Source organism: Pseudomonas sp. 9_2_1, from assembly GCF_059295275.1.
Genome location: NZ_CM181239.1, coordinates 736,216 through 791,176, shown reverse-complemented (window position 1 = coordinate 791,176; position 54,961 = coordinate 736,216). Strand labels below are relative to the sequence as shown.

Genomic DNA, 54,961 nt, shown 5'->3' with positions numbered 1-54,961 from the left:
GCTCATGCCAACGCTGGCACTGTCGTGGATCACCTGGCGTTGCAGGTTGGTCAGGTCGACCGTGTCAAAGTCGGCAAGGTGCAGCTCGCCTACCCCGGCAGCAGCCAGGTACAAGGCTACCGGTGAACCCAGCCCGCCCAGCCCGACGATCAGCGCCTTGCTCTGCTTGAGGCGCAACTGGCCGTCGATGTCGATCTGGGCCAGCAGTACCTGCCGGCTGTAACGCAGCAGCTCTTCATCACTCAGCATGGCAGGCGCCCCAGTGTAATGCGTTCATGGCCGCCCAGGTCGGTGCGGCTGGCCACCTCGATAAAGCCTTGTTCAACCAGCAAGGCGCGTACCGCCGCTGCCTGATCGTAGCCATGTTCCAGCAGCAACCAGCCCCCCGGCAACAGGTGCCCGGGGGCCTGCGCAGCAATCACGCGCAGGTCGTCAAGGCCATCGGCGCCGGCCACCAGCGCGCTGCTGGGCTCGAAGCGCACATCGCCCGCCACCAGGTGCGGGTCTGCAGTGGCGATGTAGGGCGGGTTGCTGACAATCAGGTCGAAACGCTCAGCGGCCAGGCTGTCGAACCAGTGGCTCACCCGCACCTCGGCATTCGCCAGGCCAAGGCGTTTGCGGTTGCGCTCGGCCAGGGTAGCAGCCTCCTCTACCCGGTCAACTGCAGTCACCTGCCAGGCCGGGCGCTCACTGGCCAGGGCCAGGGCGATGGCACCGGTGCCGGTGCCCAGGTCGAGGACCTTGGCTGGCAAGGCAGGTTGCAGCTCAAGGGCCGTCTCGACCAACAGCTCGGTATCCGGCCGCGGGATCAGGGTATGCGGCGCCACTTCGAGGTCGATCTTCCAGAAGCCCTGCTGGCCAAGGATATAGGCCACCGGCTCGCCGCCACGGCGACGCTGCAGATAGCCGGCATAGGTCTGGGCGTCCTCGCTGCTGACGATGCGTTCGGGCCAGGTGTGCAGGTAGCTGCGCGACTTGCCGATGGCCGCAGCCAGCAGCAGTTCGGCATCCAGGCGCTCGGTAGGCGATTCGGGCAACTGCGCGTTGCGCAGCAGGCTGGCGATGATGGTCATCAGTCCCCCAGGGCGGCCAGTTGATCCGCCTGGTATTCGGCCAGCAGCGGTTCGATCACGGCATCCACGCCACCGGCGAGGATGTCGTCCAGCGAGTACAGGGTCAGGTTGATACGGTGATCGGTCACCCGGCCCTGTGGATAATTGTACGTACGGATACGTTCGGAACGGTCACCCGAGCCCACCAGCAGCTTGCGCTCGCTGGCGATGGCATTCTGCGCGGCGCTGGTCTGCATGTCGTTGAGCTTGGCCGACAGCCAGGACATGGCGCGGGCACGGTTCTTGTGCTGCGAACGCTCTTCCTGGCACTCCACCACGATGCCTGTGGGCAAGTGGGTGATACGGATTGCCGAGTCGGTCTTGTTGACGTGCTGGCCGCCGGCGCCGGAAGAGCGGTAGGTGTCTACGCGCAGGTCGGCCGGGTTGATTTCGATCGCCGCCTGTTCGTCGGGCTCGGGCAGTACCGCCACGGTGCACGCTGAGGTGTGGATACGGCCCTGGGATTCAGTTTCCGGCACGCGTTGCACACGGTGTGCACCGGACTCGAATTTGAGCTTGCCGTACACGCTGTCACCCTCGACGCGGGCGATGATTTCCTTGTAGCCGCCGTGCTCGCCCTCGTTTTCCGAGAGGATTTCCAGGCGCCAGCCGCGTTTTTCGGCGTAGCGCGAATACATGCGGAACAAGTCGCCAGAGAAGATCGCCGCCTCGTCGCCACCGGTGCCGGCGCGGATCTCGAGAAACACGTTGCGGCCGTCGTTGGGGTCTTTGGGCAGCAGCATGCGTTGCAGGTGCGCCTCCAGCGTCAGCAGTTGCTCCTTGGCGTCACGCACCTCTTCCACGGCCATTTCGCGCAGGTCCGGGTCACTGTCCTTGAGCAGCGCCTGCGCGCCTTCGAGGTCGTCCTGGACTTTGCGCCACTCTTTATAAGCAGAGTAGACCGGCTCGACCTCGGCATATTCGCGGGAATAGGCGCGAAAGCGCGTCTGGTCGGAAATGACCTCGGCGTCACCAAGCAGGGCGGTGAGTTCTTCGAAGCGGTCCTGGAGGATTTCCAGTTTGTTCAGCAGCGACGCTTTCATTGCGGAGTCTTGTCCGTGGAGCCCTCGTTGAGGGCAAAGAGTTCCTGGGCCATGGCCAGCGCATCGACGCGGCCCTCGGCCGAGAGCTTTTTCAACTGCACGCTGGGCGCATGCAGGAGTTTGTTGGTCAGGCCCCGGGCCAGTTGGGCCAACACGTCCTCGGGGTTGCCGCCGTTGGCCAGCAGGCGCTGGGCCTTTTGCAGTTCTTCATCGCGCAGGCGCTCGCTTTGCTGGCGGTAGGCCTTGAGCACATCCACTGCGGCCAGCTCGCGCAGGCGCACCATGAAGTCTTCGGCGCCCACCGAGACCAGTTCTTCGGCAGCCTGCGCCGCGCCCTGGCGGCTCTTGAGGTTTTCCGCCACCACATCATGCAGGTCGTCGACGGTATACAGGTACACGTCGTCCAGCTCGCCGACTTCTGATTCGATATCGCGTGGCACGGCGATGTCGACCATGAAGATCGGCTTGTGCCGGCGCTGCTTCAGCGCGCTCTCGACCGCGCCCTTGCCCAGAATCGGCAGCTGGCTGGCGGTGGAGCTGATGACGATGTCGCTGTTGGCCAGTTCCTGGGGGATGTCGGCCAGCAACACGGCGTGAGCGCCGAACTGTTCGGCCAGGATACTGGCCCGCTCCAGGGTGCGGTTAGCCACGACGATGCGGCGCACGCCCTGCTCGTGCAGATGACGAGCGACCAGGGTAATGGTTTCGCCGGCGCCGATCAGCAGCGCCTGGCTGCGACCGAGGTCGCTGAAGATCTGCTTGGCCAGGCTGACCGCGGCAAACGCCACCGACACCGGGTTTTCGCCGATCGCGGTGTCGGTGCGCACCTGCTTGGCAGCGCTGAAGGTGGCCTGGAACAGGCGCCCGAGCAAAGGGCCGACAGTGCCGGCCTCGCGCGCAACGGCGTAGGCGGACTTCATCTGGCCAAGGATCTGCGGCTCGCCGAGTACCAGCGAGTCCAGGCCCGAGGCCACCCGCATCATGTGCCGGACGGCATCGTGCTCCTCGTGGACGTAGGCGCTGGCGCGCAGCTCGTCCAGGCTGAGCCGATGATAGTCGGCCAGCCATTGCAGCACGGCGTCGGCGGACAGGTGGTCCTGCTCTATATAGAGCTCGCTGCGGTTGCAGGTCGACAGGATCGCCGCTTCGCGGCTGGATGTCAGTCGGCAGAGCTGCTGCAGGGCGTCTACCAGCTGCTCTGGGGTAAACGCCACGCGCTCGCGTACGTCTACCGAGGCAGTCTTATGGTTGATACCAAGTGCAAGAAAGGCCATGCAAGGTCGCTGGTTGTGACGGGAAGCCGATAATTGTCCTCTTTCGCAGGTTTTAGAACAACCACCGTTCGCTATTGCGCTGATAGTCAGGTGGTGCCTCTCAAGGTGTTCGTCCTGGGACCTCTTCGCCGGTGAGAACGAGCGCCGCCCGCGCGGCGCTCGATTTCACCGGCGACAAAGCTGTTGTGGCGGACACCCGGCACAGCCGCCCCGTTACGGAACCCTTCCCCCCCTCAAAGGTCGCAATTAACCAGCCACAGCACAGGTGGGTTTGCCCCCGCGCTTGTGTCATCATGCCCCCACCGCCGGTGAGTCCTCCTATAAGCCTTTCTATGAACAGACCATACGCACTGCTGCTTGCCTTCGCCCTGCTCCAGGGCTGCCAGAGCCTGGCCCCGCAAACGGCCGAGCCTCCCGTTGCCGAAGCCGGCAAGAGCGAGGCGGAAAAGCCCGTGGTGTATGGCTCGTTCAAGCCCGATACATTCTATAGCCTGCTGGTGGCGGAGCTGGCCGGCCAGCGCAACCGCTTCGACATCGCCCTGGCCAACTACACCGACCAAGCGGCAAAAACCCAGGACCCCGGTGTTTCCGAACGTGCCTACCGTATCGCCGAATACCTCGGCGCCGACGAGCCGGCGCTGGACAACGCACTGGTCTGGGCCCGCAACGACCCGCAGAACCTGGACGCCCAGCGCGCCGCCGCCATCCAGCTGGCCCGTGCTGGCCGCTATGACGACTCCATGGCCTACATGGAAAAGGTGCTGCAAGGCCAGGGCGACACCCATTTCGACTTCCTCGCCCTCTCCGCCGCCGAAACCGACCAGAGCACCCGCGACGGCCTGCTGCAAAGCTTCGAGCGGCTGCTGGTGAAGTACCCGGACAACAGCCAGCTGGTATTCGGCAAGGCTCTGCTGCTGAACCAGGACGGCAAGGCCGAACAGGCCCTGGAACTGCTGGAATCGCACCCGCCGCAAAACGGCGAGATCGCCCCGATCCTGCTGCGTGCGCGCCTGCTGCAGACCCTTGACCGCGGCCCGGAGGCCCTGCCATTGCTGCGCGGGGCCATTCGCGACAACCCGGACGACAAGCGTCTGCGCCTGACCTACGCGCGCACCCTGGTCGAACAGGACCGCATCGCCGACGCCAAGGGCGAGTTCCTCAGCCTGGTCCAGCAATACCCCGATGATGACGAGCTGCGCTACTCCCTGGCACTGGTATGCCTGGAGAACAAGGACTGGGACGAAGCCGAAGGCTATCTGCAGGAACTGATCGAACGCGACAGCAACGTCGATGCCGCGCACCTGAACCTGGGCCGCATCCACGAAGAGCGTCACGACCCTGCTGGCGCCCTGCGTGAATACGCCCTGGTCGGCCCAGGCCCCGACTACCTGCCAGCCCAGCTGCGCCAGGCCGACATCCTGATTGCCAACGGCCGCGGCAGCGAAGCCTCGCGGCTGCTCGCCGAGGCCCGCGAAGCCCAGCCGGACTACGCTATCCAGCTGTTCCTGATCGAATCGGAAAGCTACAGCAACAACAACAAGGACGCCCAGGCCAACCAGGTGCTGCAGCAAGCCATCCAGCGCTACCCGGACGACCTCAACCTGCTGTACACCCGCGCCATGCTGGCCGAAAAGCGCGATGACCTGGCGCAGATGGAAAAAGACCTGCGCGCCATCATCACCCGCGAGCCGGAAAATGCCATGGCCCTGAACGCCCTGGGCTACACCCTGGCCGACCGCACCACCCGCTATGCCGAAGCCAAGGCGCTGATCGACAAGGCCCACCAGTTGACCCCGGACGACCCGGCGGTACTCGACAGCCTGGGCTGGGTCAACTACCGCCAAGGCAACCTCGACGCGGCTGAAAGCTACCTGCGCCAGGCCTTTGCCAGCTTCCCCGACCACGAGGTGGCCGCCCACCTGGGGGAAGTGCTATGGGCCAACGGCAAGCGCCGCGAAGCCCGCCAGGTCTGGGCCAAGGGCTTCGACGCCCAGGCCGACAGCCCCATCCTGCGCAAGACCATCCTGCGCCTGACCGGATCCGAGACCCTTTAACGCCATGTTCCTGCGCCATTGCATTACCTTCACCCTGATCGCCCTGCTGGCCGGCTGCGCCGGCTTCGGTAGCCGCGAGGCCCTGCAGGGCCACGGCGACCCGCAACAGTGGCGCGCCCATAAAGAACAACTGAGCAGCCTGGACGGCTGGCAGATCAACGGCAAGGTCGGCATCCGCGCCCCGCGCGACTCCGGCAGCGGCACGCTGTTCTGGCTGCAACGCCAGGACTACTACGACATTCGCCTGGCCGGCCCGCTGGGCCGTGGTGCTGCACGCCTGACTGGTCGCCCCGGCGGCGTGGTGCTGGAAGTGGCCAACCAGGGCCGCTACGAGGCCACCAGCCCGGAAGCCCTGCTGGAAGAGCAGTTGGGCTGGAACCTGCCGGTCTCGCACCTGGTCTGGTGGGTGCGCGGCCTGCCCGCCCCTGACAGCAAGAGCAAGCTGACCCTGGACGGCGACAGCCGCCTGGCCAGCCTGGACCAGGATGGCTGGCAGGTGCAGTACCTGAGCTATACCGAGCAGAACGGTTACTGGCTGCCGGAACGCCTGAAGCTGCACGGCAAGGACCTGGACGTGACCCTGGTAGTGAAAGACTGGCAGCCGCGCCAGCTGGGGCACTGATTGCATGCACACACTTACCCTGCCCGCCCCGGCCAAGCTCAACCTGTGGCTGCACATCATTGGCCGCCGCCCAGACGGCTACCACGAGCTGGAAACTGTGTTCCAGTTTCTCGATCACGGCGACGAACTGAGCTTCGCCTTGCGTGACGACGGCGTCATTCGCCTGCACACCGAGATCGACACGGTTCCCCACGACAGCAACCTGATCGTGCGCGCAGCGCGCCAGCTGCAGGCGCAATCGGGCACCACGCTGGGCGCCGACATCTGGCTGAGCAAGGTATTGCCAATGGGCGGCGGTATCGGCGGCGGCAGCTCGGATGCCGCCACCACCCTGCTGGGCCTTGCCCATCTGTGGCAGCTGGACTGGGACGAAGACCGCCTGGCCGCGCTGGGCCTGGGCCTTGGCGCCGATGTGCCGGTTTTCGTGCGCGGCCATGCGGCGTTCGCCCAGGGTGTGGGCGAGCAACTGACCCCGGTCGATCCCGCAGAGCCCTGGTATGTCGTGCTGGTGCCGCAAGTGTCTGTCAGCACAGTAGAAATTTTTTCACATCCACAGTTGACACGTGATTCGCTCCCCCTTAAGATGCGCCCCGTTCCCGAGGGAAACAGTCGAAATGACTGCCAACCGGTGGTAGAGCAGAATTACCCAGAAGTTCGCAATGCGTTGAATTCACTGGGAAAATTCACTGAAGCTCGGCTAACCGGCACTGGAAGTTGTGTGTTTGGGGCCTTCCCAAGCAAAGCCGAAGCTGATAAAGTTCTGGCCCTTCTTTCAGCGACCCAAACAGGGTTTGTGGCGAAAGGAAGCAATATTTCGATGTTGCATCGCAAGCTGCAAAGTCTGGTCAAGAAGTCGAGCGCATAAGCGTTCGCAGCAACAGATACAGGGGCGTCGCCAAGCGGTAAGGCAGCAGGTTTTGATCCTGCCATGCGTTGGTTCGAATCCAGCCGCCCCTGCCATTTTCCTTATACTCATCCAGGTATACCCTCAGCCTTCAGGTACTGCGCGTGTCCAAGATGATGGTCTTTACGGGGAACGCTAACCCCGATCTGGCTCGGCGTGTCGTACGTCAGCTGCATATCCCTCTCGGTGACGTCTCTGTCGGTAAATTCTCCGACGGCGAGATCAGCACTGAGATCAATGAAAATGTCCGCGGTAAAGACGTCTTCATTATTCAGCCGACTTGTGCCCCGACCAACGATAACCTGATGGAACTGGTAGTGATGGCCGACGCCTTCCGCCGCTCCTCAGCATCCCGAATCACCGCCGTGATTCCTTACTTCGGATACGCCCGCCAGGACCGCCGTCCGCGTTCGGCACGTGTAGCCATCAGCGCCAAAGTTGTCGCTGACATGCTCACTGTCGTAGGTATCGACCGTGTACTCACCGTCGACCTGCACGCTGACCAGATCCAGGGTTTCTTCGATATCCCGGTCGACAACATCTACGGCTCGCCCGTACTGGTCGACGATATCGAGGACCAGCGTTTCGAGAACCTGATGATCGTCTCCCCGGACATCGGTGGTGTCGTGCGCGCACGCGCCGTCGCCAAGTCCCTGGGTGTCGATCTGGGTATCATCGACAAGCGCCGCGAAAAGGCTAACCACTCCGAGGTTATGCATATCATCGGCGACGTCGAAGGGCGCACCTGCATCCTGGTAGACGACATGGTCGACACCGCCGGCACCTTGTGCCACGCGGCCAAAGCCCTGAAAGAACATGGCGCTGCAAAGGTTTATGCCTACTGCACGCACCCTGTGCTGTCGGGCCGCGCGATCGAGAACATCGAGAAGTCGGTACTGGACGAGCTGGTGGTGACCAACACCGTTCCGCTGTCCGCCGCTGCTCAGGCCTGTGACCGTATCCGCCAGCTGGATATCGCACCGGTTGTCGCTGAAGCGGTACGCCGCATCAGCAATGAAGAATCAATCAGTGCGATGTTCCGCTAAGCGGAACCCGTATTGATGTGAAGCGCCCCGCCCCAACACGTGTTGGGGCGGGGCTTTTTTGCCATCCCCGTTGGCGCTGGTCGCAAACGCCCTCGGGGGGCTATTTTGGAGAAACAAAATGACTGATTTCATTCTGAACGCACAAGCGCGTACTGACCTGGGGAAAGGTGCGAGCCGCCGCCTGCGTCACGCGCTGAGCATCCCGGCCGTTGTATACGGTGGCGATAAAGAAGCCCAATCCCTGACCATCGTGGCCAAGGAAATCGCCAAGCTGTTCGAAAACGAAGCTGCCTTCAGCCACGTTATCGAACTGAACGTTGACGGCGCCAAGCAGAACGTCGTGGTCAAGGCCATGCAGCGTCACCCGGCCAAAGGCTTCATCATGCACGCCGACTTCGTTCGCGTCGTTGCTGGCCAGAAGCTGACCGCTGTTGTTCCAGTGCACTTCATCAACGAAGAAGCCCCGGTCAAGAAAGGCGGCGAGATCTCGCACGTTGAATCGCAGATCGAAGTTTCCTGCGAAGCCAAAGACCTGCCTGAGTTCATCGAAGTTGACCTGGCCAACGCCGAAATCGGCACCATCATCCACCTGTCGGACCTGAAAGCTCCTAAAGGCGTAGAGTTCGTAGCTCTGGCCCATGGTGATGACAAAGCTGTTGCCAACGTTCACGCTCCACGCGTTGCTCCAGAAGCTGAAGAAGGCGCCGCTGAGTAATCCACTCGCGCGCCGGTGTTGATCGGGTTACAGTGCCGCGCGCCCTGTAACCCAACAACTCCAAGGAAGAGCCCCTGACGTGACCGCCATCCAGTTGATCGTCGGCCTGGGTAACCCCGGCCCCGAATACGAACAGACCCGGCATAACGCAGGGGCTCTTTTCGTTGAACGCATTGCCAGCGCCCAGCGTGTTTCGCTGACCGCTGACAAAAAGTATTTCGGCCTGACGGCTAAGTTCAGCCATCAGGGCAACGACGTTCGTTTGTTGATCCCGACCACCTACATGAACCGTAGCGGCCAGTCCGTGGCGGCCTTGGCCAATTTCTTCCGCATCAAACCGGAAGCGATACTGGTGGCACACGACGAACTCGACCTGCCTCCGGGCGTTGCCAAGCTCAAGCGCGGCGGCGGCCATGGGGGGCACAACGGGCTGCGAGACATCATTGCGCAGCTCGGCAACCAGAACGACTTCTACCGCCTGCGGCTTGGCATAGGCCACCCGGGTGACGCCAAACTGGTCTCCAACTTCGTCCTGGGCCGCGCGCCGCGCGCCGAGCAGGAGAAGCTCGACGCCAGCATCGATTTTGCCCTCGGCGTGCTGCCGGACGTGCTTGCCGGCGACTTCGCCAAGGCGATGCGCGAGCTGCACAGCCAGAAGGCCTGATTTCCTAGAGAGGGGAATATCCATGGGTTTCAATTGCGGCATCGTCGGCCTGCCCAACGTCGGCAAGTCCACCCTGTTCAACGCCCTGACCAAGTCTGGCATCGCGGCGGAGAACTTCCCTTTCTGCACCATCGAGCCAAACAGCGGCATCGTGCCGATGCCCGATGCGCGCCTGGCGGCTCTGGCGGAGATCGTCAAGCCTAACCGCATCCTGCCGACCACCATGGAGTTCGTCGACATCGCCGGCCTGGTGGCCGGTGCCTCGAAGGGCGAAGGCCTGGGCAACAAGTTCCTCGCCAACATCCGCGAGACCGACGCCATTGCCCACGTGGTGCGCTGCTTCGAAGACGAGAACGTGATTCACGTTTCCAACAGCGTCGACCCCAAGCGTGACATCGAGATCATCGACCTCGAGCTGATCTTCGCCGACCTCGACAGCTGCGAGAAGCAGCTGCAGAAGGTTGCGCGCAACGCCAAGGGCGGCGACAAGGAAGCCCTGGCGCAGAAGGCCATCCTCGAAAAGCTGATCCCGCACTTCACCGAAGGCAAGCCGGCGCGCAGCCTGATGAAGCACATGGCTGACGACGAAAAAGCCGTCATCCGTGGTTTCCACCTGCTGACCAGCAAGCCGGTGATGTACATCGCCAACGTCGCCGAAGACGGCTTCGACAATAACCCGCACCTGGACGTGGTCAAGGCCATTGCCGAGGAAGAAGGCGCGGTGGTGGTGCCGGTGTGCAACAAGATCGAAGCGGAAATCGCCGAGCTGGACGACGGTGAAGAGAAGGACATGTTCCTCGAGGCCCTGGGCCTGGAAGAGCCTGGCCTGAACCGCGTGATCCGCGCCGGTTACGAACTGCTGAACCTGCAGACCTACTTCACTGCCGGCGTGCAGGAAGTACGCGCCTGGACCGTTCGCATCGGTGCCACCGCACCGCAGGCGGCCGGTGTCATCCACACCGACTTCGAAAAAGGCTTCATCCGCGCCGAAGTAGTGGCCTATGACGACTTCATCCAGTTCAAGGGTGAAGCCGGTGCCAAGGAAGCCGGTAAATGGCGCCTGGAAGGCAAGGACTACATCGTTAAAGACGGCGATGTGATGCACTTCCGCTTCAACGTCTAAGCGGCAGCCTGCAGTCCCAACAGAACCCCTTGAGGCCCACGCCTCAAGGGGTTTTGTTTTTCTGGATCTGCGAGCGGCCCGGTCCTTGAGCATCTAGACTTCGATCGAGCACTCTCCCGCCAGAGCCCATATCATGCCCGAAACACCTCGTGTCGGCTGGCAACGCTGGTTACCCGGCCTGGCGACCCTGCTCCATTACAACCCTGCCTGGCTGCCCAGGGACATCGCCGCCGGCCTGGTCCTTACCACCATGCTGGTACCGGTGGGTATCGCCTACGCCGAAGCCTCTGGCGTCTCTGGTATCTATGGCCTGTACGCCACCATCATCCCGCTGCTGGCCTATGCCCTGTTCGGCCCCAGCCGCATCCTGGTGCTAGGCCCGGACTCGGCCCTGGCCGCGCCGATCCTGGCGGTAGTGGTGCAATACGCTGCCAGCGACCCGCAACGCGCCATTGCCGTCGCCAGCCTTATGGCCCTGGTGGCGGGAGCTTTCTGCGTGATCGCCGGGCTGTTGCGCCTGGGCTTCATCACCGAGTTGCTGTCCAAGCCTATCCGCTATGGCTACATGAATGGCATCGCACTTACGGTACTGATCAGCCAGTTACCCAAGCTGTTCGGCCTCAAAGTGAACAGCGAGGGCCCCCTGCGCGACCTTTTGCTCCTGGGCCAGGCGTTGCTCAACGGCCAAGGGCACTGGCCAAGCTTCATCGTTGGCGCCGGTAGCCTGATGCTGATCATATTGCTGAAGCCTTTCAAACGCCTGCCGGGCATCCTCATCGCGGTGGTGCTGGCGACGCTGGCGGTGAGCCTGTTCAACCTCGACCAACTGGGCGTCAAGGTACTGGGCCAGTTGCCTCAGGGCCTGCCTAGCCTCGTCTTCCCCTGGGTAACAGACATCGATCTGGTCGAAGTGGTTTTGGGCGGTATTGCCGTAGCGCTGGTGTCGTTCGCCGATACCAGTGTGCTGTCACGCTCCTACGCCGCACGTCTGAAAATGCCCGTGAACCCCAACCAGGAAATGTTCGGTCTGGGTGTAGCCAACCTGGCCTCGGGGCTGTTCCAGGGCATCCCGATCAGCAGCAGCTCGTCGCGTACCCCGGTAGCCGAGGCTGCCGGGGCGCAGACCCAGCTTACCGGTATCATTGGTGCACTGGCGGTCACCCTCCTGCTGCTGCTCGCGCCAGACCTGATGCAGCATCTGCCTAACAGCGCACTGGCGGCAGTGGTGATTGCCGCGGCACTGGGCTTGTTCGAGTTCACCGATCTCAAGCGCATCTTCCGCATGCAACAGTGGGAGTTCTGGCTGTCGTTCACCTGCTTCGTCGGTGTCGCCGTGTTCGGGGCGGTTCCTGGTATATGCATAGCCGTGGTGATTTCGGTTATCGAGTTCCTGTGGGATGGCTGGCGGCCGCACCACGCGGTGCTCGGCCGTGCCGAGGGGCTGCGTGGCTACCATGACGTGCAGCGTTATCCACAGGCCCGTCGGATCCCGGGGCTGGTGCTGCTGCGCTGGGACGCGCCGTTGTTCTTTGCCAATGCCGAGCAGTTCCAGAGCACCGTGATGGCGGCGCTGGAAGCATCGCCAACACCGGTGCAGCGACTGGTGATTGCAGCCGAGCCGGTGACCAGCATCGACATCACTTCGGCGGACATGCTGGGCGAGCTGGACCGGGCGCTAGAGGCGCGTGGGGTGGAGTTGCAGTTTGCTGAGATGAAAGACCCGGTGAAGGACAAGATGCGCCGATTCGAGTTGTTCGAGCATATGGGCGAGAAGGCTTTTCACCCCACAGTGGGTGCGGCAGTTGATGCTTACCTGAAGGACACCGGGGTTGACTGGCAGCCGTAGGTTATCCTGCGCAGGTCCGGCGCCGATCGATCCAGATCAGCATGGCACTGGCATACACCGATACCGCCAAAAACAAGGCCATGCGCACCGCAAACGCTTTATACACATCCTGCCCGCCGGCGCTGTCCTGCACCGACTGCCCCAGCAGGATCAGCAGGGTGGTGATGCAGCTGACCCAGAACGCCGGACTCTGCCGGTTCGGCACCGCCTGGTACAACCGTCGCGCCTGCCAGAGAGCAAACAGCAGCACCCACAGAAAGAACATCCACACGTGCACAAACAGGCTCAGCGCCCCCCACAGCAGCATCGCCAACAACCCCGCCAGCAAGGTCGAGCCGATCAGCTCGCGGCTGGCGTGGCGTGCGCGGGTCTCGCCGGCCTGTTGCCCCACGCTCACCGCTTTCATGATCAGGGGCATGTACTGGTCTGGGGCTATCAGCGCCAGCAGAAAGGCAGGCATCACAATCAGCGTGGCACGCAGCGCCACCCAGCTCACATGCTCGCTGCCCAGTAGCGCAGGCGCCGGCTGCGGTGGCGCATTGGCAGGCTCGGGGAACAACGCATGCGCCGCTGCAGAGCCCAACACCGCCAGAAGCATGCCTTTGGCCAGCGCTTCGACCACCGACAGCGCCAAGCTGAAGTCGCTGGTGCCGGCAGCGGCAATCATGGTCAAGCCGATTACCAGCAGGTTGGCCAACAGGCCGTTGCCGCCCTTCAGCGCGTAGCGCAGGGTCAGGAACACCCCCACCCCCACCAGCAACACACCGCTCGCCGGGGCATGACGCAACAGCGGAATCAGCAGCAGCCCGCTGCCACAACTGAGCAGTACCAGCACCGCCAGGGCCGGCGCCGCCTTGAGTGGCAGCGGCTGGCTGCGCGTGGCCAGCAGCAGCACCGCGAACACCGGCGCCAGGATCGGCACCGGCAAACCCATGCCAAAGCTTGCGGCCAAGCACAACGCCACGCCCCAGGCCAGGCGCATGGCACGCAGGCCGCGCAGCTCAATAGGCATAAGATAGCCAGCTCATCAGCCACATGAACATCCGGCCCAGCAGGTTCAACGGATTGCCTTCACCGGGCAGCGCCATGACCTCGGCCTGGCCGCCGACCCGCAGCGCGGTCTTGTCCTGCAGCTGGTCGCGCTCCAGTTCGACTATCACTGGAAAGCGTTGCGCCGAACGCAACCACTCGCGGCTGTTCTGCACAGTCGGCAGCGTGCCTGGCGGAGTGCTCTGGCCCACGCTCACGCCGTAGCCAATGCTGCGTATCCGCCCTTTCAGCACGGTGCCGGGCAATGCGTCGAGCACCACCAGCACCGGGGTGCCGGGGCGAAGGCGGCCGAGGTTGTTCTCGGTCATGTCGGCGCTGATCCACACGTCATGAATCGTGATCAAGGTCATCATCGGGCTGCCCGCCCCGACATAGTGGCCAACATCGGTGCGCAGGTCGGTGATCAAACCATTGGCATCGGCGCGCACCACGGTGCGAGCCAGGTCCAGACGGGTTTTTTCCACGTTGGCCGTCGCGCTGCGCAGTTGCGCGTTGTCGGCCTCGGCGCCGCCCTGCTGTTCACGGGCGCGCTCGACTTCGGCACGCGCCGCCGCTACCTGGCTTATGGCCTGGTCGCGCGTTGCCTGGGCGCCTTCCAGCCGACGCACCGATACCGTGCCGGGGTCTTCTTCGATCAACCGCTTGAGGCGCGCGGCGTCCTGCCGCGCCTTGCGCTCGTTGGCCTGGGCCGCCACCAGCGCGGCCTGGGCCGAATCAATGCCAGCGGTACTGGCGCCGATCTGCCGGCGCACGGTATCGAGATCGGCTTCGGCGCGGGCCAGGGCAATGCTGTACTGCTCTTGATCGAGCTCGAACAGTACATCACCCCGGCGCACTTCCTGGTTGTTGCCCACCGCCACGCGTTTGATCTGCCCGGCCACTTCAGCAGCGACCGGAACAACATAGGCCTGCAGCCGGGCCTGCTGGGTGTAGGGTGTAAAACGGTCGGCCAGCAGGTACCAGACCAGACTGACGATGATCAGAACAACTATCCAGCGCATGCCGCGGTCAGGGGCTGGCGGCGTTTGTGCGGCGTCGCTCATTTTGGCTCACCTTGTTCAGGGTTGGCAGCAGCCGGCTCGCTCAGCAGGTCGCCCCAATCGCTACGGTTCTCCATCTGCTGGCGGCTGGCAGGGTCGATCGGCTTGCGCGTGTTGTCCCAGCCGCCCCCCAACGCCTTGTACAGGCTCACCAGGCTACTCACCGCATTGCCTCGACTGACCAGGTAACCATCCTGTTGCTGCAGCAGCAGTTGCTGGGCGTCGAGCACGCGCTGGAAGTCGGCGAAGCCTTCCTGATACTGCGAACTGGCCAGGTTCAACGAACGCTGGGCAGCCTGAGAGGCTTCCTGGCGAATGCTGGCGCTTTGCAGCGAACGCACCAGGCCACTGGCGGCGTCGTCCGCCTCACGGGCGGCTTCGCGCACGCTCTGATGGTACAACTCGATCAATTGTTGCAGACGGGCATCCTCCACGCGGACGGCGTTCTTGCGCCGGCCGTAATCGAAGGGGTTCCAGATCAGGCTCGGGCCTGCGGCGAGCTCGAAGGTGTCGGGCAGGTGACTGGCCGACAACAAGGTCCAGCCGATACTGCCGAGAAGGCTCAGTTGTGGATAAAGGTCCGCCTCGGCCACGCCCACCAGCGCAGACTGCGCCGCCACGGCCTGTTCAGCGGCACGAATGTCCGGCCGCCGTTGCAACAGGCTGGCAGGTACGTCGTGAAGCACGGCGCGGTCCGGCAAAGGCAAAACGCCGTGTTGCGCATCCAGCTGGGGCAGCGGTCCTGGCGGACGACCCAGCAGCGAGCACAGCACGTTGCGCAAGGCATTGAGCTGGTTTTCGAACTCCGGGATGGTGGCCTGGGTGGCCAGATACTGGGTACGCGCCTGTTGCCAGTCCAGTTCATCATTTTCACCGTGGCGGAACAGCCGTTCGGTGATCTCCAGGCTACGTGCCTGGCGCCGGGCGTTCTGTTGCGCAATATCCAGCCGCGCCTCGGCTGTACGCAGGGCGAAATAGGTGTCAGCCACCTGCGCTCGCAACAGCAGCATGGCGTCGGCGTAGTTGGCCTGGGAGGCGAAATAAACGGCATCAGCGCTTTCGATTGCCCGACTGAATCGGCCCCAGAAGTCGACTTCCCAAGCGATGTCGAAACCGACGCTGGCCTGCCAGAACACCGAGTCACGAGCGCTGGCAGTACCAGACTGGTTCTGCTTCAGGTACAAGCTCTGCGCACTCAACTGCTGCAATTGCGGATAGCGACCGGACTGCACGATGGCCAGTTGGGCGCGGGCTTCAGCGATACGCAGGCCTGCCACGCGCAGGTTGGTGTTATTGGTATCGGCCTCGGAAATCAGCGCGTCCAGCGTCGGGTCGGTGAACACCGCCCACCACTGGCGCAAATCAGGCGCCGCAGCGCTACGCACCGCCTGCTCTAGCAACGGCGTACTCCAGCCACCCAGCCACGGGGTCTGAGGCGCTGCGAAATCCGGCCCGACCCGGGTACACCCCGCCAGCACAATCAGCAGCGCAAGGCCATGCCAGCGGTTGGCCATGGCAAGCTCAGGGCGCAGGTGGCGCCGGCTGCTCCGGCACCTGCAGCGCAACCCATTGCCAGAACAGTACGTAAGTCACGCCCAGGATCACCGGACCGATGAACAGGCCGATGATGCCTTTGACCACCATGCCGCCCAGAGCCCCGATAAGCACCACTGGCATCGGCACATCAACCCCTCGCCCCAGCAACAGCGGCTTGAGCACGTTGTCGGCCAGCCCGGCGACGAAGGTGTAGATGGCGAAAATCACAGTCGCCACGGTGAAGCCTTCGGCGTTGAACACATAGATGATGACCGGCAGCGTAATCAAGGTAGCCGGTGCCTGGGCAATGCCCAGCATGAGGATGACAATGGCCAGCATCCCGGCCCCGGGGACGCCCTTCACTACAAAACCGACACCGATCAGCAGCATCTGAATAAAGGCAATGCCGATCACGCCTTGCGCCACTGCGCGTATGGTAGCCGTGCACAGTCTGGCCAGCGGCTTGCCACGCTCTTCGCCCGATACCCGCATGGCGATGCGCTGCGCTGCAACTTCGCCACGCTCACCAAAAGCCATGAGCACCCCAGAAATGATTATTGCTCCGATAAACAGCAGGAAGGCCCCGCCAGCACTGGCTGCAGCCCCCAGCAGGGTAAGCCCGGCGCCCTTGAGCTGGGGCATCCATTGGTTCAGGACGCTGGCCATGTTCTGGGAGGCGGCCAGCCAGAGCGCATGCACCTTCGGCCCGATCAGCGGCCAGGCAGCCACCGACTCAGGGGGTGAAGGCACACTCCAGGCACCGCTCCTGAGCAGGCCCACCATGCTGTCCACCGACTCACCGATGGACATCACTACCAGGTAGATCGGCACCAACAACACCAACAGCAGCAGCACCACCACCAGTGTCGCTGCATAGCCGTGCTTGAGCCCGGTGCGGTGCTGAAGGCGACGATGCAGTGGGTACAAGGTAATCGCCAGAATCATCGCCCACAGCATCAACTCCAGGAATGGCTGGAACGTCTGGAAGGCGAACACCACCAGAGCAGCCACCAGGCCAGCCTTGATGAGTACATCGAGCAACCCCCGTGACAGATTGCTGTCCAGCTTGAAACTCGGCTGCATGGATCACCTCCGAACACTCAGTGCGCCGCATGGCGCGGTCAGTGGCCCGTTTCAGGGCTTGGCTGCGCAGGGTTGTCATCACGCAACTGCCGGGCCAGGGCCATCATCACCAAGGGCACCACGGCCATCGACAAGGTGATGGCCAGTACCAGCAGATCGTGCACTTGCTGCGTCAGCACCTGATGGTCAAGCGCCAGCTTGAACACCACGAACGCAAACTCCCCGCCAGACGCCAGCACCACCGCCAGGCACAAGGCCTGGGCCCTGTTGAGCCCGCCCGCCGTGCGTGCCAGCCCAAACAGCAGGGGTAACTTGACTGCCATCAGCAACAATGTCAGACCCAACACTATCAGCGGCATGCCAAACAGCAGCCGCAGGTCGGCACTCATGCCGACACCGACGAAAAACAGCCCGAGGAGCAGGCCTTTGAGCGGCTCGATCTGGGTTTCCAGCTCATGTCGAAACGGCGAATCTGCCATCAGCACGCCAGCCAGGAAGGCGCCCAGCGCCATCGACACCCCCACATGCTCCATAAGCCAGGCCGCCCCCAGCACCACCAGCAACGCGGTAGCCGTCGACAGCTCTGGCAAACCCGAGCCGACCGTCCATTTGAAGACCGGGGTGAACAGGTAGCGGCCGAACACGATCAGCACGCCAATACCGGCCAATACCGCGAGCACCGGCCAGCCACGTTCTTCGGCGGCACTGCTATCCCCCCCCAGCATTGGCACCACGGCAATCAGTGGAATGGCAGCAATGTCCTGGAACAACAGAATTGCCACGGCCAGGCGCCCGTGTGGCTTGCCCAGGTCCTTGCGCTCGGCCAGTACCTGCAGGCCAAAGGCCGTGGATGACAAGGCCAGGCCCAGCCCCAGCACGATTGCAGCCGCCTTTGATTGGTCAAACAGGAAATAGGCGCACAGCCCCAGTAGCAGTGCCGTCAGGCCCACCTGCAATGTGCCAACGCCAAACAACGCCCGGCGCATGGTCCACAAGCGCCTGGGGGAAAGCTCAAGGCCAATGACGAACAACAGCATGACCACACCCATCTCCGACAGGCGTGCAACGTTGTCCGGGTTGTTCAGCAGGCCAAGCACCGAGGGCCCGATCAGCATACCGGCCAACAGATAGCCGGGGACTGCGCCCATTTTCAACCGCTGCGCAAGCGGCACAAGAAGCACCACAGCCAACAGGAACACCACTGTCGCCTGCAGCAAGCTGCCGTCATGTGGCATAGACTCGCACCCTCGCTATTGCCCGCAAGGGCGGGATCAGAAACGCTCTTCGACCGCTTTGAACGGGTAGGCCAAGGGCTGGTATTTGCCGATCTTGCCGCGTTTGGGCAGCTTCACGATCTGCTCGCGGGTGATGTCCTTGTAGGGAATGCGCGTCAGCATGTGGCTGATGATGTTCAGCCGGGCGCGGCGCTTGTCGTTGGAATGGGCTACGAACCACGGCGCCCATGACGAGTCGGAGGCGGCGAACATGTCGTCGCGGGCCTTGGTGTAGGCATCCCAGCGGGTATACGACTTGAGGTCCATCGGCGACAGCTTCCATAGCTTGCGGCCGTCGTTGATGCGGTCCTGCAGGCGGCGGGTCTGCTCTTCGGCGCTGACTTCAAGCCAGTATTTGACAAGAATGATGCCCGACTCGACCATCATCTTCTCGAACAGCGGCACCACACTGAGGAACTTGCTGGCCTGCTCATCGCTGCAAAAACCCATCACCCGCTCGACACCGGCGCGGTTGTACCAGCTGCGGTCGAAGATCACCACTTCGCCTGCTGCGGGCAGGTGGCCCAGGTAGCGTTGCACGTACATCTGGGTTTTTTCCCGCTCGGTCGGAGCCGGCAGCGCCACTACGCGAAACACCCGGGGGCTGACGCGCTCGGTGATGGCCTTGATGGTGCCGCCCTTGCCTGCACCGTCGCGGCCTTCGAAGACAATGCACACCTTCAAGCCCTTGGCCACCACCCACTCCTGCAGCTTGACCAGCTCGACATGCAGGGGCTTGAGCGCTTTTTCGTAAGCCTTGCCACCCAGTTTCTCGTGCTGGTCCTGGGTGGCTTTTTTCCTTGATGGCTTCGACATGTCCCTCTCCACAGGGCGAATGAAGAGTCAGTATGGTTGATCCATGGCAGTTTGCTGCTTCGCTTGCCGTGCCGGCATCAGGGGAGATGGCGGAAAGGTTGCTGAATATTGGTTGCAGCAGATGACAGGTGCTCTGCAAAAGCACCTGAAAGTCCTGATGCAATCCCTGTGGGAGCGCCGCACCGCCGCTCCCACAAGGATTGTTGTTGGGCTCAACAGCGGCTTCTGGTCGATGGCCGCCCCAGAGCAGTGGCCGTATTTGAGTTTTTCGCTAACGAGCCTACTTTGTAACGCGCCGATACCGCTGCTTGGGACTACGAGGAGAATCAGGGTCTGTCATCTCGATCAATCCAGCAGCGAGGGCCGGGTGCAAGTAACTCTTGCGGAATGTGGCCCGGTGCGAAAGACCCAGCTGTTGCATAAGCTCCCCGGCCTTCAAGGCGATACCCACAGGCATTACATTCAAGAGACTCGCTACTTGGTCGGTTACTTGGTCGGTTACTTGGTCGGTCGCTGGATTGCTTTGTTTGGCTTCGACAAGCGCCTGCAGCAAGGCTCCGAGCATGTATTCAACAAAAGGGGTTGATTCCGCGGCTTGGTCAGCCGCCGCCAGGGCAGCGTAGTAAGCGTCCTGCTGCTCTCGAATAACCGTTTCCACCGGTAGGAACGCCAGCACCGGCCGCCACCGGCTGAGCAACAGGGTCTGCCAGAGCCGCCCCATTCGCCCATTGCCATCTGCAAACGGGTGAATGAATTCAAACTCGTAATGGAAAACACAGCTGGTGATCAGCGGGTGCCAATCGTTGCTTGCCAGCCAATCAAGTAAATCCTGTACCAGTGTCGCGACTCGACTGGCAGGTGGTGCCATATGCAGCAGACGGGAGCCGCGGTAAATGCCTACGCCACCCCGACGATAGCGGCCAGCGTCATCAATCAGCCCATGCATCAGCAAACCGTGCGCAGCGAGCAGATCACTCTGGGCGTCGGCACGCCAACCTGGCATCGCGTCATACGCAGCGAATGCATTGCGCACCTCCTGGATTTCACGCGGCAAGCCCATCACGCGCTTGCCGTCGAGCAACGCTGTTACCTGCTCTACGCTCAAGGTGTTGTTTTCTATCGCCAGTGATGCCTGGATAGTGCGAATACGGTTACCACGGCGCAGCTGCGGTGTCAGCGCTGCATCGCAGTAGGTAGTCAAAAAACCCACTTGCTCACTGATTTCGGCTACCAGTGCCAGAATCCGAGGAGTCACAGTCAGCGGTGGTTGGTAGTTGCTCATTGCCTGCGGTCCATGGGAATCGAGAGCGTCGCGACACCGGTGCGTAACTGCCACAAAATGATTACCACGACCGCGCTCACCTTAATCCAGGGACATCACGGGGTAAAGGAAGCACGAACATCACTTCACAAATTCCTGAACTGATTATTTGCCGCCAGCGATTTTTCCCCTCGCCCATCGCCACCAGAATCGCTTCACCACAATCACAAAAACCGTGAGGCCACTCCCGTGGACCAGACACTCCAGGTACGGCAAGCCGCCGCTGCCCTCGTTGCCGCGTTTGCCAGCAACGACACCGCCCGCTATTTCGCCTGCTTCAGCGAAGACGCCACGTTCCTTTTCCACACCTTGCCGCAACCGCTGCTGTCGCGCCGTGCCTACGAGCAGCTCTGGGCCCAGTGGCAGGCAGAGGGCTTTGCAGTGCTGGCCTGCGAGTCGGGTAATGCCCATGTGAGCCTGCAAGGGGACGTGGCCATCTTCATGCACGATGTAGCCACGCATATCCGCATCGCCGGTGAAGACCACCAGTTGAGCGAGCGCGAGACCATCGTCTTCCGCCGCCAGGGTGAGCAGTGGCTCGCCTGCCACGAGCACCTGTCGGTCGCATCACCAGCCTGATCGTTGTTTCTAGCGGCCTTGCCGCCCTGCCATCGCACCCACAACAAGGCCCGCGCACTGCGCCGGCCCACAACAACCGCGCTGGAGCATCACCATGAGCCACTCGACCGGTATCGAGACCAATGGCGTCGAACAGATCCCCGACGATCAACGCGACGCCGCCCCGCTGGACCTGTTCCGCCTGATCTTCGGCGGCGCCAATACCTTTGCCACAGCCGTGCTGGGCAGCTTCCCGGTACTGTTCGGGCTGTCGTTCCAGGCGGGCGTGTGGGCGATCTTGCTCGGCGTCGCCGTGGGTGCGCTGATTCTCGCGCCAATGGGCCTGTTCGGGGCAATCAACGGCACCAACAACGCCGTGTCGTCTGGCGCACACTTTGGTGTGCACGGGCGTATCGTCGGCTCGTTCCTGTCGCTGCTCACTGCGGTGGCGTTCTTTTCGTTGTCGGTGTGGAGCTCGGGTGATGCCTTGGTCGGCGGTGCCAAGCGCCTGGCCGGCCTGCCGGAAACCGACCTGACCCTGGGCCTGGCCTATGGCTTGTTCGCCGTGCTGGTGCTGGTGGTGTGCATCTTCGGCTTCCGTTTCATGTTGTGGGTCAACAAGATTGCCGTGTGGGCCTCGAGCCTGCTGTTCCTGCTGGGCATTGTCGCCTTCGCCGGGCCGTTCGATGCCGGCTATGCGGGCAGCGTCAACCTTGGCCAGGCAGGCTTCTGGGCAGCCTTCGTCGGCGCGGCGATCCTGGCCATGAGTAACCCGGTTTCGTTCGGCGCTTTTCTTGGCGACTGGTCACGCTATATCCCGCGTGAAACGCCCAAGGCGCGCATCATGCTGGCAGTAGTTGCAGCGCAGGGTGCGACGCTGATCCCGTTTCTGTTCGGCCTGTGCACCGCCACCCTGGTGGCCACCCACGCACCGGACTACATCGCCGCCAACAACTATGTCGGCGGCCTGCTGGCGGTAGCACCGAGCTGGTTCTTCCTGCCGGTATGCCTGATTGCGGTGATCGGCGGCATGTCCACCGGCACCACCGCGCTGTATGGCACTGGCCTGGACATGTCGAGCGTGTTCCCGCGTTTGCTCAGCCGTGCCGGCGCCACATTGCTGATCGGCGTGCTGGCAATCGGCTTCATCTTCGTTGGCCGCTTCACCTTCAACCTGGTGCAGAGCGTGTCGACCTTCGCCGTGCTGATCATCACCTGCACCAGCCCGTGGATGGTGATCATGATTCTCGGGCTGATCACCCGCCGCAGTTTCTACCATGCCGATGACTTGCAGGTGTTTACCCGCGGCCAGCGCGGCGGCCACTACTGGTTCCTGCATGGCTGGAACTGGCGCGGCATGGGCGCATGGCTGCCCAGCGCAGCGGTCGGCCTGTGCTTCGTCAACCTGCCGGGGCAGTTCGTCGGCCCGCTGGGCGACCTGGCCGGCGGCATCGACGTGAGCCTGCCGGTAACCCTGGGGCTGGCCGGCGTGCTGTACCTGCTGCTGCTCAACCTTTTCCCTGAACCTGCTGGCGTGTATGGCCCCCGTGGGCCGCGTTGGGTGCGCTGCAAAAGCACTGCGCACACGCCGGTAACCACTGCCGAAATGGCCTGACTGGAAACCGACCATGACCACTTCCCACTACATTGCCGGCCGCTGGGTCGAAGGCCAGGGCAGCGACTGCATCAGCGTCAACGACCCTGCGCTCGGGCTGCCCTTTGCTGAATTCATGGCCGCGAGCGTGGCCCAGGTCGACCAGGCCGTGGCTGCCGCCCGTGGCGCCCTGCCCGCCTGGAAGAACACCAGCGCCAGCGAGCGCGCTGCCTGCTTGCGCGGGTTTGCCGAGCAGCTGGGGCAGCGTCGCGAAGCGTTGATTGCGTTGCAGATGCGCAACAACGGCAAGCCACGCCATGAGGCGGAAATTGACCTGGACGACGCCATCGCCACGTTCGCCTACTACGCCGAACTGGCCGAACAGCTACCGTCGAAAAACCGTGACGTGCCACTGGCTGCGGCGGGCTTCACGGCGCGCACACGCCTGGAGCCGGTAGGCGTGGTCGGGCTGATCGTGCCGTGGAACTTCCCGCTGGTGACCAGCGCCTGGAAGCTCGCTCCGGCCCTGGCCGCGGGTTGCACCGTGGTGCTCAAGCCCTCGGAAGTTACCCCACTGATCGAACTAGCCTACGGCCAGATCGCCGAGGCGATTGGCCTGCCGGCAGGCGTGCTGAACATCGTCAACGGCAAGGCCGAAACCGGCGCTGCGCTAAGCAGCCACAACGGCCTGGACAAGCTGTCGTTCACCGGCAGCAACAGTGTCGGCAGCCAGGTGATGCGCAGCGCATCGGCGCAGTGCCGGCCAGTGACACTGGAGCTGGGCGGCAAGTCGGCGATCGTGGTGTTCGATGATTGTGATGTCGACCAGGCGGTGGCGTGGATCGTCGCCGGTATCAGCTGGAACGCCGGGCAGATGTGCTCGGCCACGTCGCGGCTGCTGGTGCAGGACGGCATTGCCGATGCATTGCTGCCGCGTTTGCAGGCCGCACTGGAACATCTACGGGTGGGCAACCCGCTGACCGAGGAAGTCGACATGGGGCCGCTGACCAGCCAGGCGCAGTGGCTGAAAGTGGCCAGCTACTTTGCCACGGCGCGGGAAGAAGGCTTGCGCTGCCTGGCCGGTGGCAAGGCGCTGGACCGTGAGGGCTGGTTCGTCAGCCCGACGTTGTACACCGATGTGCCCAAGGGCAGCCGCCTGTGGAGCGAGGAAATCTTCGGCCCGGTGCTGTGCGCACGGCGCTTCGCTACCGAGGAGCAGGCGATTGCCGAAGCCAACGACAGCCGCTTCGGGCTGGTGGCTACCGTGTGCTCTGCCGACCTGGAACGCGCCGAGCGGGTGGCCGACGCGCTGGAAGTCGGCCATGTGTGGATCAACTCGGTGCAGGCGGTGTTCGTCGAGACCTCGTGGGGCGGCACCAAGGGCAGTGGAATCGGGCGGGAGCTCGGGCCTTGGGGCCTGGCGGCCTATCAGTCGGTCAAGCATGTGACGCGGTGCCTCGGCTGATTATTTCAGCGACATCATCATCGTCTTGGGTGACAGCTCGGGGCAGAGGCGGAAGCCAGCATTTTTGGCATAGAACTTCTCCAGCCGCTCGCTAAGGGGATGCACGATCATCGCGACGCAGCCCACGACCTCCGAGGCGGCCAGTGCTCGTTCGATCGCATCCTGCAGGAGGTCGGTTGCCACACCCTGCCCCGCAGCCTGGCGGGTTACACCCATGCGCCCCAATACGACCACCGGCAGGTGGTCAGGCGCATTGCGGCGCAGGCGAGCCGATACACCGTGGCCCCGTGCCACAGACCCATTCGACAACGTGTAAAAACCAGCGACGGCGTTGGTGCCTGCAAAACAGCTGACATAGACCACCGCGTGCTTGGCATGCTGGGCCTTCAGTGCCTTGTCCCACAAGTAGCTGTTGATGGAGGCTTCCCCACAATCGAACTGGCCAAGGTCATGGTCCGCGTTCAACACTTGTGGAGCACTCAGCGCCAGCGCTTCGGCCTTGCCAGCAGCTTCTTCACGCATTCGTTGCTCCTGATAGGGTTGTCTTCCAGTGCCTGGGTGAATGCGTCATAGGCTTGTTCATCAAGCAGGAACAAGCGTTGCTCCATGAGCACTTCCTCGGCCCGCTTGCAGGCAGCTTCAAGCACAAAGCTGGTGCGATCACCGCCAACAACTTCAACTGCAGCGTCGATCAGGTCGCGGCGATGCTCGGCAACCCTCATGTTCAATGGCACCGTTTTGCTGCGGTCCCGTGTATGCACTTCACCCATGGATGACTCCTCGCCCGTACCACGCGGGCCACCAGATCGACCCATTCTGTCGATTAGGCAAAGCCTACGAAAGCGTAACGCAAATGTATAGCTGTAAATCACTTTGCGTTACGAACGGTCATCCAGTTCCGGGGAGCGACGCCAGGTCTGTGCGAGCAGGTTCACCCGCGAAGAGCCAGACCAGGAAACACAAACCTCTGTCCCGCGTGACTTTCCCCTTCCCGCGCAAAGTCCCACTTCCTGGTACCCCCACAATCACAACACCAGGCCGGACCACCCATGCACCCTCATCGCACCGCCTTGCACAACGAACTGCACGCCCGCCCGTCGCTGTACTTCGACGGCCCGGCGCATGTCTTCCACCTGGCCCTGCTCGGCGGCGATGCTGCCTGTACGGCGCTGCTGCAACGTTGCTGCCCGGATGCCGTGGACACCGCAGCCGCCCAAGGCATCACCTGCCTCAATGGCCAGCCGTTCAAGTGGGAAAGGCACACCGAGTTCTTCACCCTGACGCTGGTGGTGCCCTGCACTGCCGCCGGCACTGAGTGGCAGGCCCTACCCCCGGTCCTGGTCGACGCTATCGCCCCGCAAGCTGCGCAGGTGATCAACGCCGTGCAGATACTGGTACGCGATGAACAGGACCTGGACCTGGCCCACTACGGTTTCAAGGACCCCTGCGGTTCATGCGTAGGCGGTGGTGACGCGGTGGTGTGGAGCGATTTCCGCCTGACCGAAGACGGCAGCAACCGCTTGCTGTTCATCAACCGCCGCCTCAATGCCTACCGCCAGGGCCGCATGATTCGCCGCCTGCTGGAAATCGAGACCTACCGCATGATGGCCTCGCTGACGCTGACCACGGCCAAGCAGTTGAGCCAGGAACTGGATGCCTTCGACAAAACCCTGGTCAGCCTGTCGGAGCGCAGCGCCGGCGGGGACGGCCATGACTCCAAAGGGTTGCTGGACGCCATCGCCCACCTGTCACGCCAGGTGGTCAGCCGCACAGTCAGAACCCGCCACCGCTTCGGTGCCACCCAGGCGTATGCGCAACTGGTGTTCGAGCGCCTGGGCGAACTGCGCGAAAGCCACGTGGGCGACTGCCAGCGCCTGGGGGTGTTCATCGAGCGCCGATTCAAGCCCACCGTGCGCTACTGCGCGGCCACCGAACAGCGGCTGGAGCAGTTGGCGAAGAATGTGGCCAACCTGGGCGACCTGTTGCAGGCGCGGGTGCAGGTGGAAATGGAAGAACAGAATGCCGGGATCTTGCGCAGCCTCAATACCCGGGCCGATGCCCAGGTGAAGATCCAGCGGGCAGTGGAGGGGCTGTCGATCATTGCCATCACCTACTACCTGCTGAACCTGTTCAAGTTGCTGTATGGCGGGTTGAATGTGCTGGGGCTGGGGTTGACGGCGCGTGACGGCTTGATGGCCATGGCGCCGCCGGTTTTGCTGGTGCTGCTGGTGATTCTGCTGAGGATCAGGCAGGCCAAGCAGCATTGAAGCCGGGGGCGCTTGGCGCCCCAGGCATTTACACCGGCTCGTCAGCCGGCCGCCCGCCCTCTTGCACCAGCACCATGCTCTGCGGCGAGGACAGGGCGATCCCCTCGTCACGCAACCGGCCAAGGATGGTGAACAGCAGATCGCTGCGGGTACCGGAGACCTGCCGCGGCCCCGCCACGTAGCCACTTACGCCGATCACCATGCCGCTTGCAGTCAGGTCCTTGAACGACACCGAAGTAGCCGGCGCATCCAGAATCGCCTCATGCTCGTGGTACGCCGCCAGCAGCAGTTCACGTACCCGATTGGCATCGGTCTCCAATGGCAAGGTCAGGGTAATGCCGACCACACCCAGCGCATTGCCCATGGTCACGTTGCGCACGTTCTGCGAAATGAACTGCGAGTTGGGCACGATCACCGTCGAACGGTCGGACATCTGGATCTCGGTGGCGCGCACGTTGATGCGGCGGATATCGCCCTCGACGCCGGCCAGACTGACCCAGTCGCCCACCTTCACCGGGCGCTCGGTCAGCAGGATCAAGCCGGAGATGAAGTTCTGCACGATCTGCTGCAAGCCGAAACCGATACCCACCGACAGGGCACTGACCACCCAGGTCAGGCTGGTGAGGTTGATGCGCAGGGTCGACATCACCAGCATGGCCAGGAACAGGAAGCCCAGGTAACCCACCAGGGTCACCAGCGAGGCGCGCATGCCAGCATCCATGTCGGTTTCCGGCAGCAGGCGCTCGCTCAGCCAGCGCTTGACCACACGGATGCCGAACAGGCCACCGAAGAACATCACCAGCGCCAGCAGAATGTCCTGGGGCACGATATTCAGGTTGCCGAGCACCTTGCCACCGGTGCCGTCCCAGTCACCCAGGCTGAGCAGCAATTCACCCGGGCTGGTACCCGACGGCATCAGTGCCAGCAACAAGGCCAGGAACAGCAGCACCGTACGGCCGATACCGGCAAGAATGGTGCTGGCCTGCGCCTGGTGGCGCGGCGCCAGGCCCAGGCTTGACGCCAGTGCCAGGCCACCTGGCTGCCGTGGTGACAGCAGGGTTTCGCAGAGGTCGCCCAAGAAGGTGGTCAGCAGGTAGGCACAGGTGGCTACCAGGCTTACCCACAGCAACTTGGCAGTCAGGAAGTAGGCAAGCGTGAGGTAGCCGGTGAGCAGCGCCAGCAAGATCAGCACCAGCCACACCACCATCACGAACGGGATCAGCCCCGCCAGGCCAGTGGGGCGCTCCAGGTCATGCTTGCGCAGGGTACGCCGGTAACGCAGCAAGGCGACCGCAAAAATGATCGCAACCACCAGCGCGGTCACGCCGTTGACGGCCACCGTCAGTGCCAGGCTGGCGCCGATCACGCTGTTGATGCGCTCCAGGGTCACCATCACCATCAGCGCCAGGGCCAGCAGCTTGGGGAACCAGCCCAGTGCCGTGGCCACTTCGTCGTGAATGGCGGGCAGGCGCCAGGACGGGCGTTGCAGCATCAACATGGCGCGGCCAAGCCCGGTGATGAAGGCGCTGAACACCACCAGCGTGAGCACGTGGTTGGTCAGGCTGGCAATGTCCGAGCCCAGCTCGGCGCTGCTTTCAAGGCCCCAACGCAGCAACGACACAGAGCCCGCAATGGTGCCCAGGGTTGCCAGGCTGACACCCAGCGCCAGGGCACTGCGGCGCAACCGGCCTTCGGGCAGCCAGCGCACCATGGCATGGGCCAGCGAGCGCTCGATCAAGCCTCGCACCACTGTCCACACCAGGATCGCCGCCACCAGGCTGGCGATGAACACCCAGCGGTGGTCAGCGTTGAAAGCGCTGGCCACGGCGTCGGCCGTTTCGCCACGCAGGTCACGCAGGCGGGCGACGTCATCCTGGGTGGGGCGGATAATGCTTTGCCAGAATGCCGGGCTCAGCGGCGAGGCTGCGCGACTGGTGATCTGCGAGTTGAACTGGCTGCGGCGCAGGTTGACGATTTGCGTGGACAGGTCACGGGCCGACTGGGTCAGCTTGGTGGCCTGGTCCTGTTGCGCTACCAGGGCCTTTTTCTCGGCTTGCAGCTCTTTGCGCTGCTGGGTCAGGGTGGCGGCCTCGTCCGGTTGCACCGGGCCGATGACCTTGAGCTTGTCATCGAGTTTTTCCACATCGGCAGTGCGCAGGGCACTCAATGCATCGGCCTGGCGCTGAACCTGCACTGCCGCCAGGCGCAGCTGCGCCAGCAGGTCGTCGTTGGCTTCGCTGGTGACACCTTGGCGGATCTGGTCCAGGCGGTCGCTCAGCTGCTCGACGCTGGCGTTCTCATCCAGCGCGGGCGCTTCTGCACTCGCCAGGTTCGACAACGGCGTGGCCGGTGCCGACCAGGCCGGGCTGGCAAGCGCCAGCAGCAGGACCATCAGGGCCATCAGGCCTGGGCAATAACGGGCAAGGCTGGGGCGCCTCATCGAATATTCCTCTTTACAATTCGATTTGGCGGGGGATTCTACGCGGCTTCAGGCAATCAGGAGAGTGCCGTTTCTCGCCTGAGCAGTTGCTGTTTGCGCTCCACGCCCCAGCGGTAGCCGCTGATGTCGCCGTCCCGGCGTACCACCCGGTGGCAGGGAATGGCCACGGCGATGTGATTGGCCGCGCAGGCCATGGCTACCGCACGCACCGCCTTGGGCGCGCCGATGCGCTCGGCGATGTCGGTGTAGCTGACCCGGCTGCCGGCCGGCACCTCGCGCAGGGCTTGCCACACCCGCTCCTGGAAGGCCGTGCCTTGCACATCCAGCGGCAAGGCCAGGCCCAGTGCCGGGGCTTCGACAAAGCCGACCACTTCGGCTACCAGCTGTTCATAGGCGCTGTCGCCACCGATCAGGTGGGCCTTGGGGAACTGATCCTGCAGGTCGTGCAGCAAGGTCTCGGGGTCATCACCGAGCAGGATCGCGCAAATGCCCTTTTCACTCTGGGCCACCAGAATCGCCCCCAGTGAACACTGGCCGAGCGCAAAGTGGATGGTTGCCCCGGCGCCACCTGCGCGGTACTGGCGGGGGCGCATGCCCAGGCGCTGGTCGGCGCTTTCGTAGAAGCGGCTGTTGGAGTTGTAGCCGGAATCGTAGATGGCATCGGTGACCGAGCGCTGGCCGTCTTCCAGATGAGCGCGCAGGCGCCGGGCGCGGAAGGCGGTGGCGTAGGCCTTGGGGGTAAGGCCGGTTTCGGCCTTGAACAGGCGGTGCAGGTGGAAGGCGCTGACGGCCAGTTGCGCGCTGAGCTGGTCAAGGCTGGGCGCCGGGTAGCTGGTTTCAATCAGGCGGCAGGCCCGGGTGACCAACTGGCTGTGGCGAGTGGCGCTGGCCTTTGGGGTAGCCGAGCAACGCTTGCATGCGCGGTAGCCGGCTGCTTCGGCGGCGGCGGGGGTGTCGTAGAACTCGACGTTGCTGCGCTTGGCCAGGCGTGATTTGCAGCTGGGCTGGCAGTAGATGCCGGTGGTGCGCACGGCATAGACGAATTGGCCGGCGGCGGCCGAATCACGGGATTCCACGGCTTGCCAGCGTTGGTCTGGGGTGATGTAAGGGGGCATGGTAAGTGTCCAGATAGGGGGTTGCCTGTGCCGGCCTCTTCGCGGGTGAACCCGCTCCCACAGGGGCCGCGTGTTCTCGCAAGCTGCAGCTCAGGCGCGCCAGAGGTACCAGGCCGCCACGGTACGATACGGCCGCCAGCCGCCGCCCAGCGAGCGCATCTGTGCCGGCGTCGGTGCCTTGTCCAGGCCCTTGAGCCGCCGATATCCCTCGCGCACGCCAAAATCGTCCACGGGCAGGATGTCCGAACGCTCCAGGCTGTAGATAAGCAGCATCTCCACCGTCCACCGCCCTACCCCGCGCAGCGCCACCAGGCGCTCGATCAAGGCCTCGTCGGTCATGCTCAAGGCCTGCTCCCGCGTGGGCACCAGGCCGTCCAGCCGGGCTTGGGCAATGCCCCGGACCGTCGCCAGCTTGCTCGCCGAAAAACCACAAGCGCGCATCGCCTCCGGGGTAACCGCCAACAACTGCTCCGGCTGCGGGAATGGCTGCTGCGGGAACAGCGCCAGCAACCGCCCGAGTATCGCCTCGGCGGCACGGGCATGCAGTTGCTGGTAGGCAATCGCCCGCACCAGCGCCTCGTAAGGCTCACGCCCTGGCGTCGCCTGGTGCAGGCAGGGGCCGATCGCCGCAATGTGCCGCGACCAGTCCGGGTCGATTGCAGCCAGCTGTTCACTGGCTGCGCGATAGGCTGCGGGGGTTAGGTCGGCCAGGATCATGGCATCTCCATCGGGTCGATTGCAGGTCCAGCTTAGCCCAACCGTTCATCGGGGAAACGCCGGTTCTTGCGCGGCTAATTCCTGGCATACCATTGATCGGCACGGTCGTCCCCGCATAGAATTGAGAACTATTCACAATCACATCCATCACGGGACCGGGCCTTCGCGACGATGCAGATCAACGACACGTTCAAGCCGGCCGAGGTCGCCCTGCTCTATCAGTCCCACCACGCCTGGCTGCGCAGCTGGTTGCGCAGCCGGGTCGGTTGCAATGAACACGCGGCAGACCTGGCCCAGGATACCTTCGTGCGCTTGTTGCGTGCTCGCCAGGTGTCACCGCTGAAAGAGCCGCGGGCCTACCTTGGCAGCATCGCCCGCGGCCTGATGATCGACCAGTACCGCCGCCGCGCGCTGGAGCGGGCCTACCAGGAAAGCCTGGCGCACCTGCCCGAGGCCGAAGTGCCCAGCGAAGAGCACCGCCTGATCATCCTCGATAGCCTTGAACGCCTGGACCGGGCCTTGCACCAGCTGAAGCCGCGTGCCCGCCAGGCATTTCTGCTGGCCCAACTCGATGGCTTGAGCATCGCCCAGGTTGCCCAGCAACTGGCGGTGTCCCGGGCCACTGTCGAGCGCGACCTGGCCAAAGCCCTGGGCGTCTGTTACCGGGTGCGTTATGCCGATGCCTGATGGCGCGCCCGCGCAGGCGCAGGTCGACCAGGCCATCGACTGGCTGGTCAAGCTCCGCTTCGACCGCCCCAGCCCGCGTACCGAGCAGCAGTTCCAGCAGTGGCTGGCCAGTCACCCACACAACCCCTTGGCCTGGCAACGGGTCAGCCAGCTCGGCGAGGAACTGGCGGGGCTGCCCAAGGACCTGAGCCGGCGCACCCTGGACGGCAGCCAGCGCCAACGCATCAGCCGCCGCGACCAACTCAAGCTGCTGATGCTGCTGGCCGTGGGCGGCAGCCTGGGCTGGGCCGCACGCGAGCCGTTGGGCCTGCCGGAATTGCTGGCCGACAGCAGCACTGAAACCGGTGAGCGCCGCCAGCTGCAAGGCAGCGACGGCAGCCTTATCCAGCTCAACACTGCCAGCGCCATCGACCTGCGCTACAGCGCCGAGGAACGCCAGTTGCAGCTGGTGCGCGGCGAGGTGAGCCTGGACAGCAACCGCGACGACAACCGCCCGTTCCGCATCGACACCCGCGTCGGCCCGTTGGCCACCCGCGACGGCCAGTTGTTGCTGCGCGAAAACGATCGCGGCCTGCTGCTGGCCGTGCGCCGTGGCGAGGTCACGCTGTTCCCCGCCTCGGCCGCACCCCGGCAGGTGCTGGCCGGCCAGACCTTGCAAGTGTCGGCCAATGGCAGCGTGCAGCCTGTGCAACTGCACAGCGACCCTTGGGGCTGGACCGACGGTGTACTCAGCGTGCAACAGATGCCGCTGGGCGAATTTGTCGCCGAACTTGCCCGGTATCGCCCCGGCCTGCTGCGCTGCGCGCCCGAAGTAGCTGGCCTGAAGGTATCCGGTACCTACCAGTTGGCCGACATCGGCGAGATTCTGCACTTGCTTACCCACAGCCTGCCGGTGCGGGTCGACTACCGCACGCGCTACTGGGTGAGCATCAGCGCCGTGTGAACGCTCAGTCCGCCAAGGCTCGCAAGCGCCCCGCGCGCCGGTACGACTGCCGGGCAAAGCACACGAACAGCCCGGCCATCAGTGCCAGCGCCATAGGCAAACCATGCGGCGCCACGCCCATCGCCGCGCCACTGACCAGCGGCCCGACCAGGCTACCTACGCCCCACAGCAAGCCCACGCTGGCGTTGGCGGTGACCAGGTCCTGACCCTTGAAGCGCTGCCCGATCAGCACCAGCGCCAGGGTATAGATCCCCCCCGCCACCGCGCCCAGCACCACCAGCAGCGGCCACAGCAGCCAGGTCAGCCCCAGCAGCCAGGGCAAACCGATCCCGATCGACATCGCCACCAGCCCGCACACCAGGTGCAGCCCGGTGCGCTCCACCCGGTCGGCCAGCCAGCCCAGCGGCAGCTGGAACAGCATGTCGCCGGCAAACACCACGGTCACCATCAATGCGGCCACACCTACCGCAAAGCCATGACTGGTGGCGTAGACGGGTAGCAGCGACAGCACTACGGCATCGAAGAACGAGAAGAACAGCACGGCCACGCACAAGGCCGGTGCCACCCGAAAGAACCCGGCCAGGCCGAAGCTCTTTTCGCCTTCTTCATGTTCGACATGGTCGTTGGGTACTGTAAACACGATGCACAGCAGCGCCAGACCATAGCAGGCGGTAACCACACCGGTGATCCACGGGCTGTGGGCGCCCAGCACTGCCAGCATGGCCGGGCCGAGCACCTGGAAGCCGGTAAAACTGGTGGCATACAGGGCCATGATCTTGCCGCGGTTGTGTTCCGGGCACAGCTCGTTGACCCACGACTCGCCAAGGATGATGGCGATACCCATGCCAAGCCCCAACCCCAGGCGCAGCAGCGCCAGCAGCCACAGCGAGGCGAACGCCGACTCCAGCAGGGCGATGCTCACCGTGCACAGGCTGAAACACAGCAGATAGATGGTACGCCGGGTGAGATGACGGCAGCAGGCGTCGACCAGGAACGCCGACAGCATCATGCCCGCAGCAGGGATGGCCGAGATGATGCCGATTTCCAGGGTACTCGCCCCTGCCTCATGCAGGCGCAGCGACACCAGCGGCAGGCTGGCCCCGAGGCTGAAGCCCACGACCGAAACGGCGAACAACAGGCCCGCCAGCAAACGCATGTTCATGTACCACTCCTTGCAAACCGAAAAGACGTGCAGACACAGGCGCGCACGCCCAGGTGGCGCGCGACGCAACAGCGCAGATCAGTTCAGGCGAGGTGTGGCGAGAAGGTGAAGGCAAACAGCACGCTGCGGCGGCGCTTGAGCACCGTGTCGCTCGGCCACGCACGACGCAGGGCCTGGAGGGCAGGCTGGTGGGCGTATGGGAGGGACCGGGGACGGCGCATTGCTTGGGCTACTACGCAGGTGGTTGGGAAAACAGACGCGGCACTCTAGGCGAAGGTGGTCAGGTCGTCAATCGTCGGCACCTGGGTGCCTGACCTGCTGTCGCGGACACTGTAGGAGCGGCCTTGTGTCGCGATGGGCTGCGCAGCAGCCCCGGGATTTCAGCTTCGCTGCATAGATCGCCGGGGCCGCTGCGCAGCCCATCGCGACACAAGGCCGCTCCTACAAAGAGCAGATGAGCCGGCGCTTCAGCGCTTGCCGGTATTGGGCAGGAACACCGCCAGCAAGCCGAACAATGGCAGGAACGAGCACAGCCCATACACGTATTCGATGCCACGCAGGTCGGCGACATAGCCCAGCAGCGCAGCGCCAATGCCGCCAAAGCCGAACATCAGCCCGAAGAAGATCCCGGCAATCATGCCCACGCTGCCCGGCACCAGCTCTTGTGCATACACCACGATCGCGGAAAACGCCGAAGCCAGGATGAAGCCGATCACCACGCTCAGCACGGTGGTCCAGAACAGGTCGGCATACGGCAGCGCCAGGGTGAACGGCGTCACGCCCAGGATCGAGAACCAGATCACCGCCTTGCGCCCGATGCGATCACCAATCGGCCCGCCGAAGAAGGTACCCGCCGCCACCGCGCCCAGGAACAGGAACAGGTGCAGCTGCGAGCTGGCCACCGACACATCGAACTTCTCGATCAGGTAGAAGGTGAAGTAGCTGGTGAAGCTGGCCATGTAGAAATACTTGGAGAACACCAGCAGGCCCAGCACGATCAACGCCGCTATTACCCGCCCGCGGGAAATGCCATGGGTTGCCTGTACCGCCTTGCGCGCCTTGGCCTGGTTGAGGTGTTCCTTGTACCAGCCACGCAGCATCAGGGTGACACCGAGGAAGAACAGCGCCGCCAGGCCGAACCAGGCGACATGGGTCTGGCCGAACGGAATCACGATGGCCGCCGCCAGCAGCGGGCCCAGGGCCGAACCGGTGTTGCCGCCGACCTGGAAGGTAGACTGCGCCAGGCCAAAACGCCCACCCGATGCCAGGCGCGCAATACGCGAGGTTTCCGGGTGGAAGGTTGACGAGCCAATCCCCACCAGCGCCGACGCCAGCAAGATCATCGGGAAGCTGCCGACGAAGGCCAGCATCACGATGCCCACCAGCGTGCACAGGGTGCCCAGCGGCAGCAGGTTGGGCGACGGCCTGCGGTCGGTGAAAAAGCCCACCCAGGGCTGCAGCAACGATGCGGTGATCTGGAACGTCAGGGTGATCAGGCCGATCTGGGCGAAGCTCAGGTCGTAGTTGGCCTTGAGCATCGGGTAGATCGCCGGCAGCACCGCCTGGATCAGGTCGTTGATCAGATGCGCCAGGGCGCAGAAGCCGATGATGCGCATCACCAGCGGCGTGGCCGGGCTCGCTGCTGCGCTGGTGGACGCCGTGGTGGCGCTACTGGTGGCCATGTGCCTGAATCTCCGTCCGCAGTTTGGGATCCGATTATCGGGAAACAAATAGATACATAGCTACCTTTTTTATCCCTCCGTCGTGTCTTACTTGAAAATGGTTCTCAATATAATTAGCATCCTTGACTCATACCCCTGTCATCGTTGGGCAAAACGGCCCTTACCGCGAGCAGACCGATCCCATGAGCCCGATGCCCGCCAAACAGTTCCAGCCCGACCCTCAGCAGGAAGCGCTGGAATGGTTTTCGCTGTTGCGCCAGCCCGGTTGCGATGAAGCCCAGCGCCAGGCCTTCGCCGCCTGGTGCCAGGTGCCCCATAACGCCCAAGCCTACGCCGAGCTGGAAACTTTCTGGCAACAGCTGCAACCAGCGCCTGCCCGCCCTCGCCCACAGCAGATAAGCGTGCGCCGCAGCCAGGTGGGCAAGTGGTTGGCACTGGCTTTCCTGCTGGGGGTGGGCGCCGCTGCCTATCTGTACTGGCCGCTGATGCAACGCTTGGCCAGCGAGCTGCACACCGCGGTGGGCGAGCGCCGCAGTACGCGCCTGGCCGACGGCACGACACTGAACCTGGACAGTGCCAGCGCAATGAACGTCGACCTGCGCGGCCGCACCCGCCAGCTGCACCTGGTGCAGGGTCAGGTGTACATTGAAGTGATGCTCGATGGGCGGGCCATGGAAGTGGACGTAGGCAACGCGCGCATCCAGGTGTTCGGCACCCGCCTGCAGGTCGCCCGGCATGCAGGGCATGACGAGCTGGTGGTCCTCAGTGGCAAGGCCATGGTCATCCAGGGTGGTGAGCAGCGCATGGTTTCGACCGGCGAGCGGATAACCTTCGATGACACCCGCATCGCCCCGGTGCAAAAAGCCGACCTGCAAACCGCCGACAGCTGGCGCACTGGGCGCCTGGAAGCCACCGACATGCCACTGGGGCAGGTGCTTGAGCGCCTTGCCGGCTACCAGGGGCAAAGGTTATGGATGATGGATGCACAAGTGGCCCATCGGCGCGTGAGCGGCGATTTCGACCTCGACCGGCCTGCCGCAAGCCTGGAATCGCTGGCTGCGGCCCAGCATCTGCAACTGCAGGGCGTGCTCGGGCACTGGCTGGTAGTGCACTGAAACCGAACCCGGCCGCTAAGTTTTTGAAAGCGTGCAAATTTTTTTTGAAATGAGTGTTGACAGGGGGGCCGTTCAAGAGAATAATGCGCGCCATCGGCTACATAGCTCAGTTGGTTAGAGCATAGCATTCATAATGCTGGGGTCCGGGGTTCAAGTCCCTGTGTAGCCACCAAACAAGACGAAGGGCTTACCGCAAGGTAAGCCCTTTTTCTTTGCCTGCGATAAAGTATTCAGAACAACGTCCCCTGCTGGCCCAACAAGCATTTCGATCAACGCCCGCTCACGGACCACCCACGGCTGCCGCGCCCAGGCCTGCTCGAATGCAATCGCCCGCTCAACGAATGCCCGTCACCGCCACTGCCAGCCCAAGCCCGATCAACGCCATACCGATAACTCGGTCCACCAATACCTGCCGGTCGATCATGGCCGTGCGCAATGCCGTGCTGGAGAAAAACACTGCCACCAGGCTGAACCACAGCCAATGGGCAACGGACATGAATGCGCCATAGGCAAAAGCCAGTGTCAGCGAGCTGCCGGGTTGTACCACCTGAGTGAAGGCACTGATGACGAACAGCATCGTCTTGGGGTTGAGGGCGTTGGTCAGAAAGCCCGTGCGCAAGGCTTGCAGCACGCTGGCCGTGGATGGTCCGCCAGCCTCCAGGCTGATGCGCCGGGTGTTGGTCAGAGATTTGTAGCCGAGATAGACGAGGTAACCCGCCCCCAGCACCCTCATGGTGAGGAACAGCACCGGGTTGTGGCTGATGATCACGGCAATGCCCAGCACTGTGTACAGCACGTGCACCTGCACCCCCAGGGCAATGCCCACGGCTGCGGCCAGCCCGGCCTTGCGGCCCTGTGCATAACTGCTGCGGGTGACCATGGCAAAGTCGGCGCCGGGGCTGATGACGGCGAGGATGGTAAACAGGGCTACGGCGATGAGTTCGGTCATGTTGAAGCTCTCGATAGGCGATGAAAATGCACAGACGAAGTTATTATCGAGAGCTTAAGGTCCGGTAAAAATCGATTTATAGTGGGGCATATCTGATAGTTTTTCTCACAAAGGTGTAGTGCCTGCTCCCGCCTCTTCGCAGCACAAGGCTCCTCCCACATGGCGATACGATAACCTGTAGGAGCAGCCTCGTGCTGCGAAGAGGCCGGGCCTGCCAAAACAAGCTCATGAAACTGCCGCCCCTCAACACACTCCGCTATTTCGACATCGCCGCCCGGACCGAGAACTTCGTGCGCGCCGCCGAGCAGCTGCATGTCACCCACGGCGCTGTCAGCCGCCAGGTGCGCCTGCTGGAAGAGAGCCTTGGCGTGGAGCTGTTCGAACGGCGCAACCGCGCCCTGTTCCTGACCCCGGCCGGCCGCGCCCTGCAAGGCACCACCCAGGCCATCTTCGAACAGCTCGAAGGGGCCGTGCAGCACCTGCAGCAGCAGGCCCGGGACAACGTGCTGGTACTGTCCTGCGAACCCACCATTGCCATGCGCTGGCTGATCCCGCGACTGCCCCGCTTCCATGCCGCCCACCCCGACCTGCAGTTGCACCTGGTAGCGGCAGGTGGGCCTCTGGACTTCGCCCGCAGCGGTATCGACCTGGCCATACGCCGCGACGACTTCCACTGGGGCAACCAGCTTTACAGCCTGAAAATCTGCGACGAATGGATCGGCCCCGTGGGCCGCCCTCCTGCCCCCCGCCAACTCGAAGGCCAGCGCCTGCTGCACAGCAGCACCCGCCCCGGCGCCTGGGCCAGCTGGCTACGCCTGAGCGGCCAGCAGGCCATGCACACCCAACGCAGTGACTACGAGCACTTCTACCTGTCGATCCAGGCAGCCAGCGCTGGCCTGGGCCTGGCCATGGCCTCAGCGCTGATGGTGCGCGACGAACTCGACAGCGGGCAGTTGCAGGCACCCTTCGGCTTTGTCCGCGACGGCTCGGCCTACCACCTGCTCAGCCCGCATTCCTTGGACGACAACGGTAAACGCCAGCGCTTCGCCGCCTGGGTGCTGGAGGAATGCGCCAGCTGCCTGGCTCATCTGGGCCTGGCGCAGAACGACGAGTCCGCACTGCCATTGCCACCCCAGGTGCGATAGCCGGCGGTATCGAGGTGGATGCGCCCGGAGGGGTAGCGGCCCAGCCCCATGTTCCAGGCCTGGCCATGCTGCTGCCAGAAACGGCACAGCGGGTTGGGGTCGGCCCAGGCCGGCAGCAGGATATCGACGGCGAAGGCGCGGGTGTGGGCGCTGTTGGCCGCCCCGCCGGCGCACACGTTCAGGCGCGGGTCGCGGTAGGCCGATACCACCTCGAACTGACGCAGCAGGCCCTGGGCAGACAAGGTCTGGATCAGCGACAGTGTCGAGCGCACGGCCGGCCAGTTGCTGGCGGGCGGCACGGCGAAGGGGGACGCATGACACAGCTTCCAGTCCGAGGCCGAGCGCAACAACTGGTGGATAGGTACAACGCCGTAAAGGCGAGCGTCCACCAGCATTTCCCGGAACGGGCGTGTCTGGTGGTCGCCGGCCCACTGGGCAAACATCCACAGGTCGCGTTCGTCGGCGTGGGCGGTTGCGCTCAATGCCAGACTCAATGCCAGCAGCCTCCACTTGGTACGGCTCATATAGGCTCTCCTGGCCAACTTGATCGACGCTGCCATTCAGTTAAGCGGTTTGGGGCTGACAGGCAGAACGACTACTCCAAAGCCCGCAACCGATACTGCGGGGGCAACTGGGCAAAGCCGCTGATGGTGGTATCCAGGCTTTTCCAGCGCCCGTCCTTGATGCCATAGATGCAGCCATGCACCGACAGTTCCTGGCCGCGATGCCAGGCGTTCTGCACAATGCTGGTGTGGGCCACGTTGGCCACCTGCTGGATCACGTTCAGCTCGCACAGGCGGTCGACCCTGGCTTCTTCGCTGTCCAGTTTGGCCAGCTCGCCGCGCTTTTCGTAATACAAGTCGCGGATCGAGCGTAGCCAGCCATCGATCAACCCCAGCTGGCGGTCCTGCATGGCGGCGCGCACGCCACCGCAGCCGTAGTGGCCGGTGACCAGGATATGCCGCACCTTCAGCACCTCCACCGCATACTGGATCACCGACAGGCAGTTGAGGTCAGTGTGCAGCACCACGTTGGCGACGTTGCGGTGAACGAACAGATCGCCTGGCAGCATGCCGACGATTTCATTGGCCGGCACGCGGGCATCGGAGCAGCCGATCCAGAGAAACTCCGGGGTCTGCTGGCGGGCCAGCTTGGCGAAGAAGTCGGGGTCGCGCTGGTTGATCGCGTCGGCCCAGCGGGCGTTGTTGTCGATCAGTTCCTGCAGGTCATGCATGGTCGTTGCCTCATCAGGGTTTGCCTGGGTAACAGCGCCAAGCCCTGCAAGGTCAATCTTCGAGCAGGGTGCAGGCCATTACCAGGGCGTCTTCACGGCCGCCGGCAACCGGATAGTAGTCGCGGCGGCGGCCGATTTCGTTGAAACCGTAGCGTTCATACAAACGGTAGGCGGACTGGTTGCTGGCGCGCACTTCCAAAAAGCATTCGCGGCCATTGAGCTGGTAGGCCCGGGCCATCAGGTGCTCCAGCAGGCGCAGGCCCATGCCGCAGCCCTGGTTTTCCGGCTTGACGGTGATGTTGAGCAAGTGCGCCTCGTCGATGATCACGTTGATCACCCCGTGGCCCACCTGCTGCTCGCCATCGAACATCAGCCAGACCTCGTACGATTTGAGCGCATCCTGAAAGATTCCGCGGGTCCAGGGATGACTGAACGCGGCATATTCGATCTTCAGTACGGCATCCAGATCCGCCTCGGTCATTGGGCGGAAACTGATCGATTCACTCATTCAACGCTCTTCCAGCGCGCCATCAGCTGGCGCATGGCTTTCCAGACGTCCGCCTTGCGCTGCGGCTCGTCCATCAACAGTTCAAGGCCCGGCAACGCCCAGGCATCGCCCAGGCCATCGAGCTTCAGGGTTTGGTAATAGGCTTGGGCGTCGGCATTGGCGGCAAAGCGCAAGGCTGGCAGGCCGACCAGCCACAGCAAGGTGCAGGGGGCGTCCTCCAGGCGGGCCTGGACAAAGCCCTGGACGAAATCGCGCGCGGCCTCGGGGCCCTGATCCATATTGCCGCGCACCAGCAGCGGCCAGCGCACCGGCTCGCCGATGATCTGCGGGGCGTCGGGCAGGCCGGCGGCGCGCAGCATGTCCTTGAGCAGCAGGTAGGACGGGTCGCGGCTCTGGAAGGGCTGGCCGGTGGCCAATTCCACCAATAGCAGGCAGCTGCCGGCGCGCAGCAGTTGCAGCGAGAAGCGCGGTGGCGGCACCGGGGTCGGGCGCGGGGCTGCTGGCTGCTCGTCGGCCTCGACGGGCTTGGCGGCAGGCTTGGGCGCGGTGCCCGGGCGCGGGATCTCGATTTTCGGTCGCTCGCCGGAGCGCGCCTGCGGGGTGGCCGGCGCGTCATTGCTGGCCGGCGCGGGCCGCACATCGAAATCAAGGGCGTCGACCGGCGCTATCGGCAACAGCAGCTCGGGCCGCGACGGTGCGGCGAACGGCAGTTCGGCGCGCGGCAGCCAGTGCACCACTTGCATGGCGGACAGGAAGGCGCGGCGACGGGGTTCGGTGAGCAAAGGACGGGTATCCGAGGGGCTAAAACAATTGGCCATTCTAACGCTGTTGGCATTCGAGTGCCGCAACTGGTCGGCGGTTTTTTGTGGCTTGTTCCGGCCCTTTCGCGGGTGAACCCGCTCCCACATGGCCTTGTGCAGTACCTGTGGGAGCGGGTTCACCCGCGAAAGGGCCAGTGAATCCCCTACAAGGTTCAAGGTTATCTCTCATTACAGACCAAGGGGTGAAATCCTCCCCCCCGGATGCAGTACAATCGCCCCCTTTTTCTTGGCAACGAGTCGAAGCCAATGATCGAACCCAAGCGCGTCCTGCGCGCCCTAGCCGAACACTGGGCCCTGATCGAGCCGCTGTGCGAGCGTTTCGACCAAGGCACACTCAGCCTGGTGGAACTGCGCCAACACGTGGCCCGCCAGCAGCTCGAGAGCACCCCGCAGGACATCACCCAGCTGCTCGACGTGTGGATCCGCCTGGATATCCTGGTCCCGGTGGCCAAGAGCCCGAACCGGTTCGAGCTAAACGCGCAGATCCACGACTTCCTCGCCTACCTGCGCCGCGAACACCGGCTGGGCCTGTGCCTGGAGATCGAAGCCTACCTGCGCCACCTGGAGCGCCTTGCCGGGCACATCCAGGACGCCTTCGACAACCGCGACAGCGACGACCTGGCGCGCCAGCTGCGCCTGCTCGACATGCGCGTGCGCGATGTGCTGAAAAAGCTCGACAACGACGAGCAGGCACTGGTGGCCGTGGCCGAACGGGCCAAGACCAGCAACCGGCAGATTCCGCTGCGCCAGCGCTATGCCGAAGTGCTGGCCACCTGGGACGAGTACGTCGAGCCGATGATCCAGCTGGTCAACGCCGACGGTGCCTTCGAACAGGGCGTGCGCAAGGTCGAGACCGTGCTGCTGAAACTGCTGGGCGAACAGGCGCGCCTGGGCCACCTGGTCGACGACGACATGCTGCTGCGCACCCACGCGCGCATCCTGGAAATGCAGACCAGCGCCCAGCTGACCCTGCGCCATGCCCGCGAACTGCTGCTGCCGCTGCGCGAAGAAGCCCGCCGGCACAACGCCGTAACCCGTGGCGCCGCGCTGGCCCTGTCGGTGATCCGGCGCAAGGGCATCGATGCCGTGCCGCAAGCGGCAATGCCGATGTTCACCCGACCGCAAAGCACCTTCCTCGGTAGCGCCAGCCAGGTCGAAGCCTATGTCTACGCCCTGGCCCGCTTCGAGCCCAAGCCGGCGCGCTTCCCCAAGGCGCACAAGACCCAGTCCGACGCCCTGCCGCGCGCACCGCGTACGGTCAAGGAAATGCTCGAACGCTGCGAACAGGCCCTGCCGCTGCCAGACCTGATGGTCTGGCTGCTGGAACAGGAACCCGAAGGCGCCACCGACGAGCTGCTGTACTGGTTCTCGCGCCTGTCGCGAGAAAAGCGCTTCAGGCGCGAACGCCTCGAGCGGCGCGAGTACACCACCCAGGAACACCTGGTCAGCCTGCGCTCGTTCGCCCTGACCTCCAGCCGCGAAGACGCCACCAGCGCGCCTACCGAACCCACCGCGAGCCCAGCCCATGCATCTTGATCTTTCCGAACTGTCCCAGCTCGCGCCGATCTTCCGCGAGCTGTTCAAAGGTTTCCACGTCAGCCGCCGCGACCCCGAGCTGTACGCCCAGCTGTCGAACTTCCAGGACCAGTACCGCACGTTGTTCAAGGCCCTGGGCTTCGAACTGGTCTGCGACACCCGTGGCTTCTACTACTTCGTGCCGGACATGACCGCCGCGCAAGTCAACAAGACCGCGCAGCGCCTGTCGCTGTTCACCTTCATCCTGGTCGAGCACCTGGCCGACCAGGGCCGCGACCCGATGGCCGTGCTCGACGGCGGCAGCATCGGCCGCGACGAGCTGCCCTCGCTGCTGGACAAGTACCGCGACCTGTTCCTGCAGGCCGAAGTGCAAACGGTCGAAGAGCTGGAAGAAAAGATCCTGCGCCGCATGACCCAGCTCGGCTTCGCCCATGAAGAAGGCGGCATCTACCGCTTCCTGCCGCCGATGCACCGCTTCCTCGACGTGTGCCTGTCGGTGCAGCAGGACCGCGACCTCGCCGCCACCCTGCACAGCGACCTGCCGCTGCCGACCCCGGTGCTGGTCGAGGAACAAAGCGCCGAAGAACTCAACCGCACCGATGACCCGCTCGACCTCACGCCGTTCGAAGGCGACGAAAGTGAAGAGGACGCCCTGGCCCGGGCCATCCGCGAAGAGCAACAGGAGATTGACGCATGAGCCAGGAACGCTACGGCATCCGCCGCTTCGCATTGCTCAACACTGCCGGCTACAGCCTTGGCCTGTTCCCGCTGGAGCACCCGCTGTCGGTATACGGCGCCAACAACCTGGGCAAATCGGCGTCGATCAACGCCCTGCAGTTCCCGATCCTGGCGCGCATGTCGGACATGAGCTTCGGCAAGTACAGCCTCGAGCAGTCGCGCCGCTTCTACTTCGCCAGCGACACCTCGTACATTCTCTGCGAACTGAGCCTGCCCCACGGCCCGCATGTGATTGGCGTGGTCGGGCGCGGTCCGGGCGGCGGTTTCGGCCACCAGTTCTTCGCCTACAAGGGCGAACTGGACCTGGCTCACTACCAGAAGAACGACACCTGCCTGCGCCAGAAAGAGCTGTTCACCAACCTCGAGCGCCTGGGCATCAAGGCCTATGAGCTGAAGCCGGACGAACTGCGCCGACTGCTGGTTGGCGGCCATACTTCGGTGCCGCTGGACCTGACCATGATCCCGCTGCGCTCCACCAGCGAGCAAAGCCTGAAAACCTTCCGCGCACTGTTCATCAACCTGCTGCACATGCGCGAAATCACCGCAGCCAAGCTCAAGCAGCTGTTCCTCGATGCCTTCGAGCACAGCCTGCGTTCGGGCAGCGTCGATTACATCGCCGCCTGCGAAGAGGCCTTCCGTGACGTGCGCCGCATGGAGCAGGACTACAACGCCCTAGTCGCCGCCGGCCCTCTGGTCGAAGCTTTGGCCGGTGGTGTGGCCCAGCGCGATATCCTGCGCGGCAAGCTGCACCGTATCTCGCCGGTGCTCGACACCCTGCTCGGCACCTGGCAGGAATACGCCATGGCGCGCAAGGAGGAGCTGGTCATCCAGTCCGAGCACTACCGTGGCGAGCAGGACCGCCTGCAGAACGACCAGCGCGGCGGCACTCAGGAGCTGATGCGCCTGGAGCGTGAAATCAGCGGCATCCAGCGCTGGCTGGGCGAGCTGTCGGTGCTCAAGCACCGCTTCGCCCTGGTCGATGACGTCAAGGTGCTGGAGCAGCAGCTGCTGGCGGCCAAGGACGCTCACGACGAACTGGCCGGCGCCCTGGCCCAGTCGCGGCAGTTCAGCGCCGAAGACCTGGACGAGCGCGTGCGCGACCTGGAACAACGCCTGAAACAGGTCAAGCAGCAGCTGGACCACGCCGACAACAACAGCTACGCGCGCCTGCGGGAAGAATTTTCGCAGCAGGATGTCGACCGCCTGATGCGCCTGTTCAACGGCGCGCTGTTCAGCCTGCCGCTGGGCGACCGCGGCATCGAGCTGGAAGACAGCGACCTGTGGGTTAAATCCCTGGAAGCGGTGCTGGACGGCTTCAAGGGCGAGCGTTTCGAGGCCCCAGGCCTTTCCATCGACCTGACCCACATCGACCCACCGGCGCTGCAGGCCCTGGCCGATCGCGCCGCCCTGCGCGACCAGAAAGAGCGCCTGGAAAAAGAGCTGAAGCAGCTCAGGACCCAGCAGGCGGTGGCCGCCGACCGCTCCGCCTCCAAGGCGCAGACCGAAACCCTGTACCAGCAGGTGCTGGATGCGCAGAAGGCGCTGGAAGACTTCCGCCGCAGCAAAACCCTGGCCGCTGAAGAGCCGGAGAAGCTGGAACACCTGTCGCAGCTGGAAGCCGCCCAGGACGAGCTCAAGCGCTCCAGCGACGCCTTCACCGAACGCGTCCAGCAACTGTCGGCCAAGCTGCAACTGGTCGGTCGGCAACTCGGCGACCTCGAGTCCAAGCAGCGCACCCTGGAAGACGCCCTGCGCCGTCGCCAGCTGCTGCCGGCCGACCTGCCCTACGGCACGCCGTACATGGAAGCCATCGACGACTCGATGGACAACCTGCTGCCGCTGCTCAACGACTACCAGGACAGCTGGCAGGGCCTGCAGCGCGTCGACAACCAGATCGAGGCGCTGTATGCCCAGGTGCGCCTGAAAGGCGTGGCCAAGTTCGACAGCGAAGACGACATGGAGCGCCGCCTGCAGTTGCTGGTGAACGCCTACGCGCACCGCACCGACGAAGCCCTGACCCTGGCCAAGGCACGCCGCGCGGCAGTCACCGACATCGCCCGTACCCTGCGCAACATCCGCAGCGACTACGACAGCCTCGAGCACCAGCTGGCCCTGTTCAACCGCGAGATCAACAAGCGCCAGGTCTCCAACCTGGAGAGCTTCCGCGTGGTGCTGGCGCCGAACAAGGAAGCGCTCAAGCACATCGACCAGATCATCCACAGTGCCGGGCAGTATGAAGAAGGCGAAACCCTGTCGGTCTTCGACCTGACCCAGAGCGCCGATCAGGACAACAAGAACGAGGAAGCCAAGGAATACCTGGCACGCCTGGTGGCCGCCAACCACAACCAGCTAGGCCTGAAGGACCTGTTCGAGCTGGCGTTCGAGATCACCAAGGTCAACGGTCAGCCGATCATCCACGCCGACATCGACGGTGCGGCGTCCAACGGCACCACCATGACCATCAAGGCGCTGACCAACATGTATTTGTTGCTGCACCTGATGGACCGCGACCTGGCCGGGCGCATCCGCCTGCCGTACTACCTGGACGAAGCGGCGGACATCGACGAACGCAACCAGGCGGCACTGCTGGAGACCAGCCTGCAACTGGGCTTTGTGCCGATTCTGGCGAGCGTGAAACCGCAGGTGTCGGCACATGTGGCCATCGACCTGGAAGGCGGCAGCGGGCCGAATGGCATCTACATCGACGAAGCGGACTGGAAGTTCATCAGCCGGCTGGATGAGGTGAAGCCGGTTGTGCGTGAGGATCATCAGGCCGAGGAACTGGCCTGATATCGGTGTACTGGGGCCGCTTTGCGGCCCTATCGCCGGCAAGCCAGCTCCCACAGGTAATGCACAAGTTTCAAGATCTGCGCAGTACTTGTGGGAGCTGGCTTGCCGGCGAATGGAGGCCAAAGGCCTCCCGGCAATCTACCTGGCTATCAATGAGCCCAAGGCAGGATCGGAATCGCAGTCACCGCATTCTGCGGGCTGCCTTCGACAATGCGGTCGCTGTACACCAGGTACACCAGGGTATTGCGCTTCTTGTCGAGGAACCTCACCACCTGCATGGTCTTGAACACCAGCGAGGTGCGTTCCTTGAACACCTCATCGCCATCCTTGAGCTCACCCTTGAAGCTGATCGGCCCGACCTGGCGACAGGCAATCGACGCCTCCGCACGGTCCTCGGCCAGCCCCAGGCCACCCTTCACCCCGCCGGTCTTGGCCCGCGACAGGTAGCAGGTCACACCCTCGACCTTGGGGTCGTCGAACGCTTCGACCACAATCCGGTCGTTCGGCCCGAGGAACTTGAACACAGTGGACACCTGGCCGATTTCCTCAGCCCCGGCCACTACTGGCAGCGCGAACAACGCCAGGGCAAGCGCCCTCTTCAGCAGCTTCATACCAGCACCAGATTGTCGCGGTGTACCAGCTCAGGCTCGGCGCTATAGCCGAGGATCGACTCGATGGTAGCGGACGACTGACCAATGATCTTCTGCGCCTCCAGGGCGCTGTAGTTGGCCAGCCCGCGAGCCACTTCAATACCGTCCGGGCCAACGCACACCACCATCTCGCCACGGCGGAAGCTGCCCTGCACGGTTTTCACACCCACCGGCAACAAGCTCTTGTTGGCCTCACGCAGCGCCTGCACGGCACCGGCATCCAGCACCAGCGTGCCGCGGGTTTGCAGGTGACCGGCCAGCCACTGCTTGCGTGCAGCCAGCATGCCGCGCTCGGGCGACAGCAGGGTCCCCAGGCGCTCGCCGGCCTTGAGGCGGTCCAGCACGCGCTCGATGCGGCCACCGATGATGATGGTATGAGCACCGGAACGGGCAGCCAGGCGCGCGGCACGCAGCTTGGTCTGCATACCGCCACGGCCCAGGGCACCACCGGTACTGCCGGCCACCGCGTCCAGCGCCGGGTCGTCGGCACGAGCCTCGTAGATCAGCTGGGCTTCGGGGTTGTTGCGCGGGTCGGCGTCAAACATGCCATCGCGGTCGGTGAGGATCACCAGCAGGTCGGCTTCGACCAGGTTGGCCACCAGCGCCGCCAGGGTGTCGTTGTCGCCGAAGCGGATTTCGTCGGTGACCACGGTGTCGTTTTCGTTGATCACCGGCACTACACCCAGGTCGACCAGGGTACGCAGGGTGCTGCGGGCGTTGAGGTAACGCTTGCGGTCGGACAGGTCGTCGTGGGTCAGCAGGATCTGCGCAGTGTGCTTGCCGTGCTCGCCGAAGCTCGACTCCCAGGCCTGTACCAGGCGCATCTGGCCGAGCGATGCAGCGGCCTGCAGCTCGTTCATCGCACTCGGTCGCGTGGTCCAGCCCAGCTGGCTCATGCCGGCAGCCACGGCCCCGGAGGAGACCAGTACCAACTCCACGCCTGCCTCACGCAGCGCGACCATCTGCTCGACCCAAACGGCCATGGCACCGCGGTCGAGGCCTTTGCCATCGGCGGTCAGCAGCGCACTGCCAATCTTCACGACCCAGCGCCTGGCGCCCGTCACCTTGCTTCGCATCGTCTTCCAACCTATGTCGAATCTGTAGATACCGTAGATACAAAAACGCCGCTCCAGAGAGCGGCGTTCAGTGTACTGCAACCGGTCAGTCGCGCACGTAAATGATTTCCGGGCCGTCTTCGTCGTCCTCGAAATCATCGTCCCACGCGTCATCGTCGCCGATGTCGTGCACGCTCTTGACGCCGGTGCGACGCAGGGTACGGGCGTCGTCCAGGGCCTGCAGCTGGGCACGGGCTTCGTCTTCGATGCGCTGGTCGAGGTCGGCCAGTTCTTCGGCGTAGGCCGGGTCGTTGGCCAGGCGGTCGGCGCGGTCTTCGAGGTAGCGCATCAGGTCGTGGCTGAGCTTCTCGGTGCCCTGCTTGGAGATGGCCGAAATCACGTAGACCGGGCCTTCCCACTGCAGGCGCTCGACCACTTCCTTGACCCGCTCGTCACGCTCGTCGTCCATGACCATGTCGGCCTTGTTCAGCACCAGCCAACGCTCACGCTCGGCCAGCGACGGGCTGAACTGGGTCAGCTCGTTGACGATGACTTCGGCGGCGTCGGCCGGGCTGCTTTCGTCCAGCGGCGCCATGTCGACCAGGTGCAGCAGCACGCGGGTACGCGCCAGGTGCTTGAGGAAGCGGATGCCCAGGCCGGCGCCTTCGGAAGCGCCTTCGATCAGGCCGGGGATGTCGGCGATGACGAAGCTCTTCCAGCGGTCGACACTGACCACGCCCAGGTTGGGCACCAGGGTGGTGAACGGGTAGTCCGCCACTTTCGGCTTGGCAGCCGAGACCGAGCGGATGAAGGTGCTCTTGCCGGCGTTCGGCAGGCCCAGCAGACCGACGTCGGCCAGCACTTTCATTTCCATTTTCAGGTCGCGCTGATCACCAGGCTTGCCCGGGGTGGTCTGACGCGGTGCACGGTTGGTGCTGGACTTGAAACGGGTGTTACCCAGGCCGTGCCAGCCGCCCTGGGCGACCATCAGCTTCTGGCCAGGGGTGATCAGGTCACCGATCACTTCCTGGGTCGAGGCGTCGATCACGGTGGTGCCGACTGGCACGCGCAGGAACAGGTCTTCACCCTTCTTGCCGGTGCAATCGGTACTGCCACCGTTGGAGCCACGCTGGGCCTCGTGGTGACGGGTGTAGCGATAGTCGACCAGGGTGTTGAGGTTTTCGTCAGCGACCATGTACACCGAACCGCCGTCGCCACCGTCACCCCCGTTGGGGCCACCGTTCTCGATGAATTTCTCGCGACGGAAGCTCATGCAACCGTTGCCGCCGTCACCGGCCTTGACCCGAATGGATACTTCGTCAACAAACTTCATTCAAAAACCGCCTCTCGCCTTCCGACGAGTTGAATACTGATAAACCTGAGGCTCTTGCAAAAATGAGCGCGGCGGCCCCGTACGACCGAAGAAACCCACGCCGGCAGCCCATACAAACAGCTTTGCAAGAGGCTCAACACAAACGAAAAAGCCCCGTCGCATGACGGGGCTTCTGGAGCGACGTCGCAATTAAGCGGCGACGATGCTCACGTAACGGCGCATGAACTCGCCTTTCTTCTCGAACTTGATCACGCCTTCGATCTTGGCGAACAAGGTGTGATCCTTGCCCATGCCAACGCCGTAGCCGGCGTGGAATTCGGTGCCACGCTGACGGACGATGATGTTGCCCGGCTTGATAACCTGGCCGCCATACATCTTCACGCCAAGGCGTTTCGATTCTGAGTCGCGACCGTTACGAGTACTACCACCAGCCTTCTTGTGAGCCATGGTTCAATTCTCCAAATAAATTCAGGGGATCTAGGGGATTAAGCCTGGATGCCGGTGATTTTGATCTCGGTGAACCACTGGCGGTGGCCCATGCGCTTCATGTGGTGCTTACGACGACGGAACTTGATGATGCGAACCTTGTCGTGGCGGCCTTGCGAAACGACTTCGGCCACTACTTTAGCGCCAGCAACCACTGGAGCACCGATGGTGACTTCTTCACCGTTGGCGACCAGCAGAACGCGATCGAAAGTCACGGATTCGCCAGTGGCGACTTCCAGCTTCTCGATCTTGAGGAATTCACCTTCAGCGACTTTGTACTGCTTGCCGCCGGTAACGATTACTGCGTAAGACATGGTATTTCTCCGATAATCCTGCTCACCCAGCGCTTTATATGATGAGTATTGGCTGGCATGGCTGCACAGGGCTGGAACGGCCCGGCGCAATTGCGTAAGGCAGGTGCTGCCCAGGAAGTTAGGGTGCGCGATTGTACGCAACCCGGGTTTTGCTTGCAAGTACCGCCCCCGGCCAGCAGGCACCGCGCCTTGACACACCGGGACCCGCGACCTAGCATGCCGCGCAACCTTATTGGAGCAGCCGATGCAACCCCAAACCTTCTACCGCGCGGTGGCTGATGACTTCAGCGCCGTCGACGAGATCATCAAGAAGCAGCTGACCTCGCGCGTGCCGCTGGTATCGAAGATCGGCGACTATATCACGTCCGCCGGTGGCAAGCGCCTGCGTCCCCTGCTGGTACTGCTGTGTGGCAAGGCGCTCGGCCGCGAGGGCGACGACCTGCGCCTGCTGGCCGCTACCATCGAATTCCTGCACACCGCCACCCTGCTGCACGACGACGTGGTCGACATGTCCGGCATGCGCCGTGGCCGCTCCACCGCCAATGCCCTGTGGGGCAACGCGCCGAGCGTACTGGTAGGCGACTTCCTTTATTCGCGCTCGTTCGAAATGATGGTCGAACTGGGCTCGATGCCGGTCATGCAGATTCTGTCCAAGGCCACCCGCGTGATTGCCGAGGGTGAAGTGCTGCAGCTGTCGCGGGTACGCGACGCCAGCACCACCGAGGACGTCTACATGGAGGTCATCCGCGGCAAGACCGCCATGCTGTTCGAAGCCTCGACCCACAGCGCCGCTGCGCTGGCCGGGGCGAGCGAAGAGCAGCGCGAGGCCCTGCGAACCTTTGGTGACCACCTGGGCGTGGCCTTCCAGCTGGTCGACGACCTGCTGGACTACAAGGGTGACTCGCAGACCTTGGGCAAGAACGTCGGTGACGACCTGGCCGAAGGCAAGCCTACCCTGCCGCTGATCTACACCATGCGCGAAGGTACTGCCGAGCAGGCGGCGCTGGTGCGCAAGGCCATCCAGAAGGGTGGCCTGGAGGACCTGGAGCAGATTCGCGTGGCAGTCGAAGAGTCGGGTGCGCTGCAGTACACCGCAGAGCTGGCGCGCGATTACGTGAAGCGTGCCATTGCCTGCCTGGAAGTGCTGCCGGCCAGCGAATACCGGGATGCGCTGGTAGAACTGAGCGAGTTCGCCGTAGCCCGTACTCACTGATAGAGCGAGTCGCCCTCTTCGCGGGCTTGCCCGCTCCCACAGGATGAGTACCGCCGCTGAGGTTGGTGCTATCCCTGTGGAAGCGGGCAAGCCCGCGAATGCTTTTGTCCGGACATAATCACTTCTGGGAAAATACCTTTTACAATGCAGGCCTTTAACCGCCTGTCTGTTTGTTTGAGGAACCGAAGTGAGCACTCTGCCGCCCTGCCCGAAATGCAACTCCGAATACACCTATGAGGATGGCGCTCAGCTGATCTGCCCTGAATGCGCCCACGAGTGGTCGGCCAGCGGCGACGCCGAAGCGGCCAGCGATGAGGTGGTGAAGAAGGACTCGGTCGGCAACATCCTGCAGGACGGCGATACCGTCACCGTGATCAAGGACCTCAAGGTCAAAGGCTCGTCCCTGGTGGTCAAGGTCGGCACCAAGGTCAAGAACATCCGCCTGTGCGACGGCGACCACGACATCGATTGCAAAATCGACGGCATCGGCGCCATGAAGCTGAAGTCCGAGTTCGTACGCAAAGTCTGATTACTCAAGATTCTGCCAATTGGCGCTTGCTATTTTGATAATAAGAATTATTCTCATTGGAACTGCTATCCAAGGAGAATAGCCATGACTTATCTGATCGACGCCTGGCTGGAACGCCCTCACCCCTACCTGCGCATTCTTCATCGGGAAACCGGCGAAGTGTGCGCGGTGCTTGAAGAAGAAGCGCTCGACGAATTGCGTGACCAGGGCGACCTGGACATGAGCGGGTTGAATTCGAGTGAACCGGGGGTCCTCAAGGAGCTGGTGCGGAATTTGTTTCTGTTCTGCTATGCACGGGCATTGCGCCCTGGGGGAACGGATTGGAATTGAGGCCAGCAGGGCCGGCCTCTTCGCGGCGGTTCGTCGCCACGATGAACCCGCTCCCACAGGAATCGTACAACGCTTGAATTGTGCACAATACCTGTGGGAGCGGGTTTACCCGCGAATGGGCCGCAAGGCGGCCCCAGCGGTGTTACAGAACGTCGAGCAGCTCGACGTCGAACACCAGCACGCTGTGCGGCGGGATGCTGCCAACGCCTTGGGCGCCGTAAGCCAGCTCGCTCGGCACGTACAGGCGCCATTTGCTGCCAGCGTTCATCAGCTGCAGGGCTTCGGTCCAGCCAGCAATCACGCCACCGACCGGGAATTCAGCCGGCTGGCCACGCTCGTAGGAGCTGTCGAACACGGTGCCGTCGATCAGGGTGCCGTGGTAGTGCGTGCGCACGTTGTCTTCGCGGGTCGGCTTGGCGCCTTCGCCAGCGGTCAGCACTTCGAACTGCAGGCCCGAAGCCAGGGTGGTGATGCCGTCACGCTTGGCGTTTTCAGCCAGGAATTCCTTGCCAGCGCCAGCGGCGGCTTCGGCCTTGGCGGCAGCTTCGGCTTGCATGATGTCGCGGATGACCTTGAAGCTGGCCGACAGGTCGGCTTCGCTGACGCGGCTGTCGGCGCCATTGAAGGCGTCGGTCAGGCCGGCCAGGATGGCATCCAGGCTAACGCCCGGTGGCGGGTTGTCGCGCAGCTGGCCGCCCAGCTGGCGGCCGATGCCGTAGCTTACGCGGGTTTCGTCGGTGGACAGGTTGAGTTCGGACATGGTCGTGCTCCACTGCAGGGCGCAGTGCAGCCGCGCCCTTGATGAAAAGGGCGAGCAGCCTAGCACACTGGGGCGCGGCGAGCAGCTACCAGGCCGAGCGCTGGGAAATCGGCACCTTCAGGTCTTCTTCAGGGTGCGAACCCATGCCGCACATTTCGTCCTGGACCGACCAGTGGACCAGGTGCATCGAGACCAACGGGATGGTTTGCAGCAACTTGCGGGCTTCCTCCACCGAGTGCACGCGCAGGCGTTCCCCACGGGCATCGGACAACGGATGCGCGTGGCCTTTTACCCGGGCCTCGAGCAGGTAGTCACCGCCTTCGATGGCGATCAGGTTCAGTTCGTCGACATGGCCAGCCCTGGCCTCGGCATTGAGCTTCTGCAGGTTCATGAGAGCACCTCGCGTGGGAACCGTGCATGAGAGCTCATTTTTTGTACAGGCAGAGCAAAAGCACAAGCCAGAAACGACACCGCCCGTCCGTTTTGCAACGGACGGGCGGTGTCAGCTTCGACCAGGCTCAGTGCTTGGTCAGCTTGTCCAGGTAACCCATGCAGAACGCCGACACCACGAAGGTCATGTGGATGATCACGTACCACATCAGGTAATCGGTAGAGATGTTCTGCGCATCCATGAACACCCGCAGCAGGTGAATGGACGAAATCGCCACGATCGATGCGGCCACCTTCATCTTCAGCGACGAAGAGTCCATCTTGCCCAGCCAGTTGAGCTTTTCCTTGCTGTCGTCGATGTCCAGTTGCGAGACGAAGTTCTCGTAGCCGGAAATCATCACCATCACCAGCAGGCCGCCCACCAGCGACATGTCGATCAGCGACAGGATCACCAGGATCAGGTCGGCCTCGCTCAGGGCAAAGACATTGGGCAGGACGTGGACCACTTCCTGGAAGAATTTCAGCGCCAGGGCCAGCAGGCCGAGGGACAGGCCAAAGTAGATAGGTGCGAGCAGCCAGCGCGAGGCATACATCGCATTTTCGAGAATACGTTCCATGAAGTTCGGGACTCGTCAGGTGACTAAAAAAGCGACGGCGAGTATAGCCAGCCACCTGTTACAGCAAAAGCCCGGTGTTGGGGCTGCCCGGCAGCCCCGGCAGTCGTTCAGGTCTCAGGATGAAACTGGTAATCCCCAAGGTTGCGACAGCGCTCGCCATTGATCCGCCGTAATTGCGCCTGCAGATGCAGACACCAGATCTGCGGGTCTTCGGCCACCTGATACCCATGCAGGGTCAGGCTGTCGACAATGGCATTGAGCACCGATTCGGCCACCATCGGCCCATGGAACGGGCCCTGGGCCTTGATCGCGGAAGGTTGTTCACCGGCCATGCCGGCGGCGAACAGCAAGGTCCACATGCCGTTGTCCCCGGCCAGCGGGCGAATGCTGCATTCGATGCGGGTCACCAGGCCCAGGCACTGGCGTGTGAGGCTGAGGTTGCGCATGGCCGCGTCCCCTCCATAGAGCCTTGTTCAGCCCGAAAAACTCAGGCTGTCTCCATCCTGAACGCTGATACTGTCCTAAGTTCCAGCATAGAATAGCCGCGCAGAAAGTTGGAAAACCGGCGCTGAACGGTAGCACATCGCCGCTAGCGCCGGTTTATTGACTCAGGCCGGCTTGGCCTGGGCAATCACCTCTTCCAGGCGTTCCTTTTCCGCCCTTTCGATTTCTTCCTCACCGATCATTTCGGCAATTTCGCGCAGGCGCTCCACCACCCGGGCGTTGACGCTGCCCTCGGTGAACTGGCCCTTTTCATCCGGCACACCGGCTTCCTCGCCCACCAACAGGCTCAGTGCCTCATCGGCCTGGCTGACGGCGTAGACGTGGAACATCCCATTCTCCACCGCCTGCAGCACACGCTCGTCGAGCATCAGCGTGGCCACGTTGGCCCGCGGAATGATCACCCCTTGCTCGCCGGTCAGGCCACGCGCATCGCACAGGCGGAAGAAGCCCTCGATCTTCTCGTTGACCCCACCCACTGCCTGCACTTCACCGAACTGGTTGATGGAACCTGTGATGGCGAAGCATTGCTTGAGCGGCGTACGCGACAACGCCGAGATCAGGGTGCAGGCTTCACCCAGCGAGGCGCTGTCGCCGTCCACGTAGCCGTAGGACTGCTCCAGGGCGATGCTCGCGGAAATCGCCAGCGGGAATTCCTGGGCATAGCGGCTGCCCATGTAGCCGGTCAGGATCATCACCCCCTTGGAGTGAATTGGCTGGCCGAGGTTGACCTCGCGCTCGATGTCGACGATGCCGCTGCCGCCCGGGTAGACGGTGGCGGAGATCCGCGCCGG

General features: G+C 63.5%; 55 protein-coding genes and 2 tRNA genes (2 of these 57 running past the window's edge). 24 read left to right on the top strand and 33 right to left on the bottom strand.

The window, feature by feature from the left end:
• The 4 genes in view from AC5O5I_RS03565 to hemA are tightly spaced (each overlapping or abutting the next) and all read right to left on the bottom strand, a layout consistent with a single transcriptional unit that may run on beyond the window.
• On the bottom strand, positions 1-249 hold the beginning of the coding sequence (locus tag AC5O5I_RS03565; RefSeq protein ID WP_172232805.1) for a molybdopterin-synthase adenylyltransferase MoeB. Its footprint begins 507 nt before the window's first position; 249 of the gene's 756 nt are visible here — the first part of the coding sequence; the start codon lies at positions 247-249; its stop codon lies off the left edge, out of view.
• Positions 243-1,073, bottom strand: a complete 831-nt coding sequence (gene prmC / locus AC5O5I_RS03560) for a peptide chain release factor N(5)-glutamine methyltransferase (RefSeq protein ID WP_494512086.1) — start codon at positions 1,071-1,073, stop codon at positions 243-245. The genes AC5O5I_RS03565 and prmC overlap by 7 nt, the downstream gene beginning before the upstream one ends.
• Positions 1,073-2,155 carry a peptide chain release factor 1 gene (prfA, locus tag AC5O5I_RS03555; protein WP_172233229.1) on the bottom strand — a complete coding sequence of 361 codons (1,083 nt, stop codon included), beginning with the start codon at positions 2,153-2,155 and terminating at the stop codon, positions 1,073-1,075. Before prfA ends, prmC begins: the two co-directional genes overlap by 1 nt.
• A complete protein-coding gene (hemA, locus tag AC5O5I_RS03550) occupies positions 2,152-3,429 on the bottom strand; it encodes a glutamyl-tRNA reductase (RefSeq protein WP_172287797.1) in 1,278 nt (425 codons plus the stop codon). The genes prfA and hemA overlap by 4 nt, the downstream gene beginning before the upstream one ends.
• Before the next feature lie 332 nt (positions 3,430-3,761).
• Between hemA and AC5O5I_RS03545 the strand changes: the two genes are divergently transcribed.
• From AC5O5I_RS03545 to AC5O5I_RS03505, 9 genes are all read left to right on the top strand, one after another.
• Positions 3,762-5,483 (top strand): tetratricopeptide repeat protein, encoded by a 1,722-nt coding sequence (locus tag AC5O5I_RS03545; RefSeq protein ID WP_494512085.1) that lies wholly within the window; start codon positions 3,762-3,764, stop codon positions 5,481-5,483.
• Between the two features lie 4 nt (positions 5,484-5,487).
• The gene (lolB, locus tag AC5O5I_RS03540; protein WP_172224518.1) at positions 5,488-6,105 is read left to right on the top strand and encodes a lipoprotein insertase outer membrane protein LolB; all 618 of its coding nucleotides are present in this window, start codon (positions 5,488-5,490) and stop codon (positions 6,103-6,105) included.
• Positions 6,106-6,109: 4 nt separating this feature from the next.
• Positions 6,110-6,970, top strand: a complete 861-nt coding sequence (gene ispE, locus AC5O5I_RS03535) for a 4-(cytidine 5'-diphospho)-2-C-methyl-D-erythritol kinase (RefSeq protein ID WP_172224521.1) — start codon at positions 6,110-6,112, stop codon at positions 6,968-6,970.
• 20 nt (positions 6,971-6,990) lie between these two features.
• A tRNA-Gln gene (locus AC5O5I_RS03530) sits at positions 6,991-7,065 on the top strand.
• Positions 7,066-7,113: 48 nt separating this feature from the next.
• Positions 7,114-8,055 (top strand): ribose-phosphate pyrophosphokinase, encoded by a 942-nt coding sequence (locus tag AC5O5I_RS03525; protein ID WP_003247410.1) that lies wholly within the window; start codon positions 7,114-7,116, stop codon positions 8,053-8,055.
• Positions 8,056-8,173: 118 nt separating this feature from the next.
• A complete protein-coding gene (locus AC5O5I_RS03520) occupies positions 8,174-8,770 on the top strand; it encodes a 50S ribosomal protein L25/general stress protein Ctc (protein ID WP_172224524.1) in 597 nt (198 codons plus the stop codon).
• A gap of 79 nt (positions 8,771-8,849) precedes the next feature.
• A complete protein-coding gene (gene pth, locus AC5O5I_RS03515; protein ID WP_133331270.1) occupies positions 8,850-9,434 on the top strand; it encodes an aminoacyl-tRNA hydrolase in 585 nt (194 codons plus the stop codon).
• Positions 9,435-9,456: 22 nt separating this feature from the next.
• On the top strand, positions 9,457-10,557 hold the full coding sequence (ychF, locus tag AC5O5I_RS03510; RefSeq protein WP_494512084.1) for a redox-regulated ATPase YchF: 1,101 nt from the start codon (positions 9,457-9,459) through the stop codon (positions 10,555-10,557).
• A gap of 133 nt (positions 10,558-10,690) precedes the next feature.
• Complete coding sequence (locus AC5O5I_RS03505) at positions 10,691-12,403, top strand: SulP family inorganic anion transporter (protein ID WP_172285938.1); 1,713 nt, start codon at positions 10,691-10,693, stop codon at positions 12,401-12,403.
• 1 nt (position 12,404) lies between these two features.
• Here AC5O5I_RS03505 and AC5O5I_RS03500 read toward each other — a convergent pair whose 3' ends face one another.
• From AC5O5I_RS03500 to AC5O5I_RS03470, 7 genes are all read right to left on the bottom strand, one after another.
• Complete coding sequence (locus tag AC5O5I_RS03500; RefSeq protein ID WP_172224535.1) at positions 12,405-13,415, bottom strand: DUF2955 domain-containing protein; 1,011 nt, start codon at positions 13,413-13,415, stop codon at positions 12,405-12,407.
• Positions 13,405-14,496: an HlyD family secretion protein gene (locus AC5O5I_RS03495; RefSeq protein WP_172224538.1), complete on the bottom strand. Its 1,092-nt coding sequence runs from the start codon at positions 14,494-14,496 to the stop codon at positions 13,405-13,407. The genes AC5O5I_RS03500 and AC5O5I_RS03495 overlap by 11 nt, the downstream gene beginning before the upstream one ends.
• Positions 14,493-16,007 carry an efflux transporter outer membrane subunit gene (locus AC5O5I_RS03490; RefSeq protein WP_494512083.1) on the bottom strand — a complete coding sequence of 505 codons (1,515 nt, stop codon included), beginning with the start codon at positions 16,005-16,007 and terminating at the stop codon, positions 14,493-14,495. The genes AC5O5I_RS03495 and AC5O5I_RS03490 overlap by 4 nt, the downstream gene beginning before the upstream one ends.
• Before the next feature lie 7 nt (positions 16,008-16,014).
• Positions 16,015-17,112 (bottom strand): AI-2E family transporter, encoded by a 1,098-nt coding sequence (locus AC5O5I_RS03485; RefSeq protein WP_172224544.1) that lies wholly within the window; start codon positions 17,110-17,112, stop codon positions 16,015-16,017.
• Between the two features lie 38 nt (positions 17,113-17,150).
• The gene (locus AC5O5I_RS03480) at positions 17,151-18,347 is read right to left on the bottom strand and encodes a monovalent cation:proton antiporter-2 (CPA2) family protein (protein ID WP_172285935.1); all 1,197 of its coding nucleotides are present in this window, start codon (positions 18,345-18,347) and stop codon (positions 17,151-17,153) included.
• Positions 18,348-18,383: 36 nt separating this feature from the next.
• A complete protein-coding gene (ppk2, locus tag AC5O5I_RS03475) occupies positions 18,384-19,202 on the bottom strand; it encodes a polyphosphate kinase 2 (RefSeq protein ID WP_172224550.1) in 819 nt (272 codons plus the stop codon).
• Between the two features lie 280 nt (positions 19,203-19,482).
• On the bottom strand, positions 19,483-20,484 hold the full coding sequence (locus AC5O5I_RS03470) for a Fic family protein (RefSeq protein ID WP_172285934.1): 1,002 nt from the start codon (positions 20,482-20,484) through the stop codon (positions 19,483-19,485).
• A 228-nt stretch (positions 20,485-20,712) separates the two neighbouring features.
• On the opposite strand from AC5O5I_RS03470, the gene AC5O5I_RS03465 reads away from it, so the two are divergent.
• The 3 genes from AC5O5I_RS03465 (at position 20,713) to AC5O5I_RS03455 (ending at position 24,140) form a co-directional block, all read left to right on the top strand.
• Positions 20,713-21,102 (top strand): YybH family protein, encoded by a 390-nt coding sequence (locus AC5O5I_RS03465; RefSeq protein ID WP_172224556.1) that lies wholly within the window; start codon positions 20,713-20,715, stop codon positions 21,100-21,102.
• A 94-nt stretch (positions 21,103-21,196) separates the two neighbouring features.
• Positions 21,197-22,696: a purine-cytosine permease family protein gene (locus AC5O5I_RS03460; RefSeq protein ID WP_494512082.1), complete on the top strand. Its 1,500-nt coding sequence runs from the start codon at positions 21,197-21,199 to the stop codon at positions 22,694-22,696.
• Between the two features lie 13 nt (positions 22,697-22,709).
• Positions 22,710-24,140: an aldehyde dehydrogenase family protein gene (locus AC5O5I_RS03455; RefSeq protein WP_494512081.1), complete on the top strand. Its 1,431-nt coding sequence runs from the start codon at positions 22,710-22,712 to the stop codon at positions 24,138-24,140.
• Here the strand turns inward: AC5O5I_RS03455 and AC5O5I_RS03450 are convergent, their stop codons facing one another.
• Both AC5O5I_RS03450 and AC5O5I_RS03445 read right to left on the bottom strand, forming a co-directional pair.
• A complete protein-coding gene (locus AC5O5I_RS03450) occupies positions 24,141-24,662 on the bottom strand; it encodes a GNAT family N-acetyltransferase (RefSeq protein WP_172223581.1) in 522 nt (173 codons plus the stop codon).
• On the bottom strand, positions 24,620-24,910 hold the full coding sequence (locus tag AC5O5I_RS03445; protein WP_172223584.1) for a type II toxin-antitoxin system TacA family antitoxin: 291 nt from the start codon (positions 24,908-24,910) through the stop codon (positions 24,620-24,622). The genes AC5O5I_RS03450 and AC5O5I_RS03445 overlap by 43 nt, the downstream gene beginning before the upstream one ends.
• Positions 24,911-25,189: 279 nt before the next feature.
• On the opposite strand from AC5O5I_RS03445, the gene AC5O5I_RS03440 reads away from it, so the two are divergent.
• Positions 25,190-26,407 carry a DUF3422 domain-containing protein gene (locus AC5O5I_RS03440; RefSeq protein ID WP_494512080.1) on the top strand — a complete coding sequence of 406 codons (1,218 nt, stop codon included), beginning with the start codon at positions 25,190-25,192 and terminating at the stop codon, positions 26,405-26,407.
• Between the two features lie 28 nt (positions 26,408-26,435).
• On the opposite strand, the gene AC5O5I_RS03435 is transcribed toward AC5O5I_RS03440, so the two are convergent.
• From AC5O5I_RS03435 to AC5O5I_RS03425, 3 genes are all read right to left on the bottom strand, one after another.
• Positions 26,436-28,847 carry a DUF3772 domain-containing protein gene (locus AC5O5I_RS03435; RefSeq protein ID WP_494512079.1) on the bottom strand — a complete coding sequence of 804 codons (2,412 nt, stop codon included), beginning with the start codon at positions 28,845-28,847 and terminating at the stop codon, positions 26,436-26,438.
• 56 nt (positions 28,848-28,903) lie between these two features.
• Positions 28,904-29,962: a bifunctional DNA-binding transcriptional regulator/O6-methylguanine-DNA methyltransferase Ada gene (gene ada, locus AC5O5I_RS03430; RefSeq protein WP_172223594.1), complete on the bottom strand. Its 1,059-nt coding sequence runs from the start codon at positions 29,960-29,962 to the stop codon at positions 28,904-28,906.
• Between the two features lie 90 nt (positions 29,963-30,052).
• Positions 30,053-30,679, bottom strand: a complete 627-nt coding sequence (locus AC5O5I_RS03425) for a DNA-3-methyladenine glycosylase family protein (protein ID WP_172223597.1) — start codon at positions 30,677-30,679, stop codon at positions 30,053-30,055.
• A gap of 171 nt (positions 30,680-30,850) precedes the next feature.
• Between AC5O5I_RS03425 and AC5O5I_RS03420 the strand changes: the two genes are divergently transcribed.
• Both AC5O5I_RS03420 and AC5O5I_RS03415 read left to right on the top strand, forming a co-directional pair.
• A complete protein-coding gene (locus AC5O5I_RS03420; protein ID WP_172223600.1) occupies positions 30,851-31,366 on the top strand; it encodes a sigma-70 family RNA polymerase sigma factor in 516 nt (171 codons plus the stop codon).
• Positions 31,353-32,309: a FecR domain-containing protein gene (locus tag AC5O5I_RS03415; RefSeq protein WP_494512078.1), complete on the top strand. Its 957-nt coding sequence runs from the start codon at positions 31,353-31,355 to the stop codon at positions 32,307-32,309. Before AC5O5I_RS03420 ends, AC5O5I_RS03415 begins: the two co-directional genes overlap by 14 nt.
• A gap of 4 nt (positions 32,310-32,313) precedes the next feature.
• On the opposite strand, the gene AC5O5I_RS03410 is transcribed toward AC5O5I_RS03415, so the two are convergent.
• Both AC5O5I_RS03410 and AC5O5I_RS03405 read right to left on the bottom strand, forming a co-directional pair.
• Positions 32,314-33,471, bottom strand: coding sequence for an MFS transporter (locus AC5O5I_RS03410; RefSeq protein WP_172223607.1), 1,158 nt, complete (start codon positions 33,469-33,471; stop codon positions 32,314-32,316).
• A gap of 467 nt (positions 33,472-33,938) precedes the next feature.
• Complete coding sequence (locus AC5O5I_RS03405) at positions 33,939-35,153, bottom strand: MFS transporter (RefSeq protein ID WP_172285926.1); 1,215 nt, start codon at positions 35,151-35,153, stop codon at positions 33,939-33,941.
• 191 nt (positions 35,154-35,344) lie between these two features.
• Between AC5O5I_RS03405 and AC5O5I_RS03400 the strand changes: the two genes are divergently transcribed.
• Both AC5O5I_RS03400 and AC5O5I_RS03395 read left to right on the top strand, forming a co-directional pair.
• The gene (locus AC5O5I_RS03400; protein WP_494512739.1) at positions 35,345-36,268 is read left to right on the top strand and encodes a FecR family protein; all 924 of its coding nucleotides are present in this window, start codon (positions 35,345-35,347) and stop codon (positions 36,266-36,268) included.
• Positions 36,269-36,363: 95 nt separating this feature from the next.
• Positions 36,364-36,440, top strand: a tRNA-Met gene (locus AC5O5I_RS03395).
• A gap of 162 nt (positions 36,441-36,602) precedes the next feature.
• Here AC5O5I_RS03395 and AC5O5I_RS03390 read toward each other — a convergent pair.
• Positions 36,603-37,217 carry a LysE family translocator gene (locus AC5O5I_RS03390; protein ID WP_172223613.1) on the bottom strand — a complete coding sequence of 205 codons (615 nt, stop codon included), beginning with the start codon at positions 37,215-37,217 and terminating at the stop codon, positions 36,603-36,605.
• A gap of 227 nt (positions 37,218-37,444) precedes the next feature.
• Between AC5O5I_RS03390 and AC5O5I_RS03385 the strand changes: the two genes are divergently transcribed.
• Positions 37,445-38,362, top strand: coding sequence for a LysR substrate-binding domain-containing protein (locus AC5O5I_RS03385; protein WP_172223616.1), 918 nt, complete (start codon positions 37,445-37,447; stop codon positions 38,360-38,362).
• On the opposite strand, the gene AC5O5I_RS03380 is transcribed toward AC5O5I_RS03385, so the two are convergent.
• The 4 genes from AC5O5I_RS03380 to AC5O5I_RS03365 all read right to left on the bottom strand — a co-directional run bounded on the left by AC5O5I_RS03380 (position 38,302) and on the right by AC5O5I_RS03365 (position 40,886).
• Positions 38,302-38,886, bottom strand: coding sequence for a D-Ala-D-Ala carboxypeptidase family metallohydrolase (locus tag AC5O5I_RS03380; RefSeq protein WP_494512077.1), 585 nt, complete (start codon positions 38,884-38,886; stop codon positions 38,302-38,304). The two genes, AC5O5I_RS03385 and AC5O5I_RS03380, sit on opposite strands and share 61 nt — an antisense overlap.
• Before the next feature lie 71 nt (positions 38,887-38,957).
• A complete protein-coding gene (gene can, locus AC5O5I_RS03375; protein WP_172223623.1) occupies positions 38,958-39,596 on the bottom strand; it encodes a carbonate dehydratase in 639 nt (212 codons plus the stop codon).
• A gap of 52 nt (positions 39,597-39,648) precedes the next feature.
• Positions 39,649-40,104 carry a ribosomal protein S18-alanine N-acetyltransferase gene (rimI, locus tag AC5O5I_RS03370; protein WP_172223626.1) on the bottom strand — a complete coding sequence of 152 codons (456 nt, stop codon included), beginning with the start codon at positions 40,102-40,104 and terminating at the stop codon, positions 39,649-39,651.
• Positions 40,101-40,886, bottom strand: coding sequence for an energy transducer TonB (locus AC5O5I_RS03365; RefSeq protein ID WP_494512076.1), 786 nt, complete (start codon positions 40,884-40,886; stop codon positions 40,101-40,103). The genes rimI and AC5O5I_RS03365 overlap by 4 nt, the downstream gene beginning before the upstream one ends.
• A 285-nt stretch (positions 40,887-41,171) precedes the next feature.
• Here AC5O5I_RS03365 and mksB point away from each other — a divergent pair, with 285 nt between their 5' ends.
• From mksB to mksF, 3 genes are read left to right on the top strand one after another with little or no spacing between them, the layout of a single operon-like run.
• Positions 41,172-42,461: an Mks condensin complex protein MksB gene (mksB, locus tag AC5O5I_RS03360; protein WP_172223634.1), complete on the top strand. Its 1,290-nt coding sequence runs from the start codon at positions 41,172-41,174 to the stop codon at positions 42,459-42,461.
• Positions 42,451-43,158 carry an Mks condensin complex protein MksE gene (gene mksE, locus AC5O5I_RS03355; RefSeq protein WP_172223637.1) on the top strand — a complete coding sequence of 236 codons (708 nt, stop codon included), beginning with the start codon at positions 42,451-42,453 and terminating at the stop codon, positions 43,156-43,158. Before mksB ends, mksE begins: the two co-directional genes overlap by 11 nt.
• Positions 43,155-45,989, top strand: coding sequence for an Mks condensin complex protein MksF (mksF, locus tag AC5O5I_RS03350; RefSeq protein ID WP_494512075.1), 2,835 nt, complete (start codon positions 43,155-43,157; stop codon positions 45,987-45,989). Before mksE ends, mksF begins: the two co-directional genes overlap by 4 nt.
• A 149-nt stretch (positions 45,990-46,138) precedes the next feature.
• Here mksF and AC5O5I_RS03345 read toward each other — a convergent pair whose 3' ends face one another.
• The 5 genes from AC5O5I_RS03345 to rplU all read right to left on the bottom strand — a co-directional run bounded on the left by AC5O5I_RS03345 (position 46,139) and on the right by rplU (position 49,827).
• On the bottom strand, positions 46,139-46,600 hold the full coding sequence (locus AC5O5I_RS03345) for a CreA family protein (RefSeq protein ID WP_172233124.1): 462 nt from the start codon (positions 46,598-46,600) through the stop codon (positions 46,139-46,141).
• A complete protein-coding gene (proB, locus tag AC5O5I_RS03340; RefSeq protein WP_494512074.1) occupies positions 46,597-47,715 on the bottom strand; it encodes a glutamate 5-kinase in 1,119 nt (372 codons plus the stop codon). Before proB ends, AC5O5I_RS03345 begins: the two co-directional genes overlap by 4 nt.
• A gap of 85 nt (positions 47,716-47,800) precedes the next feature.
• Entirely contained in the window at positions 47,801-49,027 is a 1,227-nt protein-coding gene (gene cgtA / locus AC5O5I_RS03335; protein ID WP_172228941.1) for an Obg family GTPase CgtA, read from the bottom strand.
• 189 nt (positions 49,028-49,216) lie between these two features.
• Positions 49,217-49,474, bottom strand: a complete 258-nt coding sequence (rpmA, locus tag AC5O5I_RS03330; RefSeq protein ID WP_003247464.1) for a 50S ribosomal protein L27 — start codon at positions 49,472-49,474, stop codon at positions 49,217-49,219.
• Between the two features lie 38 nt (positions 49,475-49,512).
• A complete protein-coding gene (rplU, locus tag AC5O5I_RS03325; RefSeq protein WP_003247466.1) occupies positions 49,513-49,827 on the bottom strand; it encodes a 50S ribosomal protein L21 in 315 nt (104 codons plus the stop codon).
• Positions 49,828-50,071: 244 nt separating this feature from the next.
• On the opposite strand from rplU, the gene AC5O5I_RS03320 reads away from it, so the two are divergent.
• The 3 genes from AC5O5I_RS03320 to AC5O5I_RS03310 all read left to right on the top strand — a co-directional run bounded on the left by AC5O5I_RS03320 (position 50,072) and on the right by AC5O5I_RS03310 (position 51,899).
• A complete protein-coding gene (locus AC5O5I_RS03320; RefSeq protein WP_172228943.1) occupies positions 50,072-51,040 on the top strand; it encodes a polyprenyl synthetase family protein in 969 nt (322 codons plus the stop codon).
• Positions 51,041-51,227: 187 nt separating this feature from the next.
• Positions 51,228-51,569, top strand: a complete 342-nt coding sequence (locus tag AC5O5I_RS03315) for a zinc ribbon domain-containing protein YjdM (protein ID WP_172228945.1) — start codon at positions 51,228-51,230, stop codon at positions 51,567-51,569.
• Positions 51,570-51,653: 84 nt separating this feature from the next.
• Positions 51,654-51,899, top strand: a complete 246-nt coding sequence (locus AC5O5I_RS03310; protein WP_010951938.1) for a PA4570 family protein — start codon at positions 51,654-51,656, stop codon at positions 51,897-51,899.
• Between the two features lie 142 nt (positions 51,900-52,041).
• Here the strand turns inward: AC5O5I_RS03310 and bamJ are convergent, their stop codons facing one another.
• The 5 genes from bamJ to AC5O5I_RS03285 all read right to left on the bottom strand — a co-directional run.
• A complete protein-coding gene (gene bamJ / locus AC5O5I_RS03305) occupies positions 52,042-52,659 on the bottom strand; it encodes a BamJ family beta-barrel-assembly machinery protein (protein ID WP_172228947.1) in 618 nt (205 codons plus the stop codon).
• A gap of 85 nt (positions 52,660-52,744) precedes the next feature.
• Entirely contained in the window at positions 52,745-53,050 is a 306-nt protein-coding gene (locus AC5O5I_RS03300; RefSeq protein WP_172228949.1) for a DUF6482 family protein, read from the bottom strand.
• A 127-nt stretch (positions 53,051-53,177) separates the two neighbouring features.
• On the bottom strand, positions 53,178-53,666 hold the full coding sequence (locus AC5O5I_RS03295; protein ID WP_016501546.1) for a TIGR00645 family protein: 489 nt from the start codon (positions 53,664-53,666) through the stop codon (positions 53,178-53,180).
• A gap of 107 nt (positions 53,667-53,773) precedes the next feature.
• Positions 53,774-54,112, bottom strand: a complete 339-nt coding sequence (locus AC5O5I_RS03290; protein ID WP_085673987.1) for a PA4575 family protein — start codon at positions 54,110-54,112, stop codon at positions 53,774-53,776.
• Positions 54,113-54,274: 162 nt separating this feature from the next.
• A protein-coding gene (locus tag AC5O5I_RS03285; RefSeq protein ID WP_494512073.1) for a Lon protease family protein crosses the window boundary here: on the bottom strand, positions 54,275-54,961 show its end. The gene runs 1,752 nt beyond the window's last position; only the last 687 of its 2,439 coding nucleotides appear in the window; its start codon lies beyond the right edge, outside the window; it ends in the stop codon at positions 54,275-54,277.

Excerpts from the sequence above, each read along its gene's own strand:
- AC5O5I_RS03440 (WP_494512080.1), top strand. The coding sequence starts at position 25,190 with ATGCACCCTCATCGCACCGCCTTGCACAACGAACTGCACGCCCGCCCG.
- AC5O5I_RS03435 (WP_494512079.1), bottom strand. The coding sequence starts at position 28,847 with ATGAGGCGCCCCAGCCTTGCCCGTTATTGCCCAGGCCTGATGGCCCTG.
- cgtA (WP_172228941.1), bottom strand. The coding sequence starts at position 49,027 with ATGAAGTTTGTTGACGAAGTATCCATTCGGGTCAAGGCCGGTGACGGC.
- AC5O5I_RS03300 (WP_172228949.1), bottom strand. The coding sequence starts at position 53,050 with ATGAACCTGCAGAAGCTCAATGCCGAGGCCAGGGCTGGCCATGTCGAC.
- prfA (WP_172233229.1), bottom strand. The coding sequence starts at position 2,155 with ATGAAAGCGTCGCTGCTGAACAAACTGGAAATCCTCCAGGACCGCTTC.
- AC5O5I_RS03400 (WP_494512739.1), top strand. The coding sequence starts at position 35,345 with ATGCCCGCCAAACAGTTCCAGCCCGACCCTCAGCAGGAAGCGCTGGAA.
- AC5O5I_RS03505 (WP_172285938.1), top strand. The coding sequence starts at position 10,691 with ATGCCCGAAACACCTCGTGTCGGCTGGCAACGCTGGTTACCCGGCCTG.
- AC5O5I_RS03415 (WP_494512078.1), top strand. The coding sequence starts at position 31,353 with ATGCCGATGCCTGATGGCGCGCCCGCGCAGGCGCAGGTCGACCAGGCC.
- ada (WP_172223594.1), bottom strand. The coding sequence starts at position 29,962 with ATGCCCCCTTACATCACCCCAGACCAACGCTGGCAAGCCGTGGAATCC.
- AC5O5I_RS03545 (WP_494512085.1), top strand. The coding sequence starts at position 3,762 with ATGAACAGACCATACGCACTGCTGCTTGCCTTCGCCCTGCTCCAGGGC.
- AC5O5I_RS03490 (WP_494512083.1), bottom strand. The coding sequence starts at position 16,007 with ATGGCCAACCGCTGGCATGGCCTTGCGCTGCTGATTGTGCTGGCGGGG.
- AC5O5I_RS03320 (WP_172228943.1), top strand. The coding sequence starts at position 50,072 with ATGCAACCCCAAACCTTCTACCGCGCGGTGGCTGATGACTTCAGCGCC.
- AC5O5I_RS03345 (WP_172233124.1), bottom strand. The coding sequence starts at position 46,600 with ATGAAGCTGCTGAAGAGGGCGCTTGCCCTGGCGTTGTTCGCGCTGCCA.
- ispE (WP_172224521.1), top strand. The coding sequence starts at position 6,110 with ATGCACACACTTACCCTGCCCGCCCCGGCCAAGCTCAACCTGTGGCTG.
- AC5O5I_RS03450 (WP_172223581.1), bottom strand. The coding sequence starts at position 24,662 with ATGCGTGAAGAAGCTGCTGGCAAGGCCGAAGCGCTGGCGCTGAGTGCT.
- lolB (WP_172224518.1), top strand. The coding sequence starts at position 5,488 with ATGTTCCTGCGCCATTGCATTACCTTCACCCTGATCGCCCTGCTGGCC.
- AC5O5I_RS03480 (WP_172285935.1), bottom strand. The coding sequence starts at position 18,347 with ATGCCACATGACGGCAGCTTGCTGCAGGCGACAGTGGTGTTCCTGTTG.
- prmC (WP_494512086.1), bottom strand. The coding sequence starts at position 1,073 with ATGACCATCATCGCCAGCCTGCTGCGCAACGCGCAGTTGCCCGAATCG.
- bamJ (WP_172228947.1), bottom strand. The coding sequence starts at position 52,659 with ATGTCCGAACTCAACCTGTCCACCGACGAAACCCGCGTAAGCTACGGC.
- rpmA (WP_003247464.1), bottom strand. The coding sequence starts at position 49,474 with ATGGCTCACAAGAAGGCTGGTGGTAGTACTCGTAACGGTCGCGACTCA.
- AC5O5I_RS03520 (WP_172224524.1), top strand. The coding sequence starts at position 8,174 with ATGACTGATTTCATTCTGAACGCACAAGCGCGTACTGACCTGGGGAAA.
- AC5O5I_RS03425 (WP_172223597.1), bottom strand. The coding sequence starts at position 30,679 with ATGATCCTGGCCGACCTAACCCCCGCAGCCTATCGCGCAGCCAGTGAA.
- AC5O5I_RS03470 (WP_172285934.1), bottom strand. The coding sequence starts at position 20,484 with ATGAGCAACTACCAACCACCGCTGACTGTGACTCCTCGGATTCTGGCA.
- AC5O5I_RS03495 (WP_172224538.1), bottom strand. The coding sequence starts at position 14,496 with ATGAGCGACGCCGCACAAACGCCGCCAGCCCCTGACCGCGGCATGCGC.
- AC5O5I_RS03420 (WP_172223600.1), top strand. The coding sequence starts at position 30,851 with ATGCAGATCAACGACACGTTCAAGCCGGCCGAGGTCGCCCTGCTCTAT.
- AC5O5I_RS03310 (WP_010951938.1), top strand. The coding sequence starts at position 51,654 with ATGACTTATCTGATCGACGCCTGGCTGGAACGCCCTCACCCCTACCTG.
- AC5O5I_RS03385 (WP_172223616.1), top strand. The coding sequence starts at position 37,445 with ATGAAACTGCCGCCCCTCAACACACTCCGCTATTTCGACATCGCCGCC.
- proB (WP_494512074.1), bottom strand. The coding sequence starts at position 47,715 with ATGCGAAGCAAGGTGACGGGCGCCAGGCGCTGGGTCGTGAAGATTGGC.
- rimI (WP_172223626.1), bottom strand. The coding sequence starts at position 40,104 with ATGAGTGAATCGATCAGTTTCCGCCCAATGACCGAGGCGGATCTGGAT.
- AC5O5I_RS03290 (WP_085673987.1), bottom strand. The coding sequence starts at position 54,112 with ATGCGCAACCTCAGCCTCACACGCCAGTGCCTGGGCCTGGTGACCCGC.
- AC5O5I_RS03390 (WP_172223613.1), bottom strand. The coding sequence starts at position 37,217 with ATGACCGAACTCATCGCCGTAGCCCTGTTTACCATCCTCGCCGTCATC.
- AC5O5I_RS03295 (WP_016501546.1), bottom strand. The coding sequence starts at position 53,666 with ATGGAACGTATTCTCGAAAATGCGATGTATGCCTCGCGCTGGCTGCTC.
- can (WP_172223623.1), bottom strand. The coding sequence starts at position 39,596 with ATGCATGACCTGCAGGAACTGATCGACAACAACGCCCGCTGGGCCGAC.
- AC5O5I_RS03460 (WP_494512082.1), top strand. The coding sequence starts at position 21,197 with ATGAGCCACTCGACCGGTATCGAGACCAATGGCGTCGAACAGATCCCC.
- AC5O5I_RS03455 (WP_494512081.1), top strand. The coding sequence starts at position 22,710 with ATGACCACTTCCCACTACATTGCCGGCCGCTGGGTCGAAGGCCAGGGC.
- mksF (WP_494512075.1), top strand. The coding sequence starts at position 43,155 with ATGAGCCAGGAACGCTACGGCATCCGCCGCTTCGCATTGCTCAACACT.
- mksB (WP_172223634.1), top strand. The coding sequence starts at position 41,172 with ATGATCGAACCCAAGCGCGTCCTGCGCGCCCTAGCCGAACACTGGGCC.
- AC5O5I_RS03500 (WP_172224535.1), bottom strand. The coding sequence starts at position 13,415 with ATGCCTATTGAGCTGCGCGGCCTGCGTGCCATGCGCCTGGCCTGGGGC.
- ychF (WP_494512084.1), top strand. The coding sequence starts at position 9,457 with ATGGGTTTCAATTGCGGCATCGTCGGCCTGCCCAACGTCGGCAAGTCC.
- AC5O5I_RS03485 (WP_172224544.1), bottom strand. The coding sequence starts at position 17,112 with ATGCAGCCGAGTTTCAAGCTGGACAGCAATCTGTCACGGGGGTTGCTC.
- rplU (WP_003247466.1), bottom strand. The coding sequence starts at position 49,827 with ATGTCTTACGCAGTAATCGTTACCGGCGGCAAGCAGTACAAAGTCGCT.
- hemA (WP_172287797.1), bottom strand. The coding sequence starts at position 3,429 with ATGGCCTTTCTTGCACTTGGTATCAACCATAAGACTGCCTCGGTAGAC.
- AC5O5I_RS03445 (WP_172223584.1), bottom strand. The coding sequence starts at position 24,910 with ATGGGTGAAGTGCATACACGGGACCGCAGCAAAACGGTGCCATTGAAC.
- mksE (WP_172223637.1), top strand. The coding sequence starts at position 42,451 with ATGCATCTTGATCTTTCCGAACTGTCCCAGCTCGCGCCGATCTTCCGC.
- AC5O5I_RS03405 (WP_172285926.1), bottom strand. The coding sequence starts at position 35,153 with ATGGCCACCAGTAGCGCCACCACGGCGTCCACCAGCGCAGCAGCGAGC.
- AC5O5I_RS03410 (WP_172223607.1), bottom strand. The coding sequence starts at position 33,471 with ATGAACATGCGTTTGCTGGCGGGCCTGTTGTTCGCCGTTTCGGTCGTG.
- AC5O5I_RS03380 (WP_494512077.1), bottom strand. The coding sequence starts at position 38,886 with ATGAGCCGTACCAAGTGGAGGCTGCTGGCATTGAGTCTGGCATTGAGC.
- ppk2 (WP_172224550.1), bottom strand. The coding sequence starts at position 19,202 with ATGTCGAAGCCATCAAGGAAAAAAGCCACCCAGGACCAGCACGAGAAA.